This is a genomic window from Thioclava nitratireducens (genome assembly GCF_001940525.2).
Taxonomy (GTDB): domain Bacteria; phylum Pseudomonadota; class Alphaproteobacteria; order Rhodobacterales; family Rhodobacteraceae; genus Thioclava; species Thioclava nitratireducens.
Genome location: NZ_CP019437.1, coordinates 2530663 through 2585470, shown reverse-complemented (window position 1 = coordinate 2585470; position 54808 = coordinate 2530663). Strand labels below are relative to the sequence as shown.

The 54808-nt window shown below is 65.6% G+C and carries 59 protein-coding genes, 1 tRNA gene and 1 riboswitch (2 of these 61 running past the window's edge); of the genes, 50 read left to right on the top strand and 10 right to left on the bottom strand.

The window, feature by feature from the left end; translation table 11 throughout:
• The 7 genes from BMG03_RS12305 to BMG03_RS12275 all read left to right on the top strand — a co-directional run.
• Window positions 1–605 carry the 3' portion of a DUF475 domain-containing protein gene (locus tag BMG03_RS12305; RefSeq protein ID WP_369907757.1) on the top strand. The gene continues 433 nt to the left of window position 1, outside the view, so 605 of the gene's 1038 nt are visible here — the last part of the coding sequence; its start codon lies off the left edge, out of view; its stop codon occupies window positions 603–605.
• Between the two features lie 29 nt (window positions 606–634).
• Window positions 635–828: riboswitch (cobalamin riboswitch) on the top strand.
• 138 nt (window positions 829–966) lie between these two features.
• Entirely contained in the window at window positions 967–2781 is a 1815-nt protein-coding gene (locus BMG03_RS12300) for a TonB-dependent receptor plug domain-containing protein (protein ID WP_075775063.1), read from the top strand.
• Between the two features lie 103 nt (window positions 2782–2884).
• Window positions 2885–3634 carry an ABC transporter substrate-binding protein gene (locus tag BMG03_RS12295; protein ID WP_157771587.1) on the top strand — a complete coding sequence of 250 codons (750 nt, stop codon included), beginning with the start codon at window positions 2885–2887 and terminating at the stop codon, window positions 3632–3634.
• On the top strand, window positions 3631–4614 hold the full coding sequence (locus tag BMG03_RS12290; protein WP_075775061.1) for a FecCD family ABC transporter permease: 984 nt from the start codon (window positions 3631–3633) through the stop codon (window positions 4612–4614). Before BMG03_RS12295 ends, BMG03_RS12290 begins: the two co-directional genes overlap by 4 nt.
• Window positions 4614–5360 carry an ABC transporter ATP-binding protein gene (locus BMG03_RS12285; RefSeq protein ID WP_075775060.1) on the top strand — a complete coding sequence of 249 codons (747 nt, stop codon included), beginning with the start codon at window positions 4614–4616 and terminating at the stop codon, window positions 5358–5360. The genes BMG03_RS12290 and BMG03_RS12285 overlap by 1 nt, the downstream gene beginning before the upstream one ends.
• Window positions 5360–6151, top strand: coding sequence for a cobalamin-binding protein (locus BMG03_RS12280; protein WP_075775059.1), 792 nt, complete (start codon window positions 5360–5362; stop codon window positions 6149–6151). Before BMG03_RS12285 ends, BMG03_RS12280 begins: the two co-directional genes overlap by 1 nt.
• 81 nt (window positions 6152–6232) lie before the next feature.
• Entirely contained in the window at window positions 6233–7843 is a 1611-nt protein-coding gene (locus BMG03_RS12275) for an FMN-binding glutamate synthase family protein (RefSeq protein WP_075775058.1), read from the top strand.
• A 261-nt stretch (window positions 7844–8104) separates the two neighbouring features.
• Here the strand turns inward: BMG03_RS12275 and BMG03_RS12270 are convergent, their stop codons facing one another.
• A complete protein-coding gene (locus BMG03_RS12270; protein WP_244270945.1) occupies window positions 8105–8983 on the bottom strand; it encodes a serine hydrolase domain-containing protein in 879 nt (292 codons plus the stop codon).
• 154 nt (window positions 8984–9137) lie between these two features.
• Between BMG03_RS12270 and BMG03_RS12265 the strand changes: the two genes are divergently transcribed.
• From BMG03_RS12265 to BMG03_RS12250, 4 genes are all read left to right on the top strand, one after another.
• Window positions 9138–9653 (top strand): YeeE/YedE thiosulfate transporter family protein, encoded by a 516-nt coding sequence (locus BMG03_RS12265; RefSeq protein ID WP_075775057.1) that lies wholly within the window; start codon window positions 9138–9140, stop codon window positions 9651–9653.
• The gene (locus BMG03_RS12260) at window positions 9650–10294 is read left to right on the top strand and encodes a DUF6691 family protein (protein ID WP_075775056.1); all 645 of its coding nucleotides are present in this window, start codon (window positions 9650–9652) and stop codon (window positions 10292–10294) included. Before BMG03_RS12265 ends, BMG03_RS12260 begins: the two co-directional genes overlap by 4 nt.
• Before the next feature lie 41 nt (window positions 10295–10335).
• Window positions 10336–11088 (top strand): protein tyrosine phosphatase family protein, encoded by a 753-nt coding sequence (locus tag BMG03_RS20760; RefSeq protein ID WP_077701248.1) that lies wholly within the window; start codon window positions 10336–10338, stop codon window positions 11086–11088.
• A gap of 69 nt (window positions 11089–11157) precedes the next feature.
• On the top strand, window positions 11158–11949 hold the full coding sequence (locus tag BMG03_RS12250) for a DUF6969 family protein (RefSeq protein WP_157771586.1): 792 nt from the start codon (window positions 11158–11160) through the stop codon (window positions 11947–11949).
• A gap of 9 nt (window positions 11950–11958) precedes the next feature.
• Here the strand turns inward: BMG03_RS12250 and BMG03_RS12245 are convergent, their stop codons facing one another.
• Both BMG03_RS12245 and BMG03_RS12240 read right to left on the bottom strand, forming a co-directional pair.
• Window positions 11959–12543: an ImuA family protein gene (locus BMG03_RS12245; RefSeq protein WP_075775055.1), complete on the bottom strand. Its 585-nt coding sequence runs from the start codon at window positions 12541–12543 to the stop codon at window positions 11959–11961.
• Window positions 12544–12660: 117 nt separating this feature from the next.
• Window positions 12661–13479, bottom strand: coding sequence for an alpha/beta fold hydrolase (locus tag BMG03_RS12240; protein ID WP_075775054.1), 819 nt, complete (start codon window positions 13477–13479; stop codon window positions 12661–12663).
• A gap of 327 nt (window positions 13480–13806) precedes the next feature.
• Between BMG03_RS12240 and BMG03_RS12235 the strand changes: the two genes are divergently transcribed.
• Entirely contained in the window at window positions 13807–14013 is a 207-nt protein-coding gene (locus BMG03_RS12235; RefSeq protein ID WP_075775053.1) for a cold-shock protein, read from the top strand.
• A 63-nt stretch (window positions 14014–14076) separates the two neighbouring features.
• Here the strand turns inward: BMG03_RS12235 and BMG03_RS12230 are convergent, their stop codons facing one another.
• Window positions 14077–14688, bottom strand: a complete 612-nt coding sequence (locus tag BMG03_RS12230; RefSeq protein ID WP_088726438.1) for a thioredoxin family protein — start codon at window positions 14686–14688, stop codon at window positions 14077–14079.
• A gap of 297 nt (window positions 14689–14985) precedes the next feature.
• Window positions 14986–17736 carry an aconitate hydratase AcnA gene (acnA, locus tag BMG03_RS12225; protein WP_075775052.1) on the bottom strand — a complete coding sequence of 917 codons (2751 nt, stop codon included), beginning with the start codon at window positions 17734–17736 and terminating at the stop codon, window positions 14986–14988.
• Window positions 17737–18018: 282 nt separating this feature from the next.
• Between acnA and BMG03_RS12220 the strand changes: the two genes are divergently transcribed.
• The 6 genes from BMG03_RS12220 to BMG03_RS12195 all read left to right on the top strand — a co-directional run bounded on the left by BMG03_RS12220 (window position 18019) and on the right by BMG03_RS12195 (window position 22048).
• Window positions 18019–18885, top strand: a complete 867-nt coding sequence (locus tag BMG03_RS12220; protein WP_240496881.1) for a DUF1223 domain-containing protein — start codon at window positions 18019–18021, stop codon at window positions 18883–18885.
• Between the two features lie 181 nt (window positions 18886–19066).
• Window positions 19067–19420, top strand: coding sequence for a 30S ribosomal protein S6 (gene rpsF / locus BMG03_RS12215; protein WP_075775050.1), 354 nt, complete (start codon window positions 19067–19069; stop codon window positions 19418–19420).
• A 22-nt stretch (window positions 19421–19442) separates the two neighbouring features.
• Complete coding sequence (gene rpsR / locus BMG03_RS12210; protein ID WP_038073027.1) at window positions 19443–19667, top strand: 30S ribosomal protein S18; 225 nt, start codon at window positions 19443–19445, stop codon at window positions 19665–19667.
• A 12-nt stretch (window positions 19668–19679) separates the two neighbouring features.
• Window positions 19680–20303 carry a 50S ribosomal protein L9 gene (gene rplI / locus BMG03_RS12205; RefSeq protein WP_075775049.1) on the top strand — a complete coding sequence of 208 codons (624 nt, stop codon included), beginning with the start codon at window positions 19680–19682 and terminating at the stop codon, window positions 20301–20303.
• Window positions 20304–20510: 207 nt separating this feature from the next.
• The gene (locus tag BMG03_RS12200) at window positions 20511–21674 is read left to right on the top strand and encodes a YihY/virulence factor BrkB family protein (RefSeq protein ID WP_077701246.1); all 1164 of its coding nucleotides are present in this window, start codon (window positions 20511–20513) and stop codon (window positions 21672–21674) included.
• An 83-nt stretch (window positions 21675–21757) separates the two neighbouring features.
• A complete protein-coding gene (locus BMG03_RS12195) occupies window positions 21758–22048 on the top strand; it encodes a hypothetical protein (RefSeq protein ID WP_075775048.1) in 291 nt (96 codons plus the stop codon).
• A 97-nt stretch (window positions 22049–22145) separates the two neighbouring features.
• On the opposite strand, the gene tig is transcribed toward BMG03_RS12195, so the two are convergent.
• The 3 genes from tig to BMG03_RS12180 all read right to left on the bottom strand — a co-directional run bounded on the left by tig (window position 22146) and on the right by BMG03_RS12180 (window position 25126).
• The gene (gene tig, locus BMG03_RS12190; RefSeq protein WP_075775047.1) at window positions 22146–23474 is read right to left on the bottom strand and encodes a trigger factor; all 1329 of its coding nucleotides are present in this window, start codon (window positions 23472–23474) and stop codon (window positions 22146–22148) included.
• Window positions 23475–23988: 514 nt separating this feature from the next.
• Window positions 23989–24924, bottom strand: coding sequence for a hypothetical protein (locus BMG03_RS12185; protein ID WP_075775046.1), 936 nt, complete (start codon window positions 24922–24924; stop codon window positions 23989–23991).
• 118 nt (window positions 24925–25042) lie between these two features.
• A tRNA-Leu gene (locus BMG03_RS12180) sits at window positions 25043–25126 on the bottom strand.
• Between the two features lie 172 nt (window positions 25127–25298).
• On the opposite strand from BMG03_RS12180, the gene BMG03_RS12175 reads away from it, so the two are divergent.
• Together BMG03_RS12175 and BMG03_RS12170 are read left to right on the top strand one after the other, a co-directional pair.
• The gene (locus BMG03_RS12175; RefSeq protein ID WP_157771585.1) at window positions 25299–25838 is read left to right on the top strand and encodes a Hint domain-containing protein; all 540 of its coding nucleotides are present in this window, start codon (window positions 25299–25301) and stop codon (window positions 25836–25838) included.
• Between the two features lie 210 nt (window positions 25839–26048).
• A complete protein-coding gene (locus BMG03_RS12170; RefSeq protein ID WP_077701244.1) occupies window positions 26049–26780 on the top strand; it encodes a Crp/Fnr family transcriptional regulator in 732 nt (243 codons plus the stop codon).
• Between the two features lie 6 nt (window positions 26781–26786).
• Here the strand turns inward: BMG03_RS12170 and BMG03_RS12165 are convergent, their stop codons facing one another.
• Window positions 26787–27542 (bottom strand): Crp/Fnr family transcriptional regulator, encoded by a 756-nt coding sequence (locus BMG03_RS12165; RefSeq protein WP_075775044.1) that lies wholly within the window; start codon window positions 27540–27542, stop codon window positions 26787–26789.
• Between the two features lie 215 nt (window positions 27543–27757).
• Between BMG03_RS12165 and BMG03_RS12160 the strand changes: the two genes are divergently transcribed.
• The gene (locus BMG03_RS12160; RefSeq protein WP_075775043.1) at window positions 27758–27961 is read left to right on the top strand and encodes a hypothetical protein; all 204 of its coding nucleotides are present in this window, start codon (window positions 27758–27760) and stop codon (window positions 27959–27961) included.
• A gap of 76 nt (window positions 27962–28037) precedes the next feature.
• On the opposite strand, the gene BMG03_RS12155 is transcribed toward BMG03_RS12160, so the two are convergent.
• Window positions 28038–29615, bottom strand: a complete 1578-nt coding sequence (locus tag BMG03_RS12155; protein ID WP_075775042.1) for a bifunctional ADP-dependent NAD(P)H-hydrate dehydratase/NAD(P)H-hydrate epimerase — start codon at window positions 29613–29615, stop codon at window positions 28038–28040.
• Window positions 29616–29802: 187 nt separating this feature from the next.
• Here BMG03_RS12155 and BMG03_RS12150 point away from each other — a divergent pair, with 187 nt between their 5' ends.
• From BMG03_RS12150 to BMG03_RS21385, 29 genes are all read left to right on the top strand, one after another.
• Window positions 29803–30141, top strand: a complete 339-nt coding sequence (locus BMG03_RS12150; RefSeq protein WP_075775041.1) for a P-II family nitrogen regulator — start codon at window positions 29803–29805, stop codon at window positions 30139–30141.
• Window positions 30142–30212: 71 nt separating this feature from the next.
• The gene (gene glnA / locus BMG03_RS12145; protein ID WP_075775040.1) at window positions 30213–31619 is read left to right on the top strand and encodes a type I glutamate--ammonia ligase; all 1407 of its coding nucleotides are present in this window, start codon (window positions 30213–30215) and stop codon (window positions 31617–31619) included.
• A gap of 281 nt (window positions 31620–31900) precedes the next feature.
• On the top strand, window positions 31901–32332 hold the full coding sequence (locus BMG03_RS12140; RefSeq protein ID WP_075775039.1) for a glyoxalase superfamily protein: 432 nt from the start codon (window positions 31901–31903) through the stop codon (window positions 32330–32332).
• 81 nt (window positions 32333–32413) lie between these two features.
• Window positions 32414–32968: a sugar O-acetyltransferase gene (locus tag BMG03_RS12135; RefSeq protein WP_075775038.1), complete on the top strand. Its 555-nt coding sequence runs from the start codon at window positions 32414–32416 to the stop codon at window positions 32966–32968.
• A gap of 91 nt (window positions 32969–33059) precedes the next feature.
• Window positions 33060–33989: an ACP S-malonyltransferase gene (fabD, locus tag BMG03_RS12130; RefSeq protein ID WP_075775037.1), complete on the top strand. Its 930-nt coding sequence runs from the start codon at window positions 33060–33062 to the stop codon at window positions 33987–33989.
• A gap of 222 nt (window positions 33990–34211) precedes the next feature.
• Window positions 34212–34949 (top strand): 3-oxoacyl-[acyl-carrier-protein] reductase, encoded by a 738-nt coding sequence (fabG, locus tag BMG03_RS12125; protein WP_075775139.1) that lies wholly within the window; start codon window positions 34212–34214, stop codon window positions 34947–34949.
• Between the two features lie 215 nt (window positions 34950–35164).
• Complete coding sequence (locus BMG03_RS12120; RefSeq protein ID WP_075775036.1) at window positions 35165–35398, top strand: acyl carrier protein; 234 nt, start codon at window positions 35165–35167, stop codon at window positions 35396–35398.
• A gap of 102 nt (window positions 35399–35500) precedes the next feature.
• The gene (gene thpR / locus BMG03_RS12115; RefSeq protein WP_075775035.1) at window positions 35501–36049 is read left to right on the top strand and encodes an RNA 2',3'-cyclic phosphodiesterase; all 549 of its coding nucleotides are present in this window, start codon (window positions 35501–35503) and stop codon (window positions 36047–36049) included.
• 144 nt (window positions 36050–36193) lie between these two features.
• Window positions 36194–37639: a GGDEF domain-containing protein gene (locus BMG03_RS12110; RefSeq protein WP_075775034.1), complete on the top strand. Its 1446-nt coding sequence runs from the start codon at window positions 36194–36196 to the stop codon at window positions 37637–37639.
• Window positions 37640–37728: 89 nt separating this feature from the next.
• Window positions 37729–38991: a beta-ketoacyl-ACP synthase II gene (gene fabF / locus BMG03_RS12105; RefSeq protein ID WP_075775033.1), complete on the top strand. Its 1263-nt coding sequence runs from the start codon at window positions 37729–37731 to the stop codon at window positions 38989–38991.
• Window positions 38991–40157 carry an endolytic transglycosylase MltG gene (gene mltG, locus BMG03_RS12100; RefSeq protein ID WP_075775032.1) on the top strand — a complete coding sequence of 389 codons (1167 nt, stop codon included), beginning with the start codon at window positions 38991–38993 and terminating at the stop codon, window positions 40155–40157. The genes fabF and mltG overlap by 1 nt, the downstream gene beginning before the upstream one ends.
• A gap of 157 nt (window positions 40158–40314) precedes the next feature.
• Complete coding sequence (locus BMG03_RS12095) at window positions 40315–40680, top strand: hypothetical protein (RefSeq protein WP_240496882.1); 366 nt, start codon at window positions 40315–40317, stop codon at window positions 40678–40680.
• On the top strand, window positions 40610–41986 hold the full coding sequence (locus BMG03_RS12090; RefSeq protein WP_208858020.1) for a DNA-packaging protein: 1377 nt from the start codon (window positions 40610–40612) through the stop codon (window positions 41984–41986). The genes BMG03_RS12095 and BMG03_RS12090 overlap by 71 nt, the downstream gene beginning before the upstream one ends.
• Before the next feature lie 154 nt (window positions 41987–42140).
• Window positions 42141–43331 (top strand): phage portal protein, encoded by a 1191-nt coding sequence (locus tag BMG03_RS12085; protein WP_075775030.1) that lies wholly within the window; start codon window positions 42141–42143, stop codon window positions 43329–43331.
• Window position 43332: 1 nt separating this feature from the next.
• Window positions 43333–43566 (top strand): GTA head formation protein, RCAP_rcc01685 family, encoded by a 234-nt coding sequence (locus tag BMG03_RS12080; RefSeq protein WP_075775029.1) that lies wholly within the window; start codon window positions 43333–43335, stop codon window positions 43564–43566.
• A 10-nt stretch (window positions 43567–43576) separates the two neighbouring features.
• Window positions 43577–44134 carry an HK97 family phage prohead protease gene (locus BMG03_RS12075; RefSeq protein ID WP_208858019.1) on the top strand — a complete coding sequence of 186 codons (558 nt, stop codon included), beginning with the start codon at window positions 43577–43579 and terminating at the stop codon, window positions 44132–44134.
• Window positions 44135–44173: 39 nt separating this feature from the next.
• Complete coding sequence (locus BMG03_RS12070) at window positions 44174–45373, top strand: phage major capsid protein (RefSeq protein ID WP_088723341.1); 1200 nt, start codon at window positions 44174–44176, stop codon at window positions 45371–45373.
• 191 nt (window positions 45374–45564) lie between these two features.
• Window positions 45565–46158: a head-tail connector protein gene (locus BMG03_RS12065; protein WP_075775027.1), complete on the top strand. Its 594-nt coding sequence runs from the start codon at window positions 45565–45567 to the stop codon at window positions 46156–46158.
• The gene (locus tag BMG03_RS12060) at window positions 46155–46493 is read left to right on the top strand and encodes a head-tail adaptor protein (RefSeq protein WP_075775026.1); all 339 of its coding nucleotides are present in this window, start codon (window positions 46155–46157) and stop codon (window positions 46491–46493) included. The genes BMG03_RS12065 and BMG03_RS12060 overlap by 4 nt, the downstream gene beginning before the upstream one ends.
• On the top strand, window positions 46490–46897 hold the full coding sequence (locus BMG03_RS12055) for a DUF3168 domain-containing protein (RefSeq protein WP_075775025.1): 408 nt from the start codon (window positions 46490–46492) through the stop codon (window positions 46895–46897). The genes BMG03_RS12060 and BMG03_RS12055 overlap by 4 nt, the downstream gene beginning before the upstream one ends.
• 81 nt (window positions 46898–46978) lie before the next feature.
• On the top strand, window positions 46979–47392 hold the full coding sequence (locus BMG03_RS12050) for a phage major tail protein, TP901-1 family (protein ID WP_075775024.1): 414 nt from the start codon (window positions 46979–46981) through the stop codon (window positions 47390–47392).
• Window positions 47392–47721 (top strand): gene transfer agent family protein, encoded by a 330-nt coding sequence (locus tag BMG03_RS12045; protein WP_075775023.1) that lies wholly within the window; start codon window positions 47392–47394, stop codon window positions 47719–47721. The genes BMG03_RS12050 and BMG03_RS12045 overlap by 1 nt, the downstream gene beginning before the upstream one ends.
• Entirely contained in the window at window positions 47718–47930 is a 213-nt protein-coding gene (locus BMG03_RS12040; protein WP_075775022.1) for a rcc01693 family protein, read from the top strand. Before BMG03_RS12045 ends, BMG03_RS12040 begins: the two co-directional genes overlap by 4 nt.
• A complete protein-coding gene (locus BMG03_RS12035) occupies window positions 47927–48589 on the top strand; it encodes a phage tail tape measure protein (protein WP_075775021.1) in 663 nt (220 codons plus the stop codon). The genes BMG03_RS12040 and BMG03_RS12035 overlap by 4 nt, the downstream gene beginning before the upstream one ends.
• 10 nt (window positions 48590–48599) lie before the next feature.
• Entirely contained in the window at window positions 48600–49232 is a 633-nt protein-coding gene (locus BMG03_RS12030; protein WP_075775020.1) for a DUF2460 domain-containing protein, read from the top strand.
• A complete protein-coding gene (locus tag BMG03_RS12025; RefSeq protein ID WP_075775019.1) occupies window positions 49229–50119 on the top strand; it encodes a DUF2163 domain-containing protein in 891 nt (296 codons plus the stop codon). The genes BMG03_RS12030 and BMG03_RS12025 overlap by 4 nt, the downstream gene beginning before the upstream one ends.
• Window positions 50116–50553 carry a C40 family peptidase gene (locus BMG03_RS12020; protein WP_208858018.1) on the top strand — a complete coding sequence of 146 codons (438 nt, stop codon included), beginning with the start codon at window positions 50116–50118 and terminating at the stop codon, window positions 50551–50553. Before BMG03_RS12025 ends, BMG03_RS12020 begins: the two co-directional genes overlap by 4 nt.
• 12 nt (window positions 50554–50565) lie before the next feature.
• On the top strand, window positions 50566–54540 hold the full coding sequence (locus BMG03_RS12015) for a baseplate multidomain protein megatron (protein WP_075775018.1): 3975 nt from the start codon (window positions 50566–50568) through the stop codon (window positions 54538–54540).
• 1 nt (window position 54541) lies between these two features.
• Window positions 54542–54808 carry the 5' portion of a DUF7742 family protein gene (locus tag BMG03_RS21385; protein ID WP_441351180.1) on the top strand. Its footprint extends 78 nt past the window's final position, so 267 of the gene's 345 nt are visible here — the first part of the coding sequence; the start codon lies at window positions 54542–54544; its stop codon lies beyond the right edge, outside the window.

Genomic DNA, 54808 nt, shown 5'->3' with positions numbered 1-54808 from the left:
ACGAGGGCAAGGAGGTCGACTGGATCCGCGCGCTGGAGCGCCGGTTGCGCGCGCTCGCGTCGATCCGGGGCCTGGAGATCGGCTTCGTGCTGGTCGTCGTTCTGCTTTTCACCTGGATTCTGCCGGAGGGGCGCGAGGACGAGTTCCTCTTCGCCTCCATCTGCGGCCTTGCGACCTTTCTCGGCGTCGAGGTGCTCAGCCACGTGCTCGACCGGACGAATATCGCCGCCGAGACGGCCAAGGCGGGCCTCGGCGCGTTTCTCTATCTCGAAGTGCTCGATGCGTCCTTCAGTTTCGACGGGGTGATCGGGGCCTTCGCGCTGACCCAGAACCTGTTCCTGATCGCGATCGGTCTGGGGATCGGTGCGATGTACGTGCGCTCGATGACCCTGATGCTGGTGGAGCGTAACACGCTCAGCGAATTCCGCTATCTCGAGAACGGCGCCTTCTGGTCGATCCTGATCCTCTCCGTCGTCATGTTCGCGCAGACGCTGGTGGAAGTGCCCGAGGTGATCACCGGCCTGATCGGGGCCGGGCTGATCGGTCTCGCGCTGCTATCCTCGATCCGGTTCAACCGGCGCTGCCGACGCGCTGTGGAAAGCTGAAATATTCTTGACTCAGTGCGGCGCGCGCGGCACAGCAGGGGCACTTCGGTTCCGCGAAAGCGGATGAAAAGGGAACCCGGTGCGATGCGTGCATTCATTCCGGGGCTGCCCCCGCAACTGTGAGCGGCGAGTGACGGCTGACTGAGCCACTGGGGAGACCCGGGAAGGCCAGCCGGAACCAGGACCCGCGAGCCAGGAGACCTGCCGAGGCGCTCATCCTTTCTGCCTGTGCGGGGCGCGCAGCGGAGGCGGTCTTCCGTCAGTGGTGACATTTTTCACCGTCGGCGGAAATTCCAAATTTCCAAAGACTTGCAATACGAAGTTCACGCGACCGCAGAGTCGCGGCACGAGGGAATTGGATATGATCCGCACCCGTTTGACCGTGGGCCTGATGCTCACCACAGCGCTGGCAGGCCCCGCGCTCGCGCAAGATGCGCAACCTTACCAACTCGATGAGATCGTGATCTATCACGGCGCGCTCGAGCCGCAATCGTCGGACAAGACCGCGCAGGCGGTCACCGTGCTGTCGCGCAAGGAGCTGGAGCGTTCGGGCCAGACCCGTCTCGCCAACCTGATCGCGCAGTCGCCGGGCGTCGGCATCCTGTCGCGCGGGCCGATGGGCGCGCAGACCGGCTTCACCATTCGCGGCGTGTCGCAGAATTACGTGAAGGTCATGGTGGACGGGATCGACGTCTCCGATCCGTCGGCGACGCAGGTGCTGCCCGACCTGGGCCGGTTCAACACGTTCAACTACGACCGGGTCGAGATCATGCGCGGCTCGCAATCGGCGGTCTATGGCGGGCAGGCGGTCGCCGGTGTGATCAACCTCGACACGCCGCGCCCGACCGAGGATGGCGTGAGCCAAAGCGTCAAGCTCGAGCTCGGCTCCTACCACACCGCGAATGCGGCCTATAATTTCGGCTGGAAGAAGGGCGATGACGAGCTCGCGATTCAGCTGTCGAAAATTTACACTGCAGGCTTCTCGGCCGCCGACAAGAAGAACGGCAATACCGAGAAGGACGGCTACCGCGCCGACCGTGTCAGCCTGCGCGCGCAGAAGCGCATCTCCGACAATCTGCTGATCGGCTTCAACGGGTTCGCGCAGAACGATCGGGGCGAGTTCGACAATGCCTTCACCTCGCCGCCCTCCGACGACGGGGAATACACGATCCACAAGGAGCGGGGCGGACGTCTCTTCGCGAAATTCGCGACCGGCCCGCTCGATCACGAGCTCGGTCTGACCTATTACACGACCTCGCGCTGGTATCCGGTCTATGACTATGGCTACGAGGGCAAGCGCCGCAAACTCGACTGGAAAGCCTCGACGGATCTCGGGCCGGGGCGGCTGACCTTCGGGGCGGATCGCACGCTGGAAACCTATACAGGCACCTATGTCTCGGGCCACGTCCTCACGGCGGATACGGGTATCTTCGGTGAATATGCTTTCTCGCCGATGGACGGGGTGAACGTGACCGCCTCCGCGCGCCACGACGATCACTCGGATTTCGGCGGCAACACCACGGGTCGTCTGGGCGTGACGTGGCAGGCCGACGCCGCGACGCTCTACCGGGCGTCGATCGGCAATGGCTTCCGCGCGCCGTCGGGTTATGAACTCTATGACGGCTACGTGGGCAATCCCGACCTCAAGCCCGAGAAATCGCTGAGCTACGATCTCGGCGTCGAGCGTGACTTCGGTGCGCATAAGCTGACCGCGACGCTGTTCCATATCGAGGTGGACGACCTGATCGACTACGACGGCACCTACTACCAGACCTCGGGCACCGCGAAGCGGCAGGGGCTGGAGCTGGGGCTGAAAGGGCCGATCACCAGCAAGATCAACTACAGCCTCGGCTACACCTATCTCGACTGGAAGAACCCCGACGGGCTGTCGTCGGGATCGACGTGGAACTCGGCCTTCGGGCGTCATACGTTGACCGCGGGCATCGACGCGCAGGTGACCGACAAGATCACGCTCGCCGCCGATATGCGTGTGGTCACCGATCGTCAGAGTCAGCCCGATTACGGCCTGCTGAACGCGCAGATGACCTACGATCTGGGCAACGAGAAGGAGGCCTATCTGCGCATCGAGAACCTGACCGACACCGATTACCAGCTCTGGCCGGGCTACGGCACCTCGGGTCGCGCCGCCTATGTGGGGCTGCGTGCGCGGTTCTGATCTGAAAAGGGCGGTTTGCGCCGCCCTTTTCGCCGCCTTGGCGGCGACCTCCTCCGCATGGGCGGAAGAGCCTGCGGGAGATGTGCCGCAGCGGGTCGTCTCCATGAACCTCTGCACCGATCAGCTGGCGCTGGCGCTGGCCGATCCGTCGCAGATCGTCTCAGTCAGCCATTTCGCGACCGACCCGTCGATGTCGGTGCACTGGAAACAGGCTGAAGACCTTCCCGTAAACTTCGGGCGCGCCGAAGAAATCTCGATTCTCCATCCCGACCTCGTGCTGGCCGATACGTGGTCGAACCCCGATACGATCCGCATGTTGCGCACGCTCGGAATCCGGGTCGAGCAACTGCCGCCGGGCACCTCGCTGCCCGAGATCCGCGGCCGGATCGAGACGATGGGGAAGCTTCTTGGCCATCCCGGTCGCGCGGCGAAGATGCTCGCGGATTTCGATGCGCGGCTGGCGGCGATCCAGACACCCGCGCCGGGGCTGAAAGCTGCGATCATCGGGCCCTCGGGCTATGGCTACGGGCCGCGGACCCTTGAAGGGCAAATCCTTGAAATGGCAGGGTTTCAGAACGTCGTCAGCGGGCCGGGGCTCGACTGGGGCGGACGGTTGCCTCTGGAGGATCTGGTGATGGATCGCCCCGATCTGGTGGTCGTGGGGGGCTCGCAAGGCGGCACCGGCACGAGCCGCGCGCAGGAGGTGCTGGCGCACCCGGTGCTGCGCGATCTTCCGGTCGTGCGGGGCCTGCGCGATGCGAGCTGGACCTGCGGCGCACCGGCGATGCTGAATGCGGTAGGGCAACTGGCGACGCTTGGGCGCAAGATCGAGAAAGAGAAGTTAACGCAATGAGTTATCGCGCGATCCTCATTCTCCTCTCAGCCTTCTGCGCGGTGCTTTTCGCAGCGTCGCTGCTGATCGGACCGTCGGGGATTTCGCCGCTCGACGGGATATCCGCGCTCATTTCCGGCGATGGCGCGGCGGGCTTGGTGATGCGCGAATTGCGCCTGCCGCGCGCGATCCTCGGTATCGGCGTTGGCGCCGCGCTGGGGCTGTCTGGCGCCGCGATGCAGGGCTTCCTGCGCAACCCGCTTGCCGAGCCTGGGCTGATCGGCACCTCTGCAGGGGCGGCGCTTGGCGCGGTCATCGCGATCCAGACCGGGCTCTACGCGCTCTTCGCCCTGGCCCTGCCGCTCGCCGCGCTGGCGGGCGCGGGCGTGGCCGTCGCGCTGATCTTGGTCCTTGCCGGGCGCGAGGGCCGGGCGCTGGTGCTGATCCTTGCAGGCATCGCCGTCTCCGCGCTGGCGGCGGCGGCGACCGCGCTGGTGCTGAACCTCGCTCCGTCGCCCTATGCCGCGGCCGAGATCGTGTTCTGGATGATGGGCTCGCTTGCCGATCGGTCGATGACCCATGTCGCCCTGGCACTGCCGTTCCTGATCGTGGGCGCTTTGATCCTGCTGCGCGCAGGGGCCGGGCTGGATGCGCTGAGCCTTGGGGAGGATGCTGCAGCTTCGCTTGGTATCTCTTTGAAAAAACTGAGGCTTCAGGTCGTCTTCGGGACCGCGCTCATGGTCGGTGCGGCCACGGCGGTCGCAGGTGCGATCGGCTTCGTCGGCCTCGTCGTGCCGCATCTGCTGCGCAAATCCGTGGGCGCGCGGCCCTCACGGCTGCTTCCGGCTTCGGCGCTTGGCGGGGCGGCGATGCTGACGCTGGCCGATATCGCGACGCGGGTGATCGCGCCTGAGCGCGACCTGAAACTGGGGGTGCTGACCGCGCTGGTCGGCGCGCCGTTCTTCCTGTCGATGATCCGCAAGATGGGGCACGAGGGCTGATGCTGGAGCTGGAAAACCTGACCGTTCTGCGGGGCGAATGCCCGGTCGTCGATCACGTCTCGGTGCAGGTCACGCCGGGCGAGCTGATCGGGCTGATCGGGCCCAACGGCGCGGGCAAGACCTCGCTGCTGCGCGGTGCGATGGGGCTCTTGTCGCATCGCGGGGACAGCTCGCTGTCGGCGCTCGATCCGATGGCGCGGGCGCGGGCGGCGGCGTGGCTTCCGCAGGCGCGCGAAATCGCCTGGGGGCTGTCGGTCGCCGATCTGGTCGCGCTAGGGCGGTTGCCGCATGGCCGCGATCAGGCGACGCGCGGGGCGGCGGCGGTGGAAGAAGCGCTGCGCCGGATGGGGCTCGACACTTACCGAGACCGCGCCGCCACGCAGCTCTCGGGCGGCGAGCAGGCGCGGGTGCTGATCGCCCGGGCGCTCGCGCAGGAAAGCCCGCTGATCCTCGCAGACGAGCCCATTGCCGGGCTCGATCCGGCGGCGCAGATCGCGACGATGCAGGTCTTCAGCGCCCACGCGCAGGCGGGCGGCGCCGTCGTCACCTCACTGCATGATCTGGGGCTGGCCGCGCGCCATTGCACCCGGCTTTGGGTGATGGATCGCGGGCGGCTTGTGGCGGATGGACCGCCCGGCGAGGTCCTGACCGAGACGCTTCTGGCGCAGGTCTTTCACATCCGCGCGCACTTCAAGATCACGCCGGAAGGCCCCGTTTTCCAACCACTTTCTACATTGGGTATCTGATGGCATTTCCTCCTGAACGCATCGTCTGCCTGACCGAGGAAACGGTCGAGACGCTCTACCTTCTGGGCGAGGACGCGCGCATCGTCGGCGTCTCGGGCTACGCGGTGCGGCCCAAACGGGTACGGCAGGAAAAGCCGCGCGTCTCGGCTTTCATCTCCGCCGATCTACCGAAGATCCTTGCGCTGGAGCCGGACCTCGTCCTGACGTTCTCGGACCTTCAGGCCGACATCGTCGCGGGGCTGGTGCGCGAGGGCGTGGCCGTGCATGCGTTCAACCAGCGCTCGGTCGCGGGGATCCTCGACATGATCTGCACGGTGGGCGCGCTGGTGGGCTGCACCGAGCGGGCGGAACTGTTGGCCGCAGGCTACGAGACGCGTCTGGCGGAGGTCGCCGCAAAGCCGCGCCCGAGCCGTCCGCGCGTCTGGTTCGAGGAATGGAACGAGCCGCTGATCTCTGCCGTCGGCTGGGTGTCGGAGCTGATCGAGATCGCGGGTGGGCGCGATGTCTTCGCCGAGCTGGCGAAAGAGGGCAAAGCCAAGGATCGCATCGTCGCTCCCGAACAAGTGATCGCAGCCGCGCCCGAGGTCATCGTGGGCTCCTGGTGCGGCAAGAAATTCCGCCCCGAGAAAGTTTCCGCAAGGCCAGGCTGGCAGGACGTTCCGGCTGTTGCGCGAAACCGGCTGCACGAGGTCAAATCGACCCTCATTCTGCAGCCGGGCCCCGCCGCGCTGACCGACGGGCTCGATGCGCTCGAGGCGGCTATCTGGTCCGATCCGGGGTTGCGGGCGTAATTGTTCTTCGACATAGAACCCGCGCACGCTAGAGTGGGCGGGCAAAGCGAACACAAGACAAAAAACCCCGCGGGAGGGGGCATGTTCACGCGTTTCATACGGTTTTCTCCGCTCGTCCTGTCAGCCCTGCTGACGCTCTTCGCGCTTTCCGGCTTGATCCTGACAGATTGGTTTCTGGTCGCCGCGATCCTTTTCGGTTTCCTGACGCTGGTCGGCATCTACGACCTGATCCAGGGCCGCCACGCCATCACCCGGAACTATCCGATCCTCGGCCATCTGCGCTTCTTCTTCGAGGAGATCCGCCCCGAGATCCGGCAATACCTGATCGAAGGCGACGACGAGGAGGTGCCGTTCTCGCGTGCCACCCGCACGATCGTCTACCAGCGGGCCAAGGATATCGAGGACGCCAAGCCCTTCGGTACGCGGATGCGTGTCTCGGAATCGGGCTATCAGTGGATCACCCATTCGGTGAAGCCGCGCCACATCGAGGATAGCGATTTCCGCGTCGAGATCGGCGGCGAGACCTGCAAACAGCCCTACAAGGCGTCGATCTACAATATTTCGGCGATGTCCTTCGGAGCGCTCTCGGCGAACGCGATCATGGCGCTCAACAGAGGCGCGAAGATGGGCGGCTTCGCGCATGACACCGGTGAGGGCGGTATCTCGCGCTATCACCGCGAGGGCGGCGATCTGATCTTCGAGGTGGGCTCGGGCTATTTCGGCTGCCGCAATCACGATGGCAGCTTCAACCCCGAGAAATTCGCCAAGCGCGCGCAGGACCCGCAGGTCAAGATGATCGAGCTGAAGCTGAGCCAGGGTGCGAAGCCGGGCCACGGCGGCATGCTCCCGGCCGCGAAGATCACCCCCGAGATCGCCGAGGCGCGCGACATCCCGATGGATCGCGACTGCATCTCGCCCGCCTCGCATTCGGCCTTCTCGACGCCGATCGAGATGATGGAATTCATTGGCGAACTGCGCGAACTGTCGGGCGGCAAGCCAGTGGGTTTCAAGCTCTGCGTCGGGCATCGCCGCGAGTTCATGTGCATCGTCAAGGCGATGCTCGAGACCGGTATCACGCCCGATTTCATCGTCGTCGACGGCAAGGAAGGCGGCACCGGTGCCGCGCCTTTGGAATTCGCGAACCACATGGGCTTCCCGCTCGTGGAAGGGCTCAGCTTCGTGCACAACACGCTGCGCGGTGCGGGGCTGCGCGATCAGGTGAAGATCGGGGCCTCGGGCAAGGTCGTCACCGCGTTCCACATCGCCAAGGTGCTCGCGATCGGGGCGGATTGGGCGAATTCGGCGCGCGGTTTCATGTTCTCGATCGGCTGCATTCAGGCGCAGTCGTGCCACACCAACCGCTGCCCGACCGGCGTCACCACGCAGGATCCGATCCGTCAGCGCGCGCTGGTGGTGCCGGACAAGGCGACACGCGTGGCCAATTTCCACCGCAACACGATGATGGCGCTGGCCGAAATGACGGGGGCTGCCGGCCTCACCCATCCGGGCCAGTTCCTGCCGCATCACCTGCTGGTGCGCGACCGCGAGCGGGATTTCAAAGTGGGCGACGAGATTTATCACTACATGCCCGAAGGGTTCCTTCTGCGCGAGGATGACGACCGCTTCGGCTATCTCAAGCGCTGGAAGCGTGCCCGCGCCGAGGCGTTCGAGCCCTTCGACAGCGGCGTGTGAGATCAGATTTCCCGGTATCTTGGGAGAGGCGGCGACGGAGGTTGCCGCCTTTCTTTTTGGCGACGAGGTATGCGCCGGAGGCTTCGGACGCGTCTGAAACCGTGCCTTCGCCCGGGCGGTCAGCCCGGGCCGCGCCCAACCTGCCTTCGGGAGGGCGCATCTGCACCGGAGCCGCGCGAACGCAGGTTAGGGAGAGGTGGAGCGATAAACGGAAATCCACCTAGGGAGCGCATGCGCCCCCCCCAGCGCCGGGCGCACCCCTCACCGCCCAGCCACGAGTTTGGCCACGGCTTGTTCCGCCGGCCCTTCGAAGGGGCCATGCGTGAAGGCGGCGACGGTGCGGCCTGTCTCGGGGCAGTGATAGACGGCGTTGGCGCTGAACGGCCCCGCGCCGGAATGGCCGAAAACGCGCGTCTCGCCCCAGTCGCCGCACATCAGCCCCAGCCCGTAGCCATGCCGCGTCCAAGGTCGCTCCGGCAGCGCGCCGCCCAGCTCGCGACAGGCGGTCATGCGGGCGAATGCGTCTTGCGAGAGCAGATCGCTCAGCCCGCGCAACAGCCGCGCCGCATCGCCCGCCGTGCCGATCAGCGTGCGGTGATAGACCCAGCCGGGATGGTAGTCGCGCGCCTCGGGCCAGTGAAGTTCTGCGAAATCGGCAGGCGCCTCCGCGAGCCGCACGCTTTCAAGCCCCAACGGTCCAGCGATCCGGTCTCGTACCAGCTCCGCGAGGCTCCGGCAGGCTGCCCGTTCGATCGCCTCGCGTGCGAGCATGTAACCGAGGTTGGAATAGCGCCACTCGTCGCGCGAGTGCTGCGCCAAATCCCGTGCCACCAGCAGATCGCGCGGCCACGGTGCGCGTCCGGCGGCGACATCGGCGTGATAGTCGGGCAGGGTGCCGTAATCGGGCAGGCCCGCGCTGTGGTCGAGCAGACGGGCGAGGGTGATGCCACCGGGCAGCTCCGGCAGGTCGAGCGGCGCGCGCAGGTCGAGCCCCCCCTCGGCCTCGAGCATCAGCGCCAGAGCCGCAATCACCGGTTTGGTGAAGCTCCAATAGGGAAAAAGCCGCGCCCCCGACCGCGCCAATTCGCAGCGACCGTCGCGATCAATCGTCGCGGTGAACGAGACGGGGGATTGGGGCAAGGCTTTGGCTTTCGGTGGTTTTCTCTGGCGGGCGGGTAGGGTGCTTTCCGACAATATGTCATTTGCCGCATTGCAGCGGTTAAAAATGTTGAAACGGTTCGGGTGTATTGTATCATCATCTTTGAATATGATTATGGGAGGATCGGAGGTTTTCATGAGAGACGCTCCAAAACCATTCTGGTCACCGCTCGCCGCCGGCACTGCGCTCGGCCTCGCGTTGCTGTTGACCTTCATCGTGACCGGGCACGGGCTCGGCGCATCCGGCTTCGTGACCCGCTTCGCGGCGCAGGCCAATGACTGGATCTCCCCGCAGGCGACCGCCAGCAATTCCTATTTCGGTCCTTTCATGGCGGCAGGCAGCCCGCTTCTGAGCTGGATCACCTGGGAAGTGGTCGGTGTCCTGATCGGGGCGTGGCTCGGCGCGAAAGGCGCGGGCCGGATCTCGGTCAAGGTCGAGCGCGGGCCGCGCACCAGTTCCGGCAATCGCCTCGTCTATGCGCTGTTGGGCGGCGCGCTGGTGGGCTTCGGCGCGCGTCTGGCGCGCGGCTGCACCTCGGGCCTGGGTCTGTCGGGCAGCGCGACGCTCGCCGTGGCGGGCTTCGTCTTCCTGATCGGCTTCTTCGCGGCGGGCTTCGCCGTCTCCATGATGATGCGGAGGATCTGGCAATGAGCATCCCTCTTTACGATAGCGGCATAGCCTCGGGCCTCCTGTCGGGCATCCTGTTCGGCTATGCGCTGGAAGCGGCGGGCTTCGGCTCTCCGCGCAAGCTGACGGGGCAGTTCACGCTGCGCGACTTCTCGGTCTTCAAGGTGATGTTCACCGCGGTGATCGTCTGCGCCGTGGGGCTCTACGTGCTGCGGACGATGGGCTGGATGGGCCCGGCCGCGGTCTTCATCCCGACGCTCTTCTTCTGGGCGATCCTGCTGGGCGGCGTCTTCATCGGCGCGGGATTTGCTGTGGGCGGCTATTGCCCGGGCACCTCCGTGGTCGGTGTGGCCTCGGGCCGGATCGACGCGGTGGTCTTCGCGATCGGCATGGTGCTCGGCACCTCGGTCTTCGCCTGGGTGTTCGACCCGATCAAGGATTTCTACCTCGCAGGTCAGGGGCCGACGGCGCAGACCCTGCCGCAGCTCTTCGGGCTGCCGGAATGGATGATCCTGCTGGCGCTGATCATCATCGCCGCTGTGGGCTTCCGCCTCGGCACGATCCTCGAGCGGTCGCGTGGCGGTCCGTTCACCGCCGAAGAGGTCTGCGCCCCGGATGACGAGGCCGACGAGTTCGCCCTGACATCAGCAAACGCGCGTGGGTAACCAGTATTAACACGGACGATAGCCTAGGGAGGACAAAGTCCATGAAACTGCACAAGAAACGCAAGAGCCTGTTGCGCGCCGCGATGGTGCCGGTGACGGCGGTCGCGATGAGCGCCGCGGTTCCCGCCACCTCCAGCGCGCAGGCGACCAACCCCTGTGCGCCGGCGGTCGCGAACCCCTGCGCTCCGGCCAACCCTTGCGCTCCGGCGGCGGCCAACCCCTGCGCGCCCGCCGCGGCGAACCCCTGCGCCCCCTCGGCGGCAAAGGCTGCGGATGCGGGCAACGACGCGGCACCGATGGCCAGCGGGCCCTATGACACTACCGTCAAGGCCACGCAGGCGCCCTATGGCGACAAGATGCCCCCGATCGTCGACAACTACCTGCGCGCGACGCCCTATGTCGGCACTGGTGGCTTCATCGACCCGACGGGCATCCCGATGCTTAAGATGCTCGGCTTCAAGACCGTGGTGAGTCTGCTCAAGCCTGACGAGGGCGCGCCGAACGAGGGCGATCTCGTGCAGAAGGCCGGGATGAACTATATCCAGATCTCCGTGCCGACCAAGGCGCCGACCGAGGAACAGGTCGCCGAATTCGCGAAGATCGTCGAAGACCCGGCGAACTACCCGATCCTGCTGCATTGCGAGAGCGCGAACCGCGTGGGCGCGATGTGGGCGCTCTACCGTGCCTCGAAAGGCGTTCCGAACGAGATCGCCGTGCAGGAAGGCCGCCAGATTGGTCTGAAGACCTCGCGTGAACCGGCTGTGCGTGAGATGCTCGGCATGGAGCCGCTCTGAGCGCAGATGCCGCGATGACAAGGACGGGGTCAGCGCCTAGGCTGGCCCCGTTCGCATGAGGAGAGACCGATGACTCGACCCGAAACATCCTCCGAGATGTCACCAGACAGTGCCAACCCGGCGACGCCAGCGCCCACGCTGCGCATCGCCGATCCGGGGATCGAGGGGCTGCCTCGTGCCCGACTGGAAGAGATGCATGACGCGGCCGAGACCGTGCTCGAATGCGAGACGGTTCTGGCGAAATCGGGAATGAGCGTCGTCTCGGAAGTGCTGCGCGGGCAGGGGGATTTCCTTGTCTGGTCGCGCTACCCGCAGGGCGATGTCTTCGATACCGAGACGCATTGCCACTATTTCTACCATGCCCATGACGCGCGCGAGATGGCCGAGGGAGAGAACGGGCATTTCCACCTGTTCATGCGCCCCGAAGGGATCATTCCGGGGTTGGAGCCGTGGGATCTGCCCGGTGCGAAAATCCCCGAGGACAGGTCCGCGCGCTTCGCCCATATCGGCGCGATCAGCGTGGATGCGAAGGGCCGGGCGATCCGCATTTTCACCACCAATCGCTGGGTCACGGACGAATGCCTCTACCGCGCCGAGGACATGATCCGGCTGCTCGATCATTTCGCGATCGAACTGGCGCATCCGAACTGGGCGGTGAACCTGTGGCTGAGCGCGATGGTCACGCTCTACCGACCGCAATTCGCCGCACTCCTGCGCGCCCGCGATGCGCAGATCGAGGCGTGGCTGGCGGATCATCCGGGCAGCGCGGTGCTGGAAGATCGCGGCTTGCAGAATATCAGCCAGTGGCCCGTGGATCCGGTCGCCCAGATCGGCGCGATCGAGGACAAGCTCGACCTCTGAGGCATAGGGCTACACCGGCACGCTCGACGGTGCGCAGTCATTGACCGACAGGATCTCGGGCGTGCGGGTCTTCGCGTTCCACTCCACCTCCCAGGCGCGGCAGGGGCCGGATTTGTTCTTCAGCTGCCGCCAGCGCAGACGCGGCGAGTCCACGCCCTCGCGCAGCAGCTTGTCGTAGATCGGCATCGCGTGCCAGCGCGTCTCCGCCGCGTTCGAGCCGCCATCGGGCAGGATCAGGCACAGCCCCGTCGCGCGGCCCTCCTTGGCGGCCAGTTGCAGCCGCCGCCCCGCCGTCAGCCCGATCTCGCGCGGCAATTCCCCGATCACAAGCGGCACCGAGCCGTCGCGCAGCGCCTCTTCCATCACCGCGAGCGTGTCGGTCTGGTCCTTGCCGCGCGCCAGCAGCAACCGCCCGGGGTCGAAGAAGCTCACCAGCCCGCGCGGATTGAGCCCTTCGCGGCGATGGCGTTCGTTCACCCAGAGGATCGGTCCCGTGGTGCTGGCGCAGACCGCGCAGGCGAAGCTCGTGGTGCCCATGCCGCAAACCTCATGGGTGCGGCCTTCGCGCAGGGGGAAAGGGTGGGGCGTGGTCATCGGGTCGCAGCGACAGAGAGGGGTGGTGGAAACAAAACATGAACATTTTAGACAATAGAAACCCGGCCCGCAAGGGATCGCGGGCCGGACTGATAGAAGGCCGAAGCCCGGGGGGCGTTACTTCAGGAACTCCATCAGCGCGATGTTGAACTCTTCCGAATGGGTGACGTTGCAGCCATGCGGCGCGCCCTTGATCGTGAAGAACTGGCTGTCGGGGATCGCCTTGTAGGTCCGCGCGGCCGAGCCTTCGAGCGGAACGATTTCGTCGCTGTCGCCGTGAATCACCAGAACCGGCACCCGCACGGCCTCCAGGTCGGCGCGGAAATCGGTCGTGCCGAACGCTTCCATGCAGCCGAGCGCCGCGCTCTGGTCGGACTGGTTGCACAGCGTTACCGCCTTTTCGCAATCCTCGTCCGAGGCCTTGAGCTCGCCGCCGGCGCTGTAGAAAGTCTCGACGAATTGCGGGAAGAAGGTCTCGCGCCCATCACGCAGGCCCTGCTCCATCTCCTCGGCGGCCTCCTTGGTCAGCGGGCCGTCGGGGTTGTCGTCACTCTGCATCAGATAGGGGGTCACGGCGGAGGCGAACACAGCGGCGCGCAGCCTGCCTTCGCCGTGATTGCGGATGTAGCGCGCGACTTCGCCGCCGCCCATCGAGAAGCCCACCAGTGTCACGTCATGCAGATCCATTGCCGTGATGAGGGCATCGAGATCGGCGGCGAGCGTGTCGTAATCGAAGCCCTCAGTGGGTTTTTCCGCCAGACCGAAGCCTCGGCGGTCATAGGTGATGACGCGGTGGCCGGCGTCGAGCAGGGCCGGGACCTGCCGTTCCCACGCCTTGCCCGAGAGCGGCCAGCCGTGGATCAGGACCACGGGCCGACCCGAGCCGCCATGGTCGATTGCGTTGAGTTGGCCGGGGCCAAGCGGAGCTGCTGTCATGGGGGTCCTCCTGGGTCTTCAGCGACTGAAGATCTCTGTGTTCGCTAGGGAGTAACGCGGGCGCCTTGGCAAAGGTCCAAAATCTCTTCGATTTCTCGCCCGGACCGGCGTCGGCGAGAAGCCGCGCGTCGCCGTCGAAGATATTGGGTGCGCAAGGAGGCGCGCCCGCTTTGACGATTGCAATTTTCGCCCGTTCGCCTTATGTCTTCTCTCGCTACGTTTGATTCCCAGATGCACTGTCTCCTTACGGCTTCAGTTTGCTTTCAAGAACTGACTACGCCGAGCTGACGCATTTCGCAGGCAGCATAATTTAATAGGAGACTCACGATGGCCGAAGGCACCGTGAAATGGTTCAATAGCACCAAGGGTTATGGCTTCATCGCACCGAACGATGGCGGCAAGGACATCTTCCTTCACATCTCCGCCGTTGAGCGCGCTGGCATCCAGCGTCTCGATGACGGTCAGAAAGTGACCTACGATCTGGAAACCGGCCGTGACGGCCGCCAGTCGGCAGGTAACCTCGCGCTCGCGTAAGCTGAGCCCGTGTGACGGTTTGAGACGGCCCGTGCAATCGCGCGGGCCGTTTTCATTTGGCTCTTACCAAACATCCGGGTCGATGCCCTTAGCGCTGAGTTCAGAGAACTTGTCCTGCAAGAAGCGCTGGAACGGCTGATCGGCATAGGCGCCGCTGGCCACGTATTCGAGTCCCGCCAGATGATGGAAGGGCTTGAAATAGCCCGGCATTCTGAATGCCTCGGCCTCGCGCAGGCTCTGCGCGCCCGCATTCGCGGCGGGGATCAGCACCTGCGTCGGCGTGAAGTTCACCGCCCATTTCTGCGCCAGCGCGCGCTCCTCCAAGGCCTCGCCGTCGAAATCGGTGACCTCGCGCGCGCCCCAGAGATCGAGCTGCACCACCAGATAGCTCTTCTCGATCAGCCCGGTAATCTCTGGCTTGGCGAAATTCACCAGATGCATCTCGCGGCAATAGGGGCAGCCGCGCTGCTCGAAGAGCACCATCAGCCCCTTGCCCTGATCCGCAGCCTCCTGAAGATCCTCTCCCAGATCGAGGAACCCTTCGTGGAAGAAGGGCTGCCGGTAGAGCCCGCCATCGCCCATCACCGCCTCCGCCCTCGCGGGCCGCGCGCCTCCCAACGCGCCTCCCGCCGTCATCGCTCCGACTGTCAGGGCCAACATCTCGCGTCTGTTCATCGCGTCGTCCTCCCTTCGTGAGAGGCCGAGTATAGCACAGACCGGGCGAATGGCGGGAATCGCGCGCTGAGGGCCGCGCCCGACCTCGGGTGGGCGCTCGTGAGATGTGGGCGAGGGAACTTTATTTCTCCATCACCCCGACGGCCTAGTCTCAGTGGTGCAGTGCAGTCGCGCCCTCCCGGGGGGGGAGGTCGGGCGCGGCCCGGGCTGGCCGCCCGGGCGAAAGTCGGATCGCTCCTCCCAAACGAAAAAGGCCCCGCGCTCGCGGGGCCTTCTCCAATCTCGTGACCGTCAGCCTCAGGCTTTGGCGAGGTTGCGCAGCACGTAGTGCAGCACGCCGCCGTTCTTGAGGTATTCGATCTCCACCGCGGTATCGATCCGGCTCTTGAGCTTGATCTCCTTGGTGGTGCCGTCCTTGTAGGTGATGGTGCAAGGCACGATCGACTGCGGCTTGATTTCGCCTTCCAGACCTTCGATCGAGACCTCTTCTTCGCCGGTCAGGTTCAGATCCTTGCGGGTCTGGCCTTCGGTGAACTCGAAGGGGATCACGCCGAAGCCGACGAGGTTCGAGCGGTGGATACGCTCGAAGCTCTCCGCGATCACGGCCTTGACGCCGAGCAGGTTGGTGCCCTTCGCCGCCCAGTCGCGCGAGGAGCCTGCGCCATATTGCTCGCCACCGAAGATCACCAGCGGCTTGCCGGCTTTCTCATAGGCCATCGCCGCGTCGAAGATCGTGGTCTGCTCGCCGTCGGGGCCCTTGGTGAAGCCGCCCTCGACGCCGTCCAGCATCTCGTTCTTGATGCGGATGTTGGCGAAGGTGCCGCGCATCATGACTTCGTGGTTGCCACGGCGCGAACCGTAGCTGTTGAAGTCCTTCGGCGCGACCTGACGCTCGACCAGGTATTTCCCGGCCGGGGTGTCGGGCTTGAACGAACCCGCCGGCGAGATGTGGTCGGTGGTCACGAAATCGCCCAGCACGGCGAGGATGCCCGCGCCCTTGATGTTCGAGATCGTGCCTGCTTCCGGCGACATGCCTTTGAAGTAGGGCGGGTTCTGGATGTAGGTCGAGCTGGCGGGCCAGTCATAGGTTTCGCCGCCTTCGACTTCCACAGCCTGCCACTTCTCGTCGCCCTTGAAGACGTCGGCGTATTTCGACTGGAACTTCTCGCGGGTGACGACCTTCTCGACGAGATCGGCGATCTCCTTGTCGGTCGGCCAGATGTCTTTCAGGTAGACGTCCTTGCCATCCGGCGTCTGGGCGATCGGCTCGCTCGACAGGTCGATGTTCATGTCGCCAGCCAGCGCGTAGGCCACCACGAGGGGCGGGGAGGCGAGGTAGTTGGCGCGCACGTCAGGCGAAATCCGGCCTTCGAAGTTCCGGTTGCCCGAGAGCACCGAGGTCGCGATCAGGTCGTTGTCGTTGATCGCCTTCGAGATTTCCGGCTGGAGCGGACCCGAGTTACCGATACAGGTGGTGCAGCCGTAGCCCACGAGGTTGAAGCCAACCGCGTCGAGGTCTTCCTGAAGGCCGGCGGCTTCGAGGTATTCCGACACGACCTGCGAGCCAGGTGCCAGCGAGGTCTTCACCCAGGGCTTGCGGTTGAGGCCCAGTTCACGCGCTTTCCGCGCCACGAGGCCCGCGCCGATCAGCACGTAGGGGTTCGAGGTGTTGGTGCAGGACGTGATCGAGGCGATCACCACCGAGCCGTCGCGCAGCTCGTAATCCTCGCCTTCGACCTTGGCGGTCTTGCCGATCGAGACCGACTTGGTCGCGGCCGGGCCTTCGTCGGCCATGTCCTTGGCGTCTTCCGAGATGTCGATGCCGCGATAGTCGGCCACGACGTTCTCGAAGGCGTCGGCCGCCTTGGTCAGCGCGACATAGTCCTGCGGACGCTTCGGGCCCGAGATCGCCGGAACGATGGTGTTCATGTCCAGCTCGAGCGTCGAGGAGTAGATCGGCGCGTAATCCGCGTCGCGCCACATGCCGTTTTCCTTGGCATAGGCTTCGACCAGCGCGATGCGGTCCTTGTCGCGGCCCGTCTGCTCGAGATAGCGCAGGGTTTCGTCATCGACCGGGAAGAAGCCGCAGGTCGCGCCGTATTCGGGGGCCATGTTGGCGATGGTCGCGCGCTGCGCCAGCGGCAGGTGGTCGAGGCCGTCGCCGTAGAATTCGACGAACTTGCCGACCACGCCATGGGCGCGAAGCATCTCGACGACTTTCAGCACGAGGTCGGTGCCGGTGGTGCCTTCGACCATCGCGCCGGTCAGCTTGAAGCCCACGACTTCCGGGATCAGCATCGAGATCGGCTGGCCGAGCATGCCGGCTTCAGCTTCGATACCGCCCACGCCCCAGCCGAGAACGGCCGCGCCGTTGACCATGGTGGTGTGGCTGTCGGTGCCCACGAGCGTGTCGGGATAGGCGACTTCGGTGCCGTCCTGATCCTTGTCGGTCCAGACGGTCTGGGCGAGGTATTCGAGGTTCACCTGGTGGCAGATGCCGGTGCCCGGCGGAACCACGCGGAAGTTCTCGAACGCGGTCTGGCCCCACTTGAGGAACTTGTAGCGCTCGATGTTGCGCTCGTATTCGCGGTCAACGTTCATCTGGAACGCGCGCGGGTTGCCGAACTCGTCGATCATGACCGAGTGGTCGATCACGAGGTCGACGGGCACGAGCGGGTTGATCTTCTGCGCGTCGCCACCCAGACCCTTGATGCCATCACGCATCGCGGCGAGGTCGACCACGGCGGGAACGCCGGTGAAGTCCTGCATCAGCACGCGGGCGGGGCGGTAGGCGATCTCGCGCGGGTTTTTGCCGCCCTTCTCGGCCCATTCGCCGAAGGCCTTGATGTCGTCGGTCGAGATCGTGAAGCCGTTATCCTCGAACCGCAGAAGGTTCTCCAGAACCACCTTCAGCGAGGCGGGCAGCTTCGAGAAATCACCCAGGCCAGCCTCGGTGGCGGCGGGGATCGAGTAATAAGCATAGGTCTTCGAGCCGACGCTGAGTTCGCGGCGGGTCTTCGCGGTATCCTTACCGGTAACGATGGGCATGAGAATGGCCTCCCTTCAAGGGTCCTAAGGGTGTCGCTGGCGTGTGTTTGCCCCAAGCGCGCGATCCGTTCAAGAGGGTCGGACCATTTTTTGTATACCGTTGCACACAAAAGCGGCCTCTCAGGCGACCTCGCGTCACTTTGATCCAATCCCGAGCCGGATACGTTTGATTTATATCGTTTTGCGCGTTCGGACAGAAAGAAAACTCTCAAAACATTGATTAGGCATGGCCAGAGCAGAAACGCTAAGTATAAAGACGGCGAATTGAGGAGAATTTTTCGAGTGCGCGCAGGACGTTTGACCGCGATCGGAGCTGCATGTGCCGTGGGGCTGGTCAGCTCCGCGGTAATCGCTTGTGCGCAAGGGGCGGCAGATGCGCCGCCTGGGATGCGTCTCGATGCGTCCGGGGCGCTGCTCGATCAGATGGCGCCTGCCAAATCCGAGCCCTCCGCCAAGGCTGCGCCCGCGAATCCCGACCCGAATGACGACGAGGAGAAAAACCCCGTCGTGGTCGAGCTTTATACCTCGCAGGGTTGTTCGTCCTGCCCGCCGGCGGACGCGCTTCTCAAGGAGCTTGCCGACCGCGACGACGTGATCGCGCTGGCGTTGCATGTCGACTACTGGGACTACCTCGGCTGGAAGGATCCCTTCGGAAAGCCGGAATTCTCCGCGCGCCAGAAATCCTATGCGATTGCCGCCGGTGAGCGCACGGTCTACACGCCGCAGATGATCATCGCCGGCCGCGAGACGCTGGTCGGACCGCAGAAAGCGGCGCTCAACAATGCGATCCTGCGCGAGACCGATGTCCATCCCGAGGTCGATCTGAAGATCACCGGTGAGGGCGATCATTACGAGATCGAGCTGACCCCGGTCGACGCGCTGGAGACGCCCGCGATGGTGCAGCTCGTGCGCTACAAGCCCTCGGCCACGGTCGACATCCTGCGCGGCGAGAATGCCGGGCGCACGGTGACCTACAAGAACATCGTCACCAGCCTGACCGGAATCGCCGAATGGGACGGGCGCAAGCCGGTTACGCTCTCGGTCGATGTCGACGGGGACGCGCCCGCCGTGGTGATCGTTCAGGAATCCCTGGCGAGCGAACATGGCCCGCTGCCCGGTCCCATCCTCGCCGCGGGTGAGCTGGACTGAGCCGGGCAGGGCAGGGCGCAAATGCGCCCCGCAGGCCCCCGGATTTTTCCTTGCATCCCTGCGCCCATCCCGTATAAGGCCGCATCTTCCGCGTTTGCTATGAACCGGCGGAGCCTCTCGTGTTGGGATGCGGAAGTATCATCGCCCAACGTTGAAGCCGCCTCGAAATACAGGAGTTCGCATGCCGCTTTACGAGCATGTCCTCATCGCGCGTCAGGATCTGTCCAACGCGCAGGCCGAAGGCCTTGTCGAACATTTCTCCACGGTCCTGTCGGACAACGGCGGCAAAGTCGTCGATTCCGAGTACTGGGGCGTGAAGACCATGGCCTACAAGATCAACAAGAACCGCAAGGGTCACTACGCCTACCTGCGCACCGACGCCCCGTCGGCCGCCGTGCAGGAAATGGAGCGTCTGGCCCGTCTGCACGACGACGTGATGCGCGTCATGACCATCAAGGTCGACGAGCACGAAGAGGGCCCCTCGGTCCAGATGCAGAAACGCGACGAGCGCGACAACCGTCGCGAGCGCCGTTGATCGGTAGACAGGAGTAGACACCATGGCAAAACCGTTTTTCCGCCGTCGCAAGGTCTGCCCGTTCTCGGGTGAGAACGCGCCGAAGATCGACTACAAGGACACCCGTCTTCTGCAGCGCTACATCTCTGAGCGCGGCAAGATCGTCCCCGCCCGCATCACCGCCGTCTCGGCGAAGAAGCAGCGTGAACTGGCCCGCGCAATCAAGCGCGCCCGTTTCCTCGCCCTGCTCCCCTACGCCGTGAAATAAGGAGACCGACCGATGGAAGTGATCCTTCTCGAACGCGTGGCCAAGCTCGGCCAGATGGGTGACGTCGTCACCGTCAAGGACGGCTTCGGCCGCAACTACCTGCTGCCGCAGGGCAAGGCGCTGCGCGCCAACGAAGGCAACATCAAAGCTTTCGAAGAGCGCAAGGCCCAGCTCGAGGCACGCAACCTCGAAACCAAGAAAGAAGCCGAAGCTCTGGCGTCGAAGCTCGACGGCGAGACCTTCGTCGTGATCCGTTCGGCCTCGGACGGCGGCAACCTCTACGGTTCGGTCACCACCCGTGACGCGGCGAACATCGCCTCCGAGCAGGGCTTCTCGGTCGACCGCAAGCAGGTCATCATCCGCCAGCCGATCAAGGTTCTCGGCCTGCATGACGTCGAAGTGCACCTGCACCCCGAAGTCGTCGCCGAGATCAAGCTCAACGTCGCACGTTCGCCCGAAGAGGCCGAGCTGCAGGCGTCGGGCAAGTCGATCCAGGACGTGGCGGCCGAGGAAGAGGCTGCGGCCGAATTCGAGATCGCCGAACTGTTCGACGATATCGGCGGCGCGACCTCCGACGACGACGAGGGCGGCCCCGTTGCCACCCCGGAGTCGGCCGAAGACGACAACAACGCCTGATCGGTCGCTCAGACCCTTCAGTCGAAAGACAGAGAACCGCGCCTTCCGGGGCGCGGTTTTTTCATGCTTGCCTGCGTGAGGTGTTCCGCGAATTATGTCTAAAGACATATTCGGGCCGAGGCGCGCGGCGCAGACCCCGGAACCGCGTACCGCAATCCGGCGTTGGCCCCTAAATAGCCTCCAGAGCTTTGAAAACAGGGGACGCGCATGACGAAACGACCCGGGCGAAGCCCACGCGACGCGACATCCAGCACACGCGACAGGCTCGTTCAGGCGGGGCTTCTGGGCTTCGGCGCCTACCTCATGTGGCGGCGTTATCAGGAGGATCGGCAGGCCGCGATCCACGGCCCGACCGAAGGCCGCAGTGCGCGGCATATTCCCGCCACCCGCACCGACCGCTACGACCGGCCCGCCGATCGCGCGCTAGGACGTCAGGCAGAAAGCCCCTTCGCAATCCCCCGCGCAGGCTGGAAGGCTATCGCCGCGCGCGCCTATGGCCAGATCGACGAGGATCGCGTGCTGGCCGTGGCGGCGGGCGTGACCTTCTACGCGCTGCTCGCGCTGTTCCCGGCCTTGACCGCAACCGTCTCGATCTACGGCATTTTCGCGGACCGCCAGACCATGCTGCAGGATCTTGACGCGCTGAAGAACGTCGTCCCGCCCGAGGCGCTGAGCCTGATCCGCACCCAACTCGAGCAGTTGATCGGGTCGAGTTCCAACGCGCTCGGTCTCGCCTCGATCTTCGGCATTCTGCTGGCACTCTGGTCGGCCAATGGCGGTGTGAAGGCGATCATCGGGGCGCTCAACGTGGCCTATGGCGAGAGGGAGCGGCGGAGCTTCGTGCAGCTCAATCTCTTCGGGCTGGGCATGACGATTACCGGGGTCGTGATGGTCTGTGCGCTGATCCTCGTGGCGGCGGTGCTGCCGGTCGCGCTGGATTTCATCCCGCTGGGCGGCGCCTTCGACGCGGTGCTGCGCTGGGGACGCTGGCCGGTGATGGCACTGGTGCTGATGGGGATGCTGATGCTTCTCTATCGCTACGCACCCGCGCGCAACGCGCCGCGCTGGATCTGGGTCGTCCCGGGGGCGATCGTTGCCTCGCTGCTCCTGCTGATCGTCTCGGCGGCGTTCTCCTTCTACACCTCGAACTTCGCGAATTACTCGAGCACCTATGGCTCGATCGGCGCGGTGGTGGTGCTGATGATGTGGATCTGGCTCTCGACGACGGCGGTGTTGGTGGGCGCGGAGATCAACTCCGAGGCAGAGCATCAGACGGCGAAGGACAGCACCATTGGCGCGCCGCTTCCCTTGGGCGCGCGCAATGCGGCAGTGGCCGATGCCGTGGCGCCCGCGCCCTCGCGCAAACGCTGAGCGCGGCTGGCCTGAAGCAGGCCCAAAATTCGCCGCTTTTGCAGGGAATCCTCGGAGGGCAAGCAACCTGAAGAGGCCCCGAGATGCGGCTGTTTTCGATCCTGCACTTCGCGCTGACCCACGCGATCCTCGTGACCGGCGGGCTTTTGTACCTGCACGATCCCGAGGGCGCGCGCGACCGGCTTGCCTCGGTGGGCGAGGTACTGCGCAGCGCGATCCATGACCGGATCGAACCCGGCAACCCGGCGGCGGAACGCACGGCGTCGCTGCAGGTCGACCGGGCCGCGCAGACCCTGCGCGACGTGGCGACCGCGACCGGGCTGCCCTCGCTGATTCCAAGCGCGAAATTCCTGAAGGTGCCGGGCGCAGAGTGATGCGGCGCGACCGCGCTCCGCGCCGGACCACGCCCGGAAACGCAAAAGGCCGCCCCGAAAGGCGGCCTTCGCTAATTTTGGGCTTAGCGCCCGGAGATCACAGCTCGTCGAGCTTCTCGATCTCTTTCTGCAGCTCTTCCTTGGTGACTTCCTTGTCGTCCACCTTGGCTTCACCGGCAATGTAATCGACGACCTTGTCTTCGAAGATCGGCGCGCGCAGCTGCTGCTGCATCTGCGGGTTCTGCTGCACGAATTCGAAGAAGGCGCGCTCCTGACCCGGGTACTGACGTGCCTGGTTCATGATCGCCTGCGTCATCTCGGCGTCGGAGACCTCGATCTCCTGCTTGCGGCCGATTTCGGCGAGCAGCAGGCCAAGACGCACGCGGCGCTCGGCGAGGGTGGTGTGCTCCTCGGTGGTCTCGATCTCGCCGTGGTCATGGCCGTGATCGTCCGGGTTCTCTTCGTGATAGAGCTGGTGCGCGATCTGCTTGGCCTCGGCTTCCACGAGCGAGGGGGGCAGGTCGAACTTCACCTGATCGTCGAGCTGGTCGAGCAGGCCGCGCTTCATCACCTGACGTGCGGCGCCCTGGTACTCGGCTTCGAGACGCTCGGCGACCTGGGCTTTCAGCGCGGCGAGGTCTTCGGCACCGAACTGCTTGGCCATCTCGTCGTCGATCTCGGCAGCCTTCGGCGCCTTCACTTCGTGGACCTTGCACTTGAACAGCGCTTCCTTGCCCGCGAGATGCTCCGCACCGTATTCCTCGGGGAATTTCACGGTCACTTCGACGTCGTCACCGGCTTTCGCGCCAACGAGTTGCTCCTCGAAGCCGGGGATGAACGAGCCCGAGCCGAGCTCCAGCGGGTAGCCTTCGCCCTTGCCGCCTTCGAACGCTTCACCGTCGACGAAGCCTTCGAAGTCGATCACGACCTGATCGCCGTTCTCGGCCTTGCCATCCTTGGCTTCGAAGTTCTTCGCGGTTGCCGCGAGGCTTTCCAGCGCTTCGTTCACTTCACCTTCGTTGGCCTTCACGACCAGACGCTCGAGCTTGACGCCCGAAAGATCGACGTCCGGGATGTCGGGCAGCGCTTCGTACTCGACGGTCACGACCACGTCGTCACCCTCTTTCCAGTTCTCGCCGTCTTTCATCTCGATCTTCGGCTGCATTGCGGGGCGGTCGCCGGTCTTGTCGAAATGCTCGCTCATCGCGCCGTCGACCGATTCCTGCATCGCTTCGCCGAGGATGCGCGGGCCGAATTGCTTGCGCAGCATCGCCATCGGCACCTTACCCTTGCGGAAGCCCTTCATCTCGATCTCGGGCTGCGCTTCGGAAAGCTTCGCGGTGACCTTCTCGTCGAGTTCCTTGGCGGTGATGGTGATCTCGTAGCCGCGCTTGAGGCCGTCGTTCTGGGTCTCGGTGACCTGCATGGTTTGTCCTTTGTCTCTGGGCGCCGCGCGGATCGCGGCCGGTTCTCGAATTTCAGGCGTCCTTCTATTGAGCCTCAGCCATGGTGGCAAGGCGAAAAGGGGCCGCAGAGCGGCCTGCGAGCGGTGAAATGACGCCCGGGCAGGGTGTACGCGTGGGCGAGGGCGGGAACCCGGGATAGGGAGCGGGCAGGGGGGCGCTGACGCGACGGAGGAAGGTGCAGCGGTTGGCGCGGCGGGCGATGCGACGAACGTCTGGTGCGCGCGGGCTCGGAAAGCTGCGGCCGGGGCGCACCACCCCACGAAGTCGCTCCGGCCGCGAAACCGGGATTGCGCCAAACCGGCGCACCGTCGTGATCTTCCGCAGCTTCGGAGGGTCCGCCCCCTTGTTCGCGGATCCGAAGCGAGAATGACACGATCTTCCCGAGAGGTAAGCCTAACCGAGAAGTGTTTGAAATTCAGCGGTCATTTTCGGACAGATCGCCCGTCACCCGCCCGCGCAACCCGCCTGTGACTTTCACGCGACAGCGCGATAGGCGCGCTCGACCGCTTCGAACTTCACTGCCTGCCGGCGGGAGTGGGCGCGGATGAAATCGGGCGAGAGCCAGAGCCTGCCGCGTCGGCGCGGCTCTTCCCATCCCAGGTTGCCCGCCTCTTCGGCTTTCTGGACCATGCGCTTGATCTTCGAGACCGAGATCAGGAACTGCTCGGCGAAATCGGCGATGCTGACCCGTTCGAGATAGATGCGCCCGTCCGTTTCGCGCAGATCGCGCAGCATCCGCGTGAGCGCATGCAGCATCATCCCGCCCGTGTCGGAGCCGAGGAAATGCGCCATCGCCGCGGGCGGGGCGTGCCATTCGGGATCGACCCGGATGATCTCGACCATCTGCCGCTGCATCGCGAAGGCGAGGTCGGGGTCGCGCCGGGCCGCGTCCAGCCGCGCGCCGCCATCAAGGATATCGAGACAGTGCAGATGGCCCTCGCACCAGCGCCGCATCCCTTGCTCTGCCAGGGGCGTGGTGGTCACCGGGCGCAGCCGCCCGTCGCCTTTGTACTCGTCCGGCGGGGCGAGCAGCCCATGCGCCTCCATCTCGCCCAGATACTGGCTCAGCGTCTTGCGGTTGATCTCGACATGAGGCGTCAGCGCCGCGAGAAGCCGTCCCGGCGTCAGTTCCGGCGCGCCGGGCTCCATCTTCGCCCTCATCGCCAGCGCGAAGCTGGTCTGGCTCACGAGCCAGCGCCGATGCGAAGCCATGTGGCGTGCGATCCGCGGTGTCTGCGCCTGCACGTCGAGCAGCATTGCCGCCACCGCCTGCTGCGCGGCGAAGAAATTCGGATCGGTGGCGATCGTGTCGCGGGTGAGCCCGCGGATGGGAAGGGATGTCTGCGAACCCAAGCCCGGCGACGTGTCTTCGACTGGCCGCCGAGGCGGTGTTTGCGGGCTTTCGACCATCACCTCTCCCACGCAATCGGTCATCCAAGCGGGGGCAATTCGGCCCGCGCAGCCATCTTAAACTAGCGTGCACGTGGGAGAAGGCGAGGGTATGGTAGGAAATTCCGGAGGTTGGGAGTGGTGCGGGTGAAGGGACTCGAACCCCCACGCCAAAGGCGCCAGAACCTAAATCTGGTGCGTCTACCAGTTCCGCCACACCCGCATCAGGGGCGTAATAGCAACAGCTTGCGGGTACGGAAAGAGGAAGATGCGATTTTGCTCGTCTTAACGTGTTGGTGAGAGTTAGCCTTTACGCAACGGCACGCCAGAGGCCGAGGTTACGAGTGGCAAGAGCAGGTATCGCCATGGGACAGGCACCACGGCGGGGGAATGGCATGGCCATGCTCCGCCAGATCATCGAATCCAATCCACGTCACGCTCTTCCGGGCCCGGCCGGTCCGGAGGTGGCAGCGCGCACCTCGCCTTTGGAGATGCGCAAACCGAAGCCGGATCTCAGCGCCGGGATCGCCGCCGGGGCACGGGTCTACACGCTGGACGGAGCGATTCCCGTGGAGTTTCTCGAGCCCGGCGACCGGATCGTGACCCGTAGCGGGACCTGCAGGCTCAAGGCGCTGCGGGCCGGCGATTACGTGGGCGCGCTGATCCGCATCTCGCCCGGCGCGCTTGGCCATGATCGCCCCGGCGCACCGCTCATTATCGCACAGGGCGCGCAGTTGATGATGCGCGACTGGCGGGTGCAGGTGATCTACGGCAAGCGCGAGGCGCTTCTGCCTGCGCAATCGGTCGTCGACGGGCATTATGTCACGCTGGGGCAAGGTCGCGCGCGGCTCTTCGTGCTGGAATTCGAGACGCCCGAGGTGATCTATGTCGATGGCGTGGAAATGGCCGCCGCGGTCGCAGGCGTCGAGGCCTGATCCGCACGCGATTTCGACCGATATCCGCCGGTATCAAGGGGGGTGATGCGCTTCGCCGTCACATTCGTGGTAGCATTTCGATGCTACCGCTCACGATCAAGCGCGTGTGTTGACAGGGGCGTATGTCATTTGCTTAGCTCGATCTTGCACCAGAGGACGAGTGCGCAGCGTGGCTGCGAAGAGTGTGGGTAAACCCTTTTGGAGATTGCGATGACGGCACCTTTGCGAAATGCAGAGGCGATCTTGCATTGCGCGGGTTGCACCGCTCGCAACCAAGGCGTCTGCGGATCCCTATCGGATCGCGCTCTGGCTAGGGTCGCCGAACGGGCGCGCAAGATTTCCTGCGCGGCCAATGAGCGGCTCTGCGAAGAAGACGTCAGCTGCGAGCACATCGCGCTCGTGCAACGCGGCATGCTGCGGATGCAGAGTCATTCGCTCGCCGGGCGGCGCAAGATCACCGGTCTCGTCAGCCCGGGCGATAGCATCGGCCAGCTTCTCAACGGCCATCGGGACACCGCGATCGAAGCGGTGATCGATACGGATCTGTGTCTCTTCGAAGCCGCGACTTTCGCGCAGCTCATCGATCAGGAGCCCGAACTGCGCCGGGCGCTGTGCCGTCAGGCGGAAAGCTGGGTCGAGAAGGCGCGGCGGTTGAGCTGGCTTCTCGGCGCCTTCGCGCCGGCGGCGCGGCTGCGCGCGCTGCTTCTGCTGTCGCGCCATATCATGCCTTGGCAGGCCTTGCCCGATGGCGGCGGCGTCTTGACCATGCTGCTGCCGCGTCAGGACATCGCCGATCTGCTCGCCACGACGCAGGAGACCGTCAGCCGGTCTCTGCACCAGTTCCAGAAGGACGGGCTGATCGACATACTGAACACCCGCCAGTTCCGGCTCAACGATCTCGACGCGCTGGCCACGGGGCTGGAGGAGCTTCTGGCGAGTTGAGTGCGCTCAGGCGTCGCGCATCTCCAGTGAATTGCCGGAAATATCGACGAGCGTTCCGAGATTCGAGATCTCGATATCGTAGGGTGTAACGATCCGGATCGCGCCCTCGCGTTCGAGCTGATGAAACGCCCGGCTCAGCGATTCCGGCGAGGTGCCCAGCAAATGGGCGATATCGACCCGCTTGATATGGATATGCAGGCCGAGCCGGATGTTGTCCCGCGCGCAGCTTTCGAGAGTGCGGTATTTGTGGCGGCTCAGGATGATCAGGAGCGAGGCGAGCCGCTCGACGACTTTCGAACTGCCGAGCACCATCACCCATTCGCGCGCCGCGTCGAGCTCGTCGAGGATGCTCAGCAGGAACAGCCGCTCCGCCGCGTGCGAACGCGCGAGGATCGCTTCGAATTTCTGCCGGTCGCAGGTCAGGACCGCGCCATCGCTGAGCGCCTCGATCCGGTAGCCCGACGGGCCGTTGAAGGCGCGTCCGAACATGTCGGACGGCGTGATCAGCCCGATGATGTGGCGATGCCGATCCTGCAGCGTTTTCGACATCGCGAGAAACCCGTCCGCGACGAAGCCGATCCGGTCGGCGACTTCGCCATCCTCGATCAGCACGTCGCCCGGCGCGAAACGGATACTCTGCCAGAGCGGTATCATCTCGGTGCGCAGCTCCGGCGGCAGCGCGTCCAGCAGGCGCTGCAATTTGCCCTGCGCCACTACGCCCTCTATCTCGATCCGCTTTCCGGACTTCGAGTGTTCGTTCATCGCGTCTCGTCTCCCTGTCGCAGGGGAGAGCTTAGTCGGGGTGAGGTTCGGATGCGAGGGCCGCGGGGGCGAAAAACCGTGTTGCGCCAGCCTTTTCAGCGTCTTTCCACACGAAGTTGCAGGAAATTCGCGCTATGCGCCTAGCACGTTGATCAACATCAAGGAATCGCGCCGCGGATTGGAGCTTAGATGAACTGCAACAAAAGGAGAGACGGATGAAGAACTGGCTTATCATTCTGGGCGCGACCGCCGCTCTGGCCGGGTGCGATATGATGACGGGGCCCGCTGGGACCGACGCAGTCGACACTGCCGAAGCCGCCATGGCGGCCCCGGCCACCGCTCCGGCGGATGCGACGGACACGGCACCGGGCGCGCGCAACGGCAACCAGAACCAATCGCGCGAGCAGATGGCGCAATAAGCTGCAACGGGCGGCGAGGGGCCTCTGCCTTTCGCCGCCCGAAACTTTCGCGCCGCGTGGCCCCCGACGGCGCGGCTCAGTCGCGGTCAGCGTCCCGCGCCATCAGGTCGCGCAACACTTTCGGGAGTTCTTCGGGCAGGTCTTCGGCGATCAGACCCGGACCGAAGCTGCGTGCCGCCTCGACATGAAGCCATGCCGCAGTGGTCGCGGCGTCGAACGGTTGGAACCCGCGCGCAAGCAGCCCCGCGATCAGCCCCGCCAGCACATCGCCCGCGCCCGCCGTCGCGAGCCACGGGGCCGCGCGGTCCTGCGTCGCCGAATGCAGCGCCACGCGCCCGTCCGGTGCCGCGATCGCGGTGTCCGCCCCTTTGAGCAGCACCGTGCAGCCCGCGCGCGCAGCCGCCTCGCGGGTGGCGTCCAGTTTGGAATAGGTCGGATCGTCGCCTGACAGCTTTTCGGTCAGATCGGGAAAGAGCCGTTTGAACTCGCCCGGATGCGGGGTCAGCACGCAGGCCTCGTGGAGCTGGCCGAAGAGCAGGCTCGGGTCGTCGGAAAAGGCGCTGAGCGCATCGGCATCGAGCACCGTCGCGCGTTTGCCCCAAAGCGCCGCCGGCACCATCTCCTGTGCGCGGGACATGCCCAGACCGGGCCCGAGGCAGAGCGCGTTGAGGCGCTCATCGCCCAGCATCCCGCGCAGGCTATAGGCGTCGGGCAGGGCGCTCAGCATGATCGCGTCGAGATGGGCGGCGTTCTCGGCCAGCGCCTTGGGCGGGCAGGCCAGCGTCACCAGCCCCGCGCCGATCCGCAGAGCGGCGCGTGCAGCCATCCGCGCAGCGCCGCCTTTGCCTGCGCCACCCGACAGGACCAGCGCGTGGCCGTGGCTGAACTTGTGGCCCGTCCGCTTCATCAGGAAATTCGAGGGGCGGTCGATCAGCCGCGCAGCCGCGGGGATCGCATCCTGCGGCAGGCCGATATCGGCGACCACCAGCGCACCGCGCATCGAGGCGCCACCGCCGGGGCGGTCGGGCCCGTCGGACGGATCGAGGTAATGGCCGCATTTCGCGCGGTGGAAACTGACCGTCAGGTCGGCAGGGAATGCCCCCCCGAGATTGCGCCCGCTATCCGAGGAGATGCCGCTGGGGATATCGACGGCGATGAAATGCGGACGCGGTACCGAGGGATTGGAAAAGCGCCGCGGATAGATCCCGCGCCATGTCTTCGCCGTGTCCTCGGGCATCTGACGGGTCAGGCCGGTGCCGAACAGCGCGTCGATCACCAGCCCGCTCTCCATATCGTCGATGCGGCCTTCGATCGCAGCATCGTCCCATGGCAGCACGTCCCCGATCTGCGCCCAGCGGTCGTGATTGGCCTTCGCATCGGGGAGCAGACGAGCCGGGTCGCCATAGGCGTAACAGGCGATCCCCCAGCGGCGCGCGGCCAGCAGGCGCGCGATCACGTAGCCGTCGCCGCCATTATTGCCCGGCCCGCACAGCACCACAGCCTGAGCAGGCCCCGGATCGGACCAACGCGAGAAAATCGCCGTGACGACGCTTTCCCCGGCACGCTCCATCAGCTCGAGCCCCGTGACCGCGCCGCGCGCGATCTCGGTCTGTTCGTGTTCGCGCATTTGGCTGGCGGTCAGGATTTCAGGCATGGTCCCCGGGGTCTTCGAAGGAATCGTTTTCAAACTGCTGCATTTTTGTGCTACTTGCACGAATTGCGGGCGCGCTTTTCGGATATCCGACCTCAAAACCGCGCTCCGCCAGCCTAGCCGATTGCGGGGGCTTTGGGAAAGTGGTCTGAGGGGGTCGGAACGAAGACCTGACGGAGGAGTCGGCGGCATGAAAAAGGTGGAGGCGATCATCAAGCCCTTCAAACTCGATGAAGTGAAGGAAGCGCTTCAGGAAGTTGGGATTCAGGGCCTTTCGGTGATCGAGGTGAAAGGGTTCGGACGCCAGAAGGGCCATACCGAGCTTTATCGCGGCGCCGAATATGTCGTGGATTTCCTGCCCAAGGTGAAGATCGAGATGGTGCTGCCCGACGATCTCGTCGACGCCGCCATCGAGGCGATCACGAACGCCGCGCGCACCGAGAAGATCGGCGACGGCAAGATCTTCGTCTCTCCGATGGAGCAGGCGATCCGTATCCGCACCGGCGAGTCGGGCGACGACGCGCTGTAACCTCCGGCATTCCCGGCGGACCCCGTTGCGGGTCCAGGGACAACCCAAGCTCAACGAAAGGGTAATGTGACATGAGCATCAAGGACGCTCTCAAACTGATGAAGGACGAAGACGTCGAATACGTCGACGTGCGCTTCACCGATCCGCGCGGCAAGCTGCAGCACGTGACGCTGATGCATACCGAAGTGGACGAAGATTTCTTCGAAGAAGGCTTCATGTTCGACGGCTCCTCGATCGCCGGCTGGAAGTCGATCGATCAGTCCGACATGAAACTGATCCCGGACGCGTCCTCGGTCTATATCGACCCCTTCTACGCCGAGAAGACCATGTGCGTGCACTGCACCGTGGTCGAGCCCGACACCGGCGAGCCCTATGCCCGCGACCCGCGCGGCACCGCTGAGAAGGCCGAAGCCTATCTCGTTGCCTCGGGCATCGGTGATACGGCCTTCTTCGGTCCGGAAGCGGAATTCTTCCTGTTCGACGACGTGAAGTTCTCGGTCTCGATGAACAAGGTCTCCTACGAGGTCGACGCGATCGACGCGGCGTGGAACACCGACACCGATTACGAGATGGGCAACATGGGCCATCGTCCGGGCGTCAAGGGTGGCTACTTCCCGGTCAACCCGGTGGATGACGCGCAGGACCTGCGTTCGGAAATGCTCTCGACCATGAAGCGCATGGGCATGAAGGTCGACAAGCACCACCACGAAGTGGCCTCGTGCCAGCACGAGCTGGGCCTGATCTTCGGGACGCTGACCAAGCAGGCCGACGACATCCAGAAGTACAAGTACGTCATCCACAACGTGGCGCACGCCTATGGCAAATCGGCGACCTTCATGCCGAAGCCGATCACCGGCGACAACGGCACCGGCATGCACGTGAACATGTCGATCTGGAAAGACGGCAAGCCGCTGTTTGCAGGCGACAAATACGCTGACCTGTCGCAGGAAGCCCTGTGGTTCATCGGCGGTATCCTGAAGCACGCGAAGTCGCTCAACGCCTTCACCAACCCGTCGACCAACTCCTACAAGCGTCTGATCCCGGGCTTCGAGGCTCCGGTTCTGCGCGCCTACTCGGCCCGCAACCGCTCGGGTTGTGTCCGTATTCCGTGGGCGGAATCCCCCAAGGCAAAGCGCGTCGAAGCCCGTTTCCCCGATCCGTCGGCGAACCCCTATCTGTGCTTCTCGGCTCTGCTGATGGCCGGCCTCGACGGCATCAAGAACAAGATCGATCCGGGCCCGTCCTCGGACAAGGATCTCTACGATCTGCCGCCGGAAGAACTGGCCTCGATCCCGACCGTTTGCGCCTCGCTGCGTGAAGCGCTCGAGACGCTCGAGAAGGATCACGAGTTCCTGCTGGCCGGTGACGTGTTCACCAAGGACCAGATCGAGGGCTACATCGCACTGAAGTGGGAAGAAGTGTACGCGTTCGAGCACACCCCCCACCCGGTGGAATACAAGTACTACTACTCCTGCTGAACTGGAGAGGGACAGTGATGGGAAGGGGCGTCCGGTCGGGCGCCCCTTTCGCATTCGGGGCGTCTGCTATGGCGCTTTCGCATCGCCGGACGCCGGGTAAGGCTGCATCCCTTGACAGATGCGTCCGCGCCGCCCATCTCTCGGCCTTGGCTGCCGGATGCCTGCCGCCCGCGGGGCGTTTCCCTTGGTGAAATCCGGTTCACGATCGCTCTCCTTACTTTCGGGGGCTCTTCGGCAATGCGGGCCCCGAAGCGGTGGATCATCCCCGTGGAGACGAGACGATGACTGTAAATGCAGTGAAAGACGTAAAGGCGCAGGCGCGCCGTCTGGCCGAGGCGATGGCGCAGGCGGGCAATCCGGTTGCGCTGTCGAAGGCGTATGAGTTGACCGCGCAGGCGGCGGGTCATGCCGACTGGAACACGATGGTGGCGGCGCTGCGACGTGCCGAACCGGCTGCACACGCGAAGGGCTATGCCTTGGGCGATGCGGTGCGCGGGCGCTATCTGGGCCATCCGGTGAGCGGCCGCGTCCATGCGCTGCGGCGCAAGGGCGAGACCCATTACGACATCGAAATTGCGCTGGACGAGCCGGTGGATGTCGTTGAAAGCGCTGCGTTTTCCTCGATGCGGCGGCGCGTGCGCGCGACCATCGGCGCGGATGGGCGCTCGATCGGGCGGCGCTCCGACGGGGTCGCGCATCTCGAACTGGACTGAGGAGAAGGGGCGCATCGAGCGCCCCTTTTTCTTTGCGCGTAGCTGGGGCAGGATCGTCCGGCGAGATGGCGGGGAGGGATCATGCGATCGGAAAAGGACAAGATGCTGGCGGGCGAATTGTATCGCGCCGAAGGGCCGGAGATCGAAGCCGATATGGCGCGGGCAGCGGCGTGGATGGACCGGTTCAACGCGACCGTCGCGCATAGTGCCGCGGACTGCCACGCGCTGCTGTCGGAGCTGTTCGCGGAAGTGGGGCAGGGGACGCGCATCCGCCCTCCGTTCCATTGCGATTACGGCAGCAATATTCGGCTTGGCGCCGGAGTCTTTCTGAATTTCGGATGTGTCATCCTCGATGTGGTCGCGGTCACGATCGGCGACCGGACGCAGGTCGGTCCGAAGGTGCAGATCCTGACCGCCGATCATCCCCGCGATCCGGAGACGCGCCGGACCGGGTTGGAATTCGGGCGGCCCGTGCGGATCGGCGCGGATGTCTGGATCGGCGGCGGGGCGATCATCCTGCCGGGGATCACGGTGGGCGATGGCGCGCTGATCGGCGCGGGGGCCGTCGTGACGCGCGACGTGCCGGCGGGTGCCACGGTCGCGGGCAATCCGGCGCGGATCATCGGTAAAGCGTGAGAGGCGGTGCAGGGGTGCCCAAGGGCAGCGAACTTGCCCCGCCGCGCCCTTCTCGCTAAGGGAAACCAAAGATCAATCAGGAGGATCAGGCATGAGCCGCGCATTCGTATTTCCCGGTCAGGGCGCACAGGTCATCGGCATGGGCAAGGCATTGGCCGACGCCTATCCCGCCTCGAAAGCGGTCTTCGAAGAGGTCGATGAGGCGCTCGGGCAGAAGCTGAGCGCGCTCATCTGGGAAGGCGAGCAGGACGAGTTGACGCTGACCGCCAACGCGCAGCCCGCGCTGATGGCGACGTCTATCGCGGCGCTGCGGGCGCTGGAAGCCGAGGGCTTTGCGGTCACAGATGCGGCCTATGTCGCGGGTCACTCGCTGGGCGAATATTCCGCGCTTTGTGCGGCGGGGTCGCTGAGCCTGCCCGACACCGCGCGCCTGCTGCGCGTGCGCGGCGACGCGATGCAATCGGCGGTGCCGGTGGGCGTCGGCGCGATGGCCGCGATCCTCGGGCTCGATTTCGAGGCGGCGTCGAAAGTCGCTGCCGAGGCGGCGCAGGGCGAGGTCTGTCAGGCTGCAAACGACAACGATCCGAGCCAGGTGGTGATCTCGGGCAACAAGGCGGCGGTCGAGCGGGCCACGGTGCTCGCCAAGGAAGCGGGCGCGAAGCGGGCCGTGATGCTTCCGGTCTCTGCCCCGTTCCATTGCGCGCTGATGCAGCCCGCCGCCGATGCGATGGACGCCGCGCTGTCGCAGGTCGAGATCAAGGCGCCGGTGGTGCCGCTGGTCGCCAATGTCCGTGCAGAGGCGGTGAGTGATCCGGCCCTGATCCGCGAACTTCTGGTCGAGCAGGTCACGGGTTCGGTGCGCTGGCGCGAGAGCGTCGCGTGGATGGCCGCTCAGGGCGTCGACGAAATCTGGGAGATCGGCGCGGGCAAGGCGCTCGCAGGGATGGTCCGGCGGATCGCCAAGGACATCACCTGCCGGGCGATCGGCACGCCGGAAGAGGTCGCCGCGCTGAAGGACTGAGGGCTGAGCCGGGGGATCCTCCCCCGGACCCCCTGGGATATTTCCGCCAAGAGGAAGGCGAGGCCGTCCGGGGTCGCCATCGAACCGGACGGCCTTTCCATGTGGCGTCGCACGCGGTGGAGCGCCTATTCCGGCGGGCGCAACCTTGGCGTGTGGCACTTGGAGTTCCCTAACGACACATTCGCTGATATGAGAGCGTCGACTTAGAAACGAGGTAGCATGATGTTCGATTTGAAAGGCAAGCGCGCGCTGGTGACCGGAGCTTCCGGCGGGATCGGAGCCGAGATCGCGCGAGCGCTCCATGCGGGCGGCGCGGCCGTGGCGCTGTCGGGCACGCGGGTCGAGCCGCTCGAAGCGCTGGCCGCCGAGCTGGGCGAGGGTGCCTATGTCTGCCCGGCCAACCTGAGCGATCCCGAAAGCGTCGAGGCGCTGCCGAAAGCGGCGATCGATGCGATGGGCGGTCTGGACATCCTCGTGAACAATGCCGGAATCACGCGCGACCAGCTGGTGATGCGGATGTCGGACGAGGATTGGCAATCGGTGATCGACGTGAACCTGACGGCGGCGTTCCGCCTGATGCGCGCGGTTCTTCGCCCGATGATGAAGGCGCGCTGGGGCCGGATCATCAACATCACCTCGGTGGTCGGCCAGACCGGCAATCCCGGCCAGGTGAACTATGCCGCAGCCAAGGCGGGTCTCGTCGGCGCGTCGAAATCGCTCGCGCAGGAAGTCGCGACTCGCGGCGTGACGGTGAACTGCGTGGCGCCGGGCTTCATCGAGACGCCGATGACGGACAAGCTCACCGATGCTCAGAAAGACGCGATCCTGTCGGGCATTCCGGCCGGGCGCATGGGCACGCCCGAAGAAATCGCTGCCGCCGTGCGCTATCTCGCGAGCCCCGAGGCGGGCTACGTCACCGGCGCGGTGCTGCATGTCAACGGCGGCGGGACGATGGCCTGACGTCTTTGTGACCCAACGGCATGGCCGCCTTTGTTAGGGTGGAGAAACGTCTTGCCATGGGCCACGGCAATCGCTAAGAGCGCTGCAGACGAGCCGGGCGTAACAGCCACGGCTCTGAATTGCGGTCTTCGGGTTGACCCGGGGCGCGCGGGTTGAGACGCTCGTAAACGAGCAAGCATGAACGGGCTAGGCCCTATAAACTTTGAGGAATTGACATGAGCGACATCGCTGATCGCGTGAAGAAGATCGTCGTGGAGCATCTCGGCGTGGAAGAGGACAAGGTCACTGAGAGCGCCTCGTTCATCGACGACCTCGGTGCGGACAGCCTCGATACGGTCGAGCTGGTCATGGCCTTCGAAGAAGAGTTCGGCATCGAGATCCCCGATGACGCCGCCGAGAACATTCAGACCGTCGGCGATGCGGTTAAATTCATCTCGGAAGCGCAGTAAGCCTTAACGGCGGACGCTGAGAGAGAGTTAAGGGCGGCGCTTCGGGAAACCGGAGCGCCGCTTTTCTTTTGCGCCAGACGCGCGGGTGTCGGGGGGGATTGCATGCGGAGTTTCGTCGCGATCGAGGTGCCCGAGGAGCATATCGAGGCGATCGAGCGGTTGCAGGCCGATCTGGCCGCGGGGCGGATCGTGCAACCGGAGAACCTCCACCTGACGCTGGCCTTTCTCGACGAGATCGACATCGGACAGCTGGAGGCTCTGGACGACAGGTTGCGCGAAATCGACTGGGCGCCGGGGCCGGAGGTGGTGTTGGCAGGGCTGGAGACCTTCGGCAGCCCGGCGCGGCCCGAGGCGCTGGTACTGGGTGTACAGGCCGATCCCGAGCTGCTCCGCTGGCACCGTGCGGTGATGGCGGCGGCGCGAGCGGCGGGGATCGACCTGCCGCGGCGACGGTTCCGCCCGCATGTGACGCTGGCACGGTTCGGCAAGCGGGCAGGAGCAGGGGATTTGGCCCGGCTGGGGCGATTCATGGCCCGCGAGGGGGCAGTGCGCTTGCCGGGATTCGGCCCCGATCACGTGGCGCTGATCCGCTCGACTCTTGGGCATGGGCCGCCGCGCCACGAGATGCTTGCCGGTTATTTTATGTCATAAGACATATATTAAGGAAGATGTGAACGAAAACGCGGCTCTTGAGAGTGGCTGTTAATCGTTTGTTAACGAATTGGGCCGTCTCCTGATCCTATCGCGGGCGCTTTACGACAAACGCTCAATGCCCGTGCAGATCTTGGTAGTCACATGTCAGTCTTTCGCCGGGCGCAGGTTGCGGTCCGCCCCCTTTTGTCTTTCGCGGCGACGCTTGCCGCTTTGGGTCTGATCTCCCGATTGGCCGTTCAGTCGGGCGTCGGCCCGGAGCCGTTGCGCGCGCTGAACGGGTGGATCGGGATGGGAACCGGGACGGCGGGCGCGGTGCTGGCTCTGGCGGGGGCGCTCTCCTGTGGCCGGGAGGTACGGATCGGGGCGCGTGGGCTGGCCGCGGCGAGCCTGCTGCTTTGCCTCGGGCGGGGCGTGCCCGCGCTCGCGCCGCTGTACCTGTGGGACGGCGTACCCGTGATCGAGCCGAGCGCCGCGACGCTTCTCGCGATGACGGCGGCGGCGTTTTTTGCGGTCGAGGCGCGGGCCTACCTGATCGGCACCGTTGCCCATATGACGGTTTTCGGTGGCGCGTTGATGTATCTGTTCTCGCATGTTTTCGTCCACGATCATCTGTCGGGGGAGATGTCGCTCGGCGCCTCGGTGGCGATCCTCTGTCTGGCCTATGCCGGGGTGATCTGCCGCGGCGACCGCGGGGTGATGCGGGTGCTGCTCAACGAACACGCGTCTGGCCGGCAAGCGCGGGCGCAGATGCTGCTGGGCGTGGTCGCACCGATCCTTCTGGGAACCTTCTACCTGCTCGCCGATCCCGAATTGGCCACGCGCGCGGAAATGCTGCTGCTGCTCGCGACGATCGTGGGGGTGAATGTCGGCCTGATCATCCTGATGGCGGTCTCGCTGGAGCGGACGGATCATGCGCGGCGTGCCGTGGAGCGGAAACTTCTCAACCGCGCGATGCGGGACGGGCTGACCGGGCTTTTCAATCGCGAGATGCTGTCGCGGCGGTTTCAGCAAGCCTTTAGCCAGGGGATGGGCGAGGGGGTCCCGTTCACCGCGCTGATGATCGATATCGACCATTTCAGGCAGGTCAACAATCGCGGTGGGCATGCGCTCGGCGATCTGGTGCTGCGCCGCGCGGGGCGCAAGATGCGCGCGCAATTGCGGCTGGAGGACACGCTGGCGCGGATCGGTGGCGATGAATTCGCGGTGATCCTGCCCGGCGCGCGGCTGACCGAGGGCCTCGAGGCGGCGGAGCGGCTTCGCGCCGCCGTGGCCGCGCTGGGTTTCGAGGGGCAGCAGGCGCCTGGTCTGCGGGTCACCGTCTCCATCGGGGTCGCCGAATGGGAGTGCGGCGAGGAACTGCGGAGCCTTTATGCGCGGGCGGACGGGGCGCTTTACGCGGCGAAGAACCGCGGGCGCAACCGGGTTCTGCTGGCGCAACCCTCCTTCGAACTCCGCGCCTCGGCGCCGCCCTTTGTCGCGCCGGACACGCGGGTCGAGGCGCTCAAGCTGAAGTCTGCGTGCCAGCCTGAACCGGTCGCGCGACGCGGCGCAAACCCGTCCGAACTGCAGCCATTCGCCGGACGGTAACCCGCCTGCCGCTTTGGGTTGTGATTGCGCCTTTGCGCGCCCGCGTGTATCAGGTCTGGCAAGATATTTTGCTGAGAAAGAGGTCACGCATGCGCCGGGTAGTTGTCACGGGTCTGGGGATGGTCACGCCGCTGGCTTGCGGGGTCGAGGAGACCTGGTCGCGGCTCATCGCGGGTCAGTCGGGCGCGGGGACGATCTCGCGCTTCGATGCGTCCAACGTGACCACTAAATACGCCTGCGAAATTCCGCTGGGCGACGGCTCCGACGGCACGTTCAATCCCGACGACTGGATGGAGCCGAAAGAGCGCCGCAAGGTCGACGATTTCATCCTCTACGGGATGGCGGCTGCGACGCAGGCCGTAAAGGATTCCGGCTGGGAGCCCGAGGATGAAGAGGGTCGCCTGCGCACCGGCGTGATGATCGGTTCGGGGATCGGGGGGCTCAGCTCGATCGCCGATACAGCCGTTCTGATCAAGGAAAAGGGTGTCCGCCGCGTCAGCCCGTTCTTCATCCCGGGCGCGCTGATCAACCTCGTCTCGGGGCAGGTCTCGATCCGGTTTGGCTTCAAGGGGCCGAACCATGCGGTCGTCACCGCCTGCTCGACCGGCGCGCATGCCATTGGCGATGCCGCGCGTCTGATCATGCTGGGCGATGCCGATGTGATGGTCGCCGGCGGTGCGGAAAGCCCGATCTCGGAGATCGGTATCGCGGGCTTCAACGCCTGCAAGGCGCTCTCGACCAAGCGCGGCAACGAGCCGGAGGCCGCGAGCCGTCCGTGGGATGCCGATCGCGACGGGTTCGTGATGGGCGAGGGCGCGGGCTGCGTCGTGCTGGAGGAATACGAGCACGCCAAGGCGCGCGGCGCGAAGATCTATGCCGAGGTGCTGGGCTATGGCCTGTCGGGCGACGCCTATCACATCACCGCGCCGTCCGAGGATGGCGATGGCGGCTTCCGCGCGATGAAAGCGGCGCTGGAGCGGGCCGATCTGAACCCCGATCAGGTGGATTACATCAACGCGCATGGCACCTCGACCATGGCCGACGTGATCGAGCTGGGGGCGGTGCAGCGCCTGCTGGGCGATGCGGCGTCGAAAGCCACGATGAGCTCGACCAAGTCCTCGGTCGGCCACCTTCTGGGCGCGGCTGGCGCAGTGGAGGCGATTTTCTCGATCCTCGCGATCCGCGATCAGATCGCACCGCCGACGCTGAACCTCGACAATCCGCCGGAAGAGGCCGTGATCGACCTCGCGCCGAAGACCGCGGTCAAGCGCAAGATCGACGTCGCGCTGTCCAACAGCTTCGGCTTCGGCGGCACCAATGCGAGCCTCGTGATGGGCAAGGTGGATAGCTGATGTGGCGTAACATCGTCTCGAATTTCCTGACGCTGCTGATCGTCATTCTCGTCGCGCTTGGCGGTTTGGTCGCCTGGGCGAAGAACCAATATGTCGAGCCCGGCCCGCTTGCGGAGGCTATGTGCCTGCGCGTCGCGCCGGGCGAAAGCCTGCAGGGCGTGTCGTCGAAGCTGAAGGAGAAGGGGGCTATCTCCTCTTCCTATCTCTTCCGCACCGGTGCGCAGTATGAGGAGAAGGCCGACAAGCTGAAATTCGGCTCCTACCTGATCGAGCCGAACACCTCGATGCAATCCATCGTGGGGCAGATCACATCTGGCGGGCCTTCGACCTGCGGCTCGGAGCTGGTGTTCCGGATCGGCGTGAACGGCAACGAGGTGCTGCTGCGCGAGCTGGACCCGACCACGGGCGATTACCAGAAGGTCGCGGAATACAATCCCGAGAGCGAAAAGCCGCCCGAAGGCTTCGAGGAAAAGGCCGACCGCGTCGATGTGCGCACCCGCGTGACCGTCGTCGATGGTGTGACCAGCTGGCAGATCGTGCAGGGGCTTAAGGAAGCGAGCTTCCTGTCGGGCAAGATCGACGGGGTGCCGGGGGAAGGCACGCTCGCGCCCGACAGCTACGAGGTGACGCGCGGGGCCGACCGGCAGGCGCTGATCGATCTGATGTCCGAGCGGCAGTCGAAGATCCTCGCCGATGCCTGGGACGGACGTGCCGAGGGGCTGCCCTATGACGACCCGCAGCAGGCGCTGACCATGGCCTCGATCGTCGAGAAGGAAACCGGTGTGCCCGCTGAGCGCCCCGAAGTGGCAAGCGTCTTCATCAACCGTCTCGAAAAGGGCATGAAGCTGCAGACCGACCCGACGGTGATCTACGGCGTGACCGAAGGCAAGGGTGTGCTGGGCCGCGGGCTGCGGCAGTCCGAGCTGCGCAAGGCGACGCCCTACAACACCTATGTCATCGACGGGCTGCCGCCCGGACCGATCGCGAACCCGGGCAAGGCGGCGATCGAGGCGGCGTTGCATCCCGATTCGACCGACTACCTGTTCTTCGTGGCAGATGGGTCTGGCGGGCATGCCTTCTCGAGCACGATCGAAGAGCATAACAAGAACGTGGCGAAGTGGCGCGAGATCGAGAAGCAGCGTCAGGAAGACGCATCAAGTAACTGATATCACGTAAAGAACCCCGGTTTTCGCCGGGGTTCTTTTTTGCCCACGCCGCACAACCCGGAATTTAGAGCTTGACTCTGCGAACGCTCTCGGGTAGGAGTTTGGCACGCTAGGAGAAGTGGGCAAACGCCGCGGGGCAACCCGACGGCGTTTTTTCATGTCTCTCGAACGGACCAACTTGGAACGGGTGGGTTCGTACGTGACGCAAGACAACATGATGAACGAGGCGGGGGCGCCGGTCGATCTTCTGGATCAGACCGAAGCGCTCTATCGTGACGTGGCCGAGGAACTGGCGCAGGCGCTGCAGGGGGTGCGGTGCGGCGAGATATCCGAGGCGAAGGCGGCGGTGCAGGCGGTCAAGGACCTCCGCACCGCTTTTCATTTGGTGATGGAGGAACGAACGCGTGTCGAGAAACTCCGCAGACAGTTGGCAGGCGTCGCCGCCGGGCGGGATGGCGCGCTCGACTTCGATGCCGCCAGAGTTGAAATCGGGCGCCGCCTGGCTCGCCTCCGCGACGCCTGAGAGTGTCGAGGCGTTTCTCGACGGGCTTGATGACAATGCATTGCTCGCGCTGCCCTGGATCTTCGAGTTCTGGGCGCTCGATCATCAGCTTCCGCCCGAAGGGGATTGGAAAAGCTGGGTGATCATGGGTGGGCGCGGCGCGGGCAAGACGCGGGCCGGGGCCGAGTGGGTGCGTGCGCAGGTGGAAGGCGCACGCCCGCTCGACCCCGGAAGGGCGCGACGTGTGGCGCTGGTCGGCGAAACCTTCGATCAGGTGCGCGACGTGATGGTGATGGGGGAGAGCGGGATACTCGCCTGCTCTCCGCCCGACCGCAGACCGGTCTGGGAAGCGACCCGGCGCCGGCTCGTCTGGCCGAACGGGGCCACGGCGCAGGCGTTTTCCGCGCATGAGCCCGAGGCGCTGCGGGGGCCGCAATTCGACGCGGCCTGGGTCGACGAACTGGCGAAATGGAAGAAGGCGGAGGAGGTCTGGGACATGCTGCAATTCGCGCTGCGTCTGGGCGATCATCCCCAGCAGGTGATCACGACGACGCCGCGCAATGTGGGCGTGCTCAAACAGATTTTGGAGACGCAATCGACCGTGGTCAGCCATGCGCCGACCGAGGCGAACCGGGCGCATCTGGCGGAGAGTTTTCTCGCCGAGGTTCGAGCGCGCTATGCCGGGACGCGGTTGGGGCGGCAGGAGCTGGACGGGGTGCTCCTGGAGGATGTCGAGGGCGCGCTCTGGACGACGGCGATGCTGGAGCGGGCGCGGATCAATCATCCCGGTGATCTGGACCGGGTCGTGGTGGCGCTCGATCCGTCGGTCAGCGGCAAGGCGGCCTCTGACGAATGCGGGATCGTGGTCGTGGGGGCGCGCACCCAAGGCCCGGTGCAGGACTGGCGCGCGGTGGTGCTGGAGGATGCCAGCATTCGCGGCAAGCCGATGGACTGGGCCCGCGCCGGGATCGCAGCGATGGAGCGCTGGGGCGCGGAGAGGCTGGTGGCCGAGGTCAATCAAGGTGGCGATCTGATCGAGAGCGTGCTGCGCCAGATCGACCCGCTGATCCCGTTCAAGGCGTTGCGCGCCAGCCGGGGCAAATCGGCGCGCGCGGAACCTGTGGCGGCACTCTATGAACAGGGCCGGGTGGCGCATCTGAGATCATCGGATCTCGACGCGCTCGAAGACCAGATGTGTCGGATGGGACTGCAGGGCTATCAGGGCCAGGGCTCGCCCGACCGCGTGGATGCGCTGGTCTGGGCGATCACCGAACTGATCCTCGAGCCGGCCGCGCATTGGCGCAGGCCGCAGCTGCGGGGGCTCTGAGCCTCTTTCGGCTTGGGCGAAATATCCTGCGGGGGTCCGGGGGTGCAAAACCCCCGGCGCGCAACAATCGAATTCGAGAGCAAGGGCTGGGGCATTCCCCGGCCCTTTTTCTTTGCCAGCCGGTCCGCGACGGGGCCGCGAGAAGGAGACGGGAATGGGTTGGAACATCTTTCGCAAATCCGAAAGCGCGGGGCGGTCGGAGGTGAAGGCCTCGGCGACGGGACGGATCGTGGCGATGGCGAGCGGGTCGGGGCGTGTGGTGTGGTCGCCTCGCGATGTGGGTTCGCTGACGCGGTCGGGGTTTACGGGCAACCCGGTCGGATTTCGTTGCGTGAAGCTGATCGCGGAGGCCGCGGCTGCCTTGCCGCTTGTTTGCCAGGATGCGGAGCGGCGTTACGATGTCCATCCCGTACTCGAGCTGATCGCGCGGCCCAACGCGGCGCAGGGCAAGGGTGCGTTCTTCGAGGCGCTTTACGGGCAGATGCTGCTGTCGGGCAACGGTTACCTAGAGGCGGTGGCGGTGGAGCCGGGGCTGCCGCGCGAGCTGCACGTGCTGCGCGCGGATCGGATTAGCATCGTGCCGGGCTCGGATGGCTGGCCGGTCGCCTATGACTACACGGTGGCCGGGCGCAAGCATCGGTTCGATATGACCGGAAGCCCCGATCCGATCTGCCATCTGCGGGCGTTTCATCCGCAGGACGATCATTACGGACTGTCGCCGATGCAGGCGGCGGCGGTGGCCGTGGACGTCCATAACAGTGCGTCGAGCTGGTCGAAGGCGCTGTTGGACAATGCTGCGCGACCTTCGGGGGCGATCGTCTACAAGGGCGCCGATGGGCAGGGGACGTTGTCGCCTGACCAGTATGACCGGCTCGTCTTCGAGATGGAGACGCATCATCAGGGCGCGCGCAACGCGGGGCGGCCGATGCTGCTGGAGGGTGGGCTGGACTGGAAACCGATGGGGTTCTCACCGTCCGATATGGAATTTCACGAGACCAAGCTGGCCGCGGCGCGTGAGATCGCGGTGGCCTTCGGGGTTCCGCCGATGCTGCTGGGAATCCCCGGCGATGCGACCTACGCCAATTACGCAGAGGCGCACCGGGCTTTCTATCGGCTGACGGTGCTACCGCTCGCGACCAAGGTGGCCGCGGATGTTGCGTGGTGGCTGTCGACATGGACGGGCGAGCGGGTGAGCCTGAGGCCCGATCTCGACCAGATCCCGGCCTTGGCGAGCGAACGCGATCAGCAATGGAAGCGGATCGGCGAGGTCTCCTTCCTGACCGCGTCCGAGAAGCGCGCGCTGCTGGGTCTGCCGCCTGTGCCCGTGGACGCGGTGGAGGGCTGAGATGGCCGATGGTGGATCGCGATACCTCAAGGCGCCCTTTGCCGTCCACGAGGAACGGATGCAGGCGACCGAGAAGATCATGGAGCTGCAATTTTCGCAGGTCGAACAGCGGCTCGGTCGGATCGAAGCGATGATCGAACGGCTGGAGCGGCGGCTCTGGATGGCGGTCTATGGCGTGGTGGCAGTGATCCTGACGCAGGCGGTGCTCAGCGTCGTCGAGGTCGGTCCGAAATAGGAAAATAGACATGAATACATATAATTACGGGTTGGAATTGAAGTTCTGCGCGAACGAGGCGCACCCCGTTCAACTGACCGATGGGACGGTGATCGAGGGCTATGCGAGCCTGTTCGGTCTGCCCGATCAAGGTGGCGACGTCGTCTGCAAAGGCGCTTACGCGAAAGGGTTGGAGCGGCTGTTGGCGCGGGGCGGCACGGTGAAGATGCTCTGGCAGCACGACCCGGCGCAGCCGATCGGGATCTGGGACGATATCCGGGAAGACGCGCGCGGGCTATACGTCAAGGGCAGGCTGTTGCCCGGCGTGGCGCGGGCGCGGGAGGCGGCGGCGCTGATTGCGGCGAGGGCGATCGACGGGCTGTCGATCGGCTATCGCACGGTCGCCGCCGAGAAGGACGCAAAAGGCCAGCGGCTGCTTGCGGAACTGGAGCTTTGGGAAGTGTCGCTGGTGACCTTCCCGATGCTTCGCGAGGCGCGGGTGGCGGCGAAGGGCGAAAGCCTCGCGCGTGATCTGCGCGATCTGGCCGCGGCGCTTCGCGGTGCCACGGCGGAACTGGCCGGTCGCTGAGGCGGGCGGGCGAGAGATCCCATTGGAGATGGAGTGACGATGAAGACCGAGAGCAAGTCTCGGGCCGGGACGGGTATGTCCGAAGGCCCCGATCCGGCCACGGAGGTGCAATCCGCGCTGGCCGGTTTCGTAAAGGAAGTCAGAGCCTTCCGAGATGAAGTTGAAGTGAAGATGCAACAACAAGACGAGCGTTTGACCATGCTGCAGAGCAAATCCATGACTGCCGGGCGTCCCGCCCTTTCCGCCGCCGCGAACGAGGAGGCGCCGCATCAGAAGGCCTTTGCGGCCTACCTGCGTTCGGGGGATGACGACGCATTGCGGGGGCTGAGCCTCGAGGGGAAGGCGCTCAACAGCTCGGTCGCGGCTGAAGGTGGCTATCTGGTTGACCCGCAGACCTCCGACACGATCCGCTCGGTGCTGACCTCGACGGCCTCGATCCGCCAGATCGCGAATGTGGTCAATGTCGAGGCGACCTCTTTCGACGTGCTGGTCGATCGCAGCGAGTTGGGCTCGGGTTGGGCCACCGAGAGTGCGGCGCTGAGCGAGACTGCGACGCCGCAGATCGATCGGATCTCGATCCCGCTGCACGAGCTGGCCGCGATGCCGAAAGCGTCGCAACGGCTGCTCGATGACAGCGCCTTCGATGTCGAGACCTGGCTGGCGCAGCGCATCGCCGAGAAATTCGCCCGCGCCGAGGCGGCGGCGTTCATTTCGGGCGATGGGGTGGACAAGCCGACGGGCTTTCTGACCCATCCGCAGGTCGGCAACGGGTCGTGGACCTGGGGCTCGCTCGGCTATGTCGCGACGGGCGCGGATGGGGATTTCTCGGGCGCGAACCCTGCCGATGCGGTGGTCGATCTGGTCTATGCGCTGGAGGCGGAATACCGCGCCAATGCGAGCTTCGTGATGAATTCGAAGACCGCAGGCGCCGTGCGCAAGATGAAGGATGCCGATGGGCGGTTCCTGTGGACCGACGGTCTGGCCGCGGGCGAGCCTGCGCGCCTGATGGGCTATCCGGTGCTGATCGCGGAGGACATGCCCGATATCGCGTCGGACAGTTTCGCGATCGCTTTCGGCGATTTCGAGGCGGGCTACACGGTGGCGGAACGCCCGGATCTGCGGGTGCTGCGCGATCCCTTCTCCGCCAAGCCGCATGTCCTGTTCTACGCCTCCAAGCGCGTGGGCGGCGATGTCAGTGATTTCGCCGCGATCAAGCTGCTGAAATTCGCGCTCGCCTGAGATGCGTGAGTGGGATCGGGGGGCTCCGCCTTCCGGTTCCCGGGGCCGGGATGCCGGTCTCGGGACGGGCGCGGGGCTGACGGCCGTCGCCTAGCTGCTCCCTCCGTTCGAGCGGCGGCGGGGCTCGCGCCCGACATGATTGGCGGCACCCCCGGCCGGGGGTGCAACCACGCGAATTGCGGAGGAATGTCATGATGTTGACTGAAGAGACGGTGGTGGCGGCAAGCGCGCTGCCCGTCGCGGAGTTTCGAGCGCATCTGCGGCTCGGCACCGGGTTTTCGGATATGGGGGAAGAGGATGCGGCGCTGGAGCGCTACCTGCGCGCGGCGATGGCGGCGATCGAAGGACGCACCGCTAAGGTGCTGCTGGTGCGGGATTTCGCGCTGAGCCTTGAGGCGTGGCGCGATGCAGTGGCGCAGCCATTGCCGGTGGCTCCGGTGAGTGCGGTGACTGAGGTCCGCTTGGTCGATGCGGCTGAGGTGGTCACGGTGGTCGCGCCGGAGGGGTATCGGTTGGTCGCGGATCTGCAGCGCCCGCGACTGGCGGCCTGTGGCGGCGAACTGCCGTCGATCCCGGCGGGCGGTGTGGCAGAAGTTCGGTTCACGGCTGGGTTTGGGGCGAGTTGGGCCGATCTCCCGACCGATCTGGCGCAGGCGGTCTTTCTGCTGGCGTCGCAATATTATGAGCGCCGGGACGAGGGCGCGGGCGGGCGAGAGATGCCCTATGGCGTTGGCGCGCTGATCGAGCGCTGGCGCACGGTGCGCCTGTTGGGAGGTCGGCGATGAAGGCGCCGTTTCTGAACCGACCGCTGGTGCTGGAGACGCCAGAGCGGGTGCCGGACGGGGCGGGTGGCTTTATCGAAGCCTGGACCGAGCTGGGCATCCTCTGGACGCAGATGAAACCGGGGACGGGGGTGGAGCGCGCGGGTGAATTCGTGACGCTCGCCTCGGTGCCGTGGAAGATCACGGTGCGGGCCGCGCCCGAGGGCTCGCCGCGCAGACCGAAGCCGGAGCAGCGGTTTCGCGAGGGCACGCGGGTGTTCCGGATCCTCGCGGTGGCGGAGGCGGATGCCGGGGCGCATTACCTGACCTGTTTCGCGCGTGAGGAGGTGGTGGCATGAGCTACGCGATCGGAGCCGCCTTGCAGGAGGCGGTCTATGCGCGCTTGCAGAGCGATGCGGTCGTGACGGCGCTCGTCGGGGCGGCGGTTTATGACGCCGCGCCTGCGGGGGCGACAAGCGGGACCTATGTGAGCCTCGGGCCGGAGAACGCGCGCGATGCCTCGGACATGACGGGCGACGGGGCGGTGCATGATTTCACCGTCTCGGTTGTCAGCGACGAGGCCGGGTTTCATGCAGCCAAGGAGATTGGCGCGGCGATCTCGGATGCGCTTCTTGAGGGGCCGTTGAGCCTGACGCGAGGGCGCGTCGTGGGGCTGTGGTTCCTCAAGGCGCGCGCCCGGCGGGTCGACAAGGGGGCGTCGCGGCGGCTCGATCTGACCTTCCGCGCGCGGGTCGAGGGCTGAGTACACTTTCACATTTGCAACTTTTCGGCCGGTCGATTGTCGCTCTGGCGGAAACAAAATATCGAAAAGCGGAGAAAATCCATGGTTGCGCAGAACGGTAAGGACCTTCTGATCAAACTGGACCTGAACGGGGACCAGACATTCGAGACCATCGCGGGGCTGCGCGCCACGCGTATCACCTTCAACGCGGAAACGGTCGATGTGACCTCGCTGGAAAGCGAGGGGCGCTGGCGCGAGTTGCTGGGGGGCGCGGGGGTGCGCTCGGCCGCGATCTCGGGCTCTGGCGTGTTCAAGGATGCGGGCACCGACGAGCGCGCGCGGCAGATCTTCTTCGACGGCGAGGTGCCGCAGTTCCAGGTGATCATCCCGGATTTCGGCATCGTGCAGGGGCCGTTCATGATCACTTCGATCGACTATGCGGGGAGCCATGACGGCGAAGCGACTTACGAGCTCGCAATGGCGTCTGCCGGTGCTCTGAGCTTCACGGCGATCTGATGGCGAACCCGTGGGCAGGAGAGGTCGAGTTGGCGCTGAATGGCCAGCGGCATGTGGCGAAACTGACGCTGGGCGCCTTGGCGGAACTGGAGGCCGAGATCGGCGAGACGGGCGGGATGATCGCACTGGTCGAGAGGTTCGAGGCGGGACGGTTTTCGAGCCGCGACGTGCTGGCGGTGATCGTGGCAGGGCTGCGCGGCGGCGGCTGGCAGGGCTGTGCGGGCGATCTGCGGAGCGTTGAGATTGCCGGCGGTCCGGTGGAGGCCGCGCGCAAGGCGGCTGAACTGCTGGCGCGGGCGTTCTCGGTGCCGGGCGAGGGGGCGGCGTGAGCGGGCTCGACTGGCCGGGGTTGATGCGGGTGGGGATGCAGGAGTTGCGGCTTAAGCCCGTGGAGTTCTGGGCGCTGAGCCCGGCGGAGTTGGCGCTGATGCTCGGCGCGGGCTGCGCGGGGGCCCGTCCGATGAGACGGGCGAGGCTCGATGAATTGCTGGCGCGGTTTCCCGATGGCGCGGGCGACAGGGAGAGGATGGAGCGATGATGGAGACGGATGGATTGGATGCCCTTGGTGGACAGGCGGCGGAGCTGGAGCGCTCGCTTGGCGGCGCGAGTGCGATGGCGGAGGTGTTCAATCAGGAACTGTCCGCGATGCGGGAGAGCCTGACTTTCACCGGGCGCGAGGTGAGCACGTTGAGCCATGCGTTCGGGCGGGGGCTGCGGAGCGCCTTCGACGGGGTCGTGTTCGACGGGTTGCGGCTGTCGGAGGCGCTGCAGCAGGTCGCGCGGAGCATGGCCGACAGCGCGTATAACGTCGCGATGCGGCCGGTGGAGCAGGCTGTCGGCGGGGCGGTGGCGAACGGGGTGAACGGGTTGGTGAGCGGGCTGTTTCCCTTTGCCGATGGCGGGGCGTTTAGCCAGGGGCGCGTGCGGGCGTTCGCCAAGGGCGGTGTTGTGTCGAGCCCGACCCGTTTCGCGATGCGCGGTGCGACCGGGCTGATGGGGGAGGCCGGGCCTGAGGCGATCATGCCGCTGACCCGCGGGGCCGATGGGCGGCTGGGTGTGGCTGCGCAGGGCGGGGGCCGCGCGGTCAATGTGGTGATGAATGTCACGACGCCGGATGTGGCCGGGTTCCAAAGCTCGTCGAGCCAGATCGCGGCGCAGGTCAGCCGGGCGCTGGCGCGTGGCGAGCGCAATCGCTGAGGGGGCGAATATGGCATTTCACGAGGTGAGATTTCCCGCGAATCTGAGTTTCGGTTCGGTTGGCGGGCCGGAACGGCGCACGGAGATCGTGACGCTGACCAACGGGTTCGAGGAGCGCAACAGCCCCTGGGCTCATTCGCGCAGGCGCTATGATGCGGGGGTGGGGCTTCGGTCGCTGGATGACGTGGAGCGACTGCTGGCCTTCTTCGAGGCGCGCGGGGGGCAGCTGCACGGGTTTCGCTGGAAGGATTGGGCGGATTTCAAAAGCTGTTCGCCCTCGCAGGCGGTCGGTTACGAGGACCAGCTGATCGGGCATGGCGACGGGGTGAGCCGGGTGTTCACGCTCTCGAAGCTCTATGCCTCGGGCGGGTCGGAGTATCGCCGCCCGATCACCAAGCCGGTCGCGGGCACGGTGAAGCTGGGTGTTCAGGGCGGCTATCAGGCGGAAGCGGTGGATTGGGCCGTCGATCTGGAGACGGGCCAGGTGACCTTCGTCGATCCGCCCGCCGACGGCGCGCCGATCACCGCCGGGTTCGAGTTCGACGTTCCGGTGCGGTTCGACACCGATGCGGTGCAGGTTTCGGTCCAGAGCTTTCAGGCGGGTGACATGCCGCAGGTGCCGGTCGTGGAGGTGCGGATATGAGCGGTTATCCGGAGGCGCTGCGGGCGCATCTCGAGAGCGGGGCAACGACGATCGCGCGGGCCTGGGCGGTGGCGCGGCGCGATGGCGTGGTGCTTGGCTTCACCGATCACGACGGCGGGCTGGTTTTCGACGGGATCGCGTTCGAGCCGGAGAGCGGGATGACGGCGAAGGCGGTCGCACAGGGTACTGGCTTGGCCGTGGATAACTCGGAGGTCTATGGCGCGCTGAGTTCGGAGGCGATCTCTGAAGCGGATATTCTGGCCGGGCGATATGATGGGGCCGAGGTGCGCGCATGGATCGTGAACTGGGCGGATGTGAGCCAGCGGGCGCTGTTGTTTCGCGGGCATCTCGGCGAGATCGCGCGCGGGGCCGGGGCGTTCACGGCGGAACTGCGGGGTATGAGCGAGGCGTTGGGCGCCGAGAAGGGCCGGATCTATCATCCGCGCTGTTCGGCGGTGCTGGGCGATGGCGCGTGTCGTTTCGATACCGGGCAGCTGGGCTACTTTCACGAGGGGCCGGTGGATTTTGTCGAGGGCTCGGTCGTGTTCGGCTTCGACAGCTTGGGTGGCTTTGCCGAGCGATGGTTCGAGAAGGGTCGGTTTCGGGTGATCTCGGGGGCCGCGGCAGGGCTGGTCGGCGTAATCAAGGTGGACCGGGTACGCGATGCGGGGCGCGAGATCGAACTGTGGGCGCGGATCGGCGCGGATGTGGCGGTGGGCGATGTGGTGCGACTTGAGGCCGGCTGCGACAAGCGGGCCGAGACCTGTAAGGGCAAGTTCGCCAACTTTCTGAATTTCCGTGGCTTTCCGCATATTCCCGGCGAGGATTGGCTGACCGCCTACCCGGTGCAGGGTGGCGGAAATACGGGTGGGAGCCTGTTCAATTGACCGCAGAGGAGCGGGCGGCGCGGGCGGTGGCGATCGCGCGGGTTTGGGTCGGCACGCCATACCTGCATCAAGGCTCGCATCGCGGTGTCGGCTGCGACTGCCTGGGCTTGCTGCGGGCGGTCTGGCGGGAGCTTTACGGCTGCGAGCCGGATGGCGTCCCGGCCTATACGCCGGACTGGGGGGAGGCGGGGCGCGATGAGGCGTTCTTCCGCGGTCTGAGCGCGCAGATGGCCGCATGGAACGGCGTGGAGCGGTCGGGCGATGTGCTGCTGTTCCGGATGCGTGCGGGAGCGGTCGCGAAACATCTCGGGATCGCGGGCGCGGTCGGCGCGGAGCCAACTTTCATTCACGCCTATGCCGGGCACGGGGTCTGCGAGAGTGCGCTCAGCCTGCCGTGGCAGCGCCGCATCGTGGCGCGTTTTCAATTTCGATGAAGGAGCCGGAGAATGGCGACGATTTTGCTGTCAGCGGCAGGGGCCGCGATCGGGGCCGGGTTCGGAGGCACGATACTGGGACTCTCCGGCGCGGTGATCGGACGCGCGGTTGGTGCGACCTTGGGCCGGGCCATCGATCAGCAATTGCTGGGAGGCGGTTCAGGCTCGGTCGAGACCGGCCGGGTAGATCGGCTGCGCCTGACGAGCGCGTCCGAGGGCGATGGGCTCGGGCTGCACTGGGGACGCATGCGGGTGGCAGGTCAGGTGATCTGGGCCACGCGTTTCATCGAAACAAAGCACAAGAGCGGCGGCGGCAAGGGTGAGCCGACCTTTGTCGAATATAGCTATTCGGTGAGCCTCGCGATGGCTCTGGGCGAGGGGGAGATCCTGCGCGTCGGTCGGATCTGGGCGGATGGGACCGAGCTCGATCCGTCCGATCTGAATATGCGGGTCTACACAGGGTCCGAGGATCAGCAGCCCGATCCGAAAATCGAGGCGGTCGAGGGTGCAGGCGCGGTGCCGAGCTATCGCGGGATCGCCTATGTGGTCTTCGAAAACCTGCAGCTCAAGCCGTTTGGCAACCGGGTGCCGCAATTCACCTTCGAGGTGGTGCGGCCGGCGCAGGGAAAAGGCGTGCGCGGCGCGCCCGATCTGACGCAGGCGATCGAGGCGGTGGCGCTGATCCCGGGGACGGGGGAGTATTCGCTCGCGACGCGGCGGGTGAGCGAAGCGGAGTTGCGAGGGGACGGCACCGGGTCGGACCTGATGTATCCGACCGGCTCCTCGCTATCGTTCTTCAGCGGATGGGGCATCGACACTGCGGTGGAGCCGGTAAACCAGCATGCGCCGCACGGCGGGACGGATTTTGCCGCGAGCGTCGAGATGCTCGACGAGGAACTGCCCGGATGCGGTGCCGTGTCGCTGGTCGTGTCTTGGTTTGGGGACGATCTGCGTTGCGACCGGTGTCAGGTGCGGCCGAAGGTCGGTGATCGCGGGCGCGAGGGCAGGGAGATGCGTTGGTGCGTTTCCGGGGCTGAACGACGCGATGTCGACGAGGTGCCGAAGCTCGACGGGCGCTCGATCTATGGAGGCACGCCTGCGGATGCGGCGGTGATCGAGGCGATTGCGGCACTGCATGCGGCGGGCAAGGCGGTGACGTTTTATCCGTTCATCTTGATGGATCAGCTGGAGGGTAACGCGCTACCCGATCCGTGGAGCGATGCGCGGAGCCAACCGAAGCTGCCGTGGCGGGGGCGGATCACGACATCCGAGGCGCCGGGGCGTGCCGGGTCGCCGGATGGGGCGGCGGCTGCCGTCGATGAGGTGGTGACGTTCTTTGGGGCGGCGCAGGTGACCGATTTTGCGGCGTCGGGCGAGACTGTTACTTATAGCGGGCCGGAGGAATGGTCGTTCCGGCGCTTCATTCTCCACTATGCGCATCTTTGCAAACTCGCTGGCGGGGTGGAGGCGTTCTGCATCGGGTCCGAAATGCGGTCGCTTACGCAGATCCGAGGGGCGGGCAACAGTTTCCCGGCGGTGGCGCAACTGGTGCAGCTGGCCCGGGACGTGCGTGCGGTGCTCGGGGCAGAGTGCAAAATCGGCTACGCGGCGGATTGGACCGAGTATTTCGGCTACCAGCCGGGAAATGGCGACCGGTTCTTCAATCTCGATCCGCTCTGGGCCGATGACGATATCGACTTCATCGGGATCGACAATTACATGCCTCTGTCGGATTGGCGGGAGGGCGAGCACCACGCGGACGCGCATTGGGGCACTATCTACGATCTCGATTACCTGCAGTCGAATGTCGAAGGCGGGGAGGGGTTCGACTGGTACTACGCCTCGCCCGAGCATCGCGACGCGCAGATCCGCACGCAGATCACCGATGGCGATCACGGAGAGCCCTGGGTCTGGCGCTACAAGGACATTCGCGGCTGGTGGGAGCATGACCATCACGAGCGGATCGGCGGCGTGCGAATTGAGGAGCCGACGGCCTGGGTGCCGCGCGCGAAGCCGATCTGGTTTACGGAGATGGGCTGCGCCGCGATCGACAAGGGCACCAACGAGCCCAACAAGTTCCTCGATCCGAAAAGCTCGGAAAGTGCGCTGCCGCATTACTCGGACGGGCGGCGGGACGACTACATGCAGATGCAATATCTGCGGGCGATGACATCTTATTGGGGGGATGACGCGCGCAACCCGGTCTCGGAGTTCTATGGCGGCCCGATGGTGGATATGTCGCACGCCCATGTCTGGGCTTGGGACGTGCGACCTTATCCGCAATTTCCCGGGTTGCCGGACCTGTGGGAAGATGCTGCGAATTACGCGCGCGGACATTGGATTTCGGGGCGGGCGACGGCCCAGCCTCTGGCGCATGTGGTGGGCGAGATATGTGCGCTTGCGGGCGTTTCCGTATTCGACGTGAGCGCGCTGCACGGGGTGGTGCGCGGATATGCGATGCCCGGTGGGATCACGCCGCGCGGGGCATTGCAGTCGTTGAGCTTGATCTACGGCTTCGATGCGTTGGAGCGCGACGGGGTGCTGGTGTTCCGGATGCGCGATGCGTCGGTGGATGCGGAGCTTTTGCCTCCGCTGCTGGCGTTGGATGGTGAGGATCAGAGCCTCGAGACGCGGCGCGTCCCGGAGGCAGAGATCGCGGGACGGGTCCGGCTCGCCTATGTCGAGGCCGATGGCAGTTTCGAGACCCGCGCGGTGGAGGCGATCTTTCCTGATGAGGTGGATGGCCCAGCCTCCGCGAGCGAGGCGCCCCTGGCATTGACCCGGGCCGAGGGAATGCGTGTCGTCCATCGCTGGCTCGCCGAGGCGCGCGTGGCGCGCGATACGGTGCAGTTCACGCTCCCGCCTTCGATGGGATGGCTCGGGCCGGGGGATGTCGTGGTGCTGCAGACCGAGGAGGGCGCGCTGCGCTACCGGATCGACCGGATGGAACGCGCTGAAGCGATCCGTGTGGAGGCCGTGCGAGTGGAGTCGGGAATTTACGACCCCTCGGAAGAGACCGACGAGGTGGCGCGGATCGAGAGCTTCACGCCCCCGGTGCCGGTGACGCCGGTGTTTCTCGATCTGCCGCTTTTGACCGGGGCGGAAGATCCTTACGCGCCGCATCTTGCGGTCACTGCAAGCCCTTGGCCGGGGGCGGCCGCGCTCTATTCGGCGCTGGAGGATGCGGGCTATGCGCTCAACACGAAGGTTGAGACGCAGGCGGCGGTCGGGGTGACGCAGGCGATCCTGCCGTGCGCGCAGAGCGGTCTGTGGGACCGTGGTCCCGGCTTGCGGGTGAAGATGCTCTCAGGGGAATTGCACAGCGCCAGCGAGGCCAGTGTGCTCGCCGGGCTCAACGCGATGGCGATCGGCGATGGCTCGTCGGATCGGTGGGAGATCTTCCAGTTCGTCACCGCCGAGCCGGTAGAGCCGGGGGTATGGGATATCTCGACCCGGCTGCGCGGGCAGGCGGGCAGCGACGCGGTGATGCCCGATGTCTGGCCGGAGGGTTCGGTCGTCGTGATGCTCGACGGGGCACGGCGCCAGATCGAGGTCGCGCCCTCGGCACGTAATCTGGCGCGCCACTACCGCGTGGGGCCGGCGGGGCGGGGCTATGACGACCCTTCCTATATTCACACGGTTCAGGCCTTCGCGGGGATCGGGTTGCGGCCACTGTCGCCTTGTCATTTGCACGCAGGGGCGCTGGGCGGCGATCTGCGGCTGAGTTGGGTGCGTCGGACCCGGATCGGGGGCGACGACTGGGAGGCGCTGGACGTGCCTTTGGGGGAGGCGTCCGAGCGCTACCGCGTGCGGGTTCTAGAAGGGCAGACGATCCGGCGCGAAGTGATCGTGAGCACGCCGGAATGGACCTATGGCGCTGCGGAGCGCGCGGAGGACGGGATGATCGCGGCGCCGACCTTCGAGGTGGCGCAGATCTCGGATGTGTTCGGGCCGGGACTGCCGGCGCGGCTGATCTGGACGGGATAAGATGCGCGCGGTACTCGACGGCGATCTGATAACGCTTGCACGGGCGGTGATGCTATGGCCGGAGGAGCGCCGCGTGGAGCGACTCCACCGGCTTTTCGATCAAGTCCATGCGGCCGATCGGTACTGCAAGAGGTTGCGTCGTGTGCACCCCTGCTGGGGCAATGGCGCGATCCTGAGCATGGCGCTGAGGATGCCGCGGGCGCGGGCAGGGCCGGGCGATCCGCGCTATCTGTCCGCGCTAGGCTGCGTCTGCGCGGGGCTCGCCACG

Bases quoted from the DNA above. Each gene is read 5' to 3' on its own strand.
- BMG03_RS12140 (WP_075775039.1), top strand. From the start codon at position 31,901: ATGACTGTAAATGCAGTGAAAGACGTAAAGGCGCAGGCGCGCCGTCTG.
- BMG03_RS12245 (WP_075775055.1), bottom strand. From the start codon at position 12,543: ATGACCACGCCCCACCCTTTCCCCCTGCGCGAAGGCCGCACCCATGAG.
- BMG03_RS12235 (WP_075775053.1), top strand. From the start codon at position 13,807: ATGGCCGAAGGCACCGTGAAATGGTTCAATAGCACCAAGGGTTATGGC.
- BMG03_RS12170 (WP_077701244.1), top strand. From the start codon at position 26,049: ATGACGGCACCTTTGCGAAATGCAGAGGCGATCTTGCATTGCGCGGGT.
- mltG (WP_075775032.1), top strand. From the start codon at position 38,991: ATGTGGCGTAACATCGTCTCGAATTTCCTGACGCTGCTGATCGTCATT.
- BMG03_RS12090 (WP_208858020.1), top strand. From the start codon at position 40,610: ATGGCGCGCTCGACTTCGATGCCGCCAGAGTTGAAATCGGGCGCCGCC.
- BMG03_RS20760 (WP_077701248.1), top strand. From the start codon at position 10,336: ATGAAACTGCACAAGAAACGCAAGAGCCTGTTGCGCGCCGCGATGGTG.
- BMG03_RS12295 (WP_157771587.1), top strand. From the start codon at position 2,885: ATGAACCTCTGCACCGATCAGCTGGCGCTGGCGCTGGCCGATCCGTCG.
- fabF (WP_075775033.1), top strand. From the start codon at position 37,729: ATGCGCCGGGTAGTTGTCACGGGTCTGGGGATGGTCACGCCGCTGGCT.
- BMG03_RS12045 (WP_075775023.1), top strand. From the start codon at position 47,392: ATGGCGAACCCGTGGGCAGGAGAGGTCGAGTTGGCGCTGAATGGCCAG.
- BMG03_RS12015 (WP_075775018.1), top strand. From the start codon at position 50,566: ATGGCGACGATTTTGCTGTCAGCGGCAGGGGCCGCGATCGGGGCCGGG.
- BMG03_RS12135 (WP_075775038.1), top strand. From the start codon at position 32,414: ATGCGATCGGAAAAGGACAAGATGCTGGCGGGCGAATTGTATCGCGCC.
- tig (WP_075775047.1), bottom strand. From the start codon at position 23,474: ATGCAGGTCACCGAGACCCAGAACGACGGCCTCAAGCGCGGCTACGAG.
- BMG03_RS12280 (WP_075775059.1), top strand. From the start codon at position 5,360: ATGGCATTTCCTCCTGAACGCATCGTCTGCCTGACCGAGGAAACGGTC.
- BMG03_RS12120 (WP_075775036.1), top strand. From the start codon at position 35,165: ATGAGCGACATCGCTGATCGCGTGAAGAAGATCGTCGTGGAGCATCTC.
- BMG03_RS12075 (WP_208858019.1), top strand. From the start codon at position 43,577: ATGAATACATATAATTACGGGTTGGAATTGAAGTTCTGCGCGAACGAG.
- BMG03_RS12150 (WP_075775041.1), top strand. From the start codon at position 29,803: ATGAAAAAGGTGGAGGCGATCATCAAGCCCTTCAAACTCGATGAAGTG.
- BMG03_RS12260 (WP_075775056.1), top strand. From the start codon at position 9,650: ATGAGCATCCCTCTTTACGATAGCGGCATAGCCTCGGGCCTCCTGTCG.
- BMG03_RS12160 (WP_075775043.1), top strand. From the start codon at position 27,758: ATGAAGAACTGGCTTATCATTCTGGGCGCGACCGCCGCTCTGGCCGGG.
- acnA (WP_075775052.1), bottom strand. From the start codon at position 17,736: ATGCCCATCGTTACCGGTAAGGATACCGCGAAGACCCGCCGCGAACTC.
- BMG03_RS12065 (WP_075775027.1), top strand. From the start codon at position 45,565: ATGATGTTGACTGAAGAGACGGTGGTGGCGGCAAGCGCGCTGCCCGTC.
- BMG03_RS12035 (WP_075775021.1), top strand. From the start codon at position 47,927: ATGATGGAGACGGATGGATTGGATGCCCTTGGTGGACAGGCGGCGGAG.
- BMG03_RS12070 (WP_088723341.1), top strand. From the start codon at position 44,174: ATGAAGACCGAGAGCAAGTCTCGGGCCGGGACGGGTATGTCCGAAGGC.
- rplI (WP_075775049.1), top strand. From the start codon at position 19,680: ATGGAAGTGATCCTTCTCGAACGCGTGGCCAAGCTCGGCCAGATGGGT.
- rpsF (WP_075775050.1), top strand. From the start codon at position 19,067: ATGCCGCTTTACGAGCATGTCCTCATCGCGCGTCAGGATCTGTCCAAC.
- BMG03_RS12175 (WP_157771585.1), top strand. From the start codon at position 25,299: ATGGCCATGCTCCGCCAGATCATCGAATCCAATCCACGTCACGCTCTT.
- thpR (WP_075775035.1), top strand. From the start codon at position 35,501: ATGCGGAGTTTCGTCGCGATCGAGGTGCCCGAGGAGCATATCGAGGCG.
- BMG03_RS12265 (WP_075775057.1), top strand. From the start codon at position 9,138: ATGAGAGACGCTCCAAAACCATTCTGGTCACCGCTCGCCGCCGGCACT.
- BMG03_RS12050 (WP_075775024.1), top strand. From the start codon at position 46,979: ATGGTTGCGCAGAACGGTAAGGACCTTCTGATCAAACTGGACCTGAAC.
- fabG (WP_075775139.1), top strand. From the start codon at position 34,212: ATGTTCGATTTGAAAGGCAAGCGCGCGCTGGTGACCGGAGCTTCCGGC.
- BMG03_RS12195 (WP_075775048.1), top strand. From the start codon at position 21,758: ATGCGGCTGTTTTCGATCCTGCACTTCGCGCTGACCCACGCGATCCTC.
- BMG03_RS12060 (WP_075775026.1), top strand. From the start codon at position 46,155: ATGAAGGCGCCGTTTCTGAACCGACCGCTGGTGCTGGAGACGCCAGAG.
- BMG03_RS12080 (WP_075775029.1), top strand. From the start codon at position 43,333: ATGGCCGATGGTGGATCGCGATACCTCAAGGCGCCCTTTGCCGTCCAC.
- BMG03_RS12055 (WP_075775025.1), top strand. From the start codon at position 46,490: ATGAGCTACGCGATCGGAGCCGCCTTGCAGGAGGCGGTCTATGCGCGC.
- BMG03_RS12095 (WP_240496882.1), top strand. From the start codon at position 40,315: ATGTCTCTCGAACGGACCAACTTGGAACGGGTGGGTTCGTACGTGACG.
- BMG03_RS12110 (WP_075775034.1), top strand. From the start codon at position 36,194: ATGTCAGTCTTTCGCCGGGCGCAGGTTGCGGTCCGCCCCCTTTTGTCT.
- BMG03_RS12155 (WP_075775042.1), bottom strand. From the start codon at position 29,615: ATGCCTGAAATCCTGACCGCCAGCCAAATGCGCGAACACGAACAGACC.
- BMG03_RS12275 (WP_075775058.1), top strand. From the start codon at position 6,233: ATGTTCACGCGTTTCATACGGTTTTCTCCGCTCGTCCTGTCAGCCCTG.
- BMG03_RS12200 (WP_077701246.1), top strand. From the start codon at position 20,511: ATGACGAAACGACCCGGGCGAAGCCCACGCGACGCGACATCCAGCACA.
- BMG03_RS12030 (WP_075775020.1), top strand. From the start codon at position 48,600: ATGGCATTTCACGAGGTGAGATTTCCCGCGAATCTGAGTTTCGGTTCG.
- BMG03_RS12250 (WP_157771586.1), top strand. From the start codon at position 11,158: ATGACTCGACCCGAAACATCCTCCGAGATGTCACCAGACAGTGCCAAC.
- BMG03_RS12085 (WP_075775030.1), top strand. From the start codon at position 42,141: ATGGGTTGGAACATCTTTCGCAAATCCGAAAGCGCGGGGCGGTCGGAG.
- rpsR (WP_038073027.1), top strand. From the start codon at position 19,443: ATGGCAAAACCGTTTTTCCGCCGTCGCAAGGTCTGCCCGTTCTCGGGT.
- BMG03_RS12025 (WP_075775019.1), top strand. From the start codon at position 49,229: ATGAGCGGTTATCCGGAGGCGCTGCGGGCGCATCTCGAGAGCGGGGCA.
- BMG03_RS12230 (WP_088726438.1), bottom strand. From the start codon at position 14,688: ATGAACAGACGCGAGATGTTGGCCCTGACAGTCGGAGCGATGACGGCG.
- BMG03_RS12165 (WP_075775044.1), bottom strand. From the start codon at position 27,542: ATGAACGAACACTCGAAGTCCGGAAAGCGGATCGAGATAGAGGGCGTA.
- BMG03_RS12285 (WP_075775060.1), top strand. From the start codon at position 4,614: ATGCTGGAGCTGGAAAACCTGACCGTTCTGCGGGGCGAATGCCCGGTC.
- BMG03_RS12300 (WP_075775063.1), top strand. From the start codon at position 967: ATGATCCGCACCCGTTTGACCGTGGGCCTGATGCTCACCACAGCGCTG.
- BMG03_RS12185 (WP_075775046.1), bottom strand. From the start codon at position 24,924: ATGGTCGAAAGCCCGCAAACACCGCCTCGGCGGCCAGTCGAAGACACG.
- BMG03_RS12240 (WP_075775054.1), bottom strand. From the start codon at position 13,479: ATGACAGCAGCTCCGCTTGGCCCCGGCCAACTCAACGCAATCGACCAT.
- fabD (WP_075775037.1), top strand. From the start codon at position 33,060: ATGAGCCGCGCATTCGTATTTCCCGGTCAGGGCGCACAGGTCATCGGC.
- glnA (WP_075775040.1), top strand. From the start codon at position 30,213: ATGAGCATCAAGGACGCTCTCAAACTGATGAAGGACGAAGACGTCGAA.
- BMG03_RS12290 (WP_075775061.1), top strand. From the start codon at position 3,631: ATGAGTTATCGCGCGATCCTCATTCTCCTCTCAGCCTTCTGCGCGGTG.